This is a genomic window from uncultured Reyranella sp. (assembly GCF_945957355.1).
Classification (GTDB): Bacteria; Pseudomonadota; Alphaproteobacteria; order Reyranellales; family Reyranellaceae; genus Reyranella.
Genome location: NZ_CAMFKM010000005.1, coordinates 54,997 through 109,101, shown reverse-complemented (window position 1 = coordinate 109,101; position 54,105 = coordinate 54,997). Strand labels below are relative to the sequence as shown.

The 54,105-nt window shown below is 66.3% G+C and carries 60 protein-coding genes (2 of these 60 cut by a window edge); 36 read left to right on the top strand and 24 right to left on the bottom strand.

Annotated features, from left to right (window positions below; translation table 11 throughout):
• The 5 genes from Q0Q48_RS10255 to Q0Q48_RS10235 all read left to right on the top strand — a co-directional run.
• Positions 1–257 carry the 3' end of a DMT family transporter gene (locus Q0Q48_RS10255; protein ID WP_295137104.1) on the top strand. It extends 670 nt beyond the left edge of the window, so only the last 257 of its 927 coding nucleotides appear in the window; its start codon lies beyond the left edge, outside the window; it ends in the stop codon at positions 255–257.
• Positions 254–1,024, top strand: a complete 771-nt coding sequence (locus tag Q0Q48_RS10250; protein ID WP_295137102.1) for a glucose 1-dehydrogenase — start codon at positions 254–256, stop codon at positions 1,022–1,024. Before Q0Q48_RS10255 ends, Q0Q48_RS10250 begins: the two co-directional genes overlap by 4 nt.
• Positions 1,025–1,067: 43 nt before the next feature.
• On the top strand, positions 1,068–1,862 hold the full coding sequence (pcaD, locus tag Q0Q48_RS10245; protein WP_295137100.1) for a 3-oxoadipate enol-lactonase: 795 nt from the start codon (positions 1,068–1,070) through the stop codon (positions 1,860–1,862).
• Between the two features lie 14 nt (positions 1,863–1,876).
• Positions 1,877–3,043, top strand: a complete 1,167-nt coding sequence (locus Q0Q48_RS10240; RefSeq protein WP_295137098.1) for an acyl-CoA dehydrogenase family protein — start codon at positions 1,877–1,879, stop codon at positions 3,041–3,043.
• Positions 3,044–3,168: 125 nt separating this feature from the next.
• A complete protein-coding gene (locus tag Q0Q48_RS10235) occupies positions 3,169–3,552 on the top strand; it encodes a hypothetical protein (protein ID WP_295137096.1) in 384 nt (127 codons plus the stop codon).
• On the opposite strand, the gene Q0Q48_RS10230 is transcribed toward Q0Q48_RS10235, so the two are convergent.
• The 3 genes from Q0Q48_RS10230 to Q0Q48_RS10220 are packed head-to-tail and all read right to left on the bottom strand — an operon-like array spanning position 3,553 to position 4,693.
• Positions 3,553–4,095 (bottom strand): SRPBCC family protein, encoded by a 543-nt coding sequence (locus Q0Q48_RS10230; protein WP_295137094.1) that lies wholly within the window; start codon positions 4,093–4,095, stop codon positions 3,553–3,555.
• Positions 4,092–4,442, bottom strand: a complete 351-nt coding sequence (locus Q0Q48_RS10225; protein ID WP_295137092.1) for a metalloregulator ArsR/SmtB family transcription factor — start codon at positions 4,440–4,442, stop codon at positions 4,092–4,094. Before Q0Q48_RS10225 ends, Q0Q48_RS10230 begins: the two co-directional genes overlap by 4 nt.
• A gap of 32 nt (positions 4,443–4,474) precedes the next feature.
• Positions 4,475–4,693, bottom strand: a complete 219-nt coding sequence (locus tag Q0Q48_RS10220) for a hypothetical protein (protein ID WP_295137090.1) — start codon at positions 4,691–4,693, stop codon at positions 4,475–4,477.
• 70 nt (positions 4,694–4,763) lie between these two features.
• Between Q0Q48_RS10220 and Q0Q48_RS10215 the strand changes: the two genes are divergently transcribed.
• The 3 genes from Q0Q48_RS10215 to Q0Q48_RS10205 are packed head-to-tail and all read left to right on the top strand — an operon-like array spanning position 4,764 to position 7,449.
• Positions 4,764–5,897 carry an alpha/beta hydrolase gene (locus tag Q0Q48_RS10215; RefSeq protein WP_295137088.1) on the top strand — a complete coding sequence of 378 codons (1,134 nt, stop codon included), beginning with the start codon at positions 4,764–4,766 and terminating at the stop codon, positions 5,895–5,897.
• Positions 5,894–6,385, top strand: a complete 492-nt coding sequence (locus Q0Q48_RS10210; protein WP_295137617.1) for a GNAT family N-acetyltransferase — start codon at positions 5,894–5,896, stop codon at positions 6,383–6,385. The genes Q0Q48_RS10215 and Q0Q48_RS10210 overlap by 4 nt, the downstream gene beginning before the upstream one ends.
• 17 nt (positions 6,386–6,402) lie before the next feature.
• Positions 6,403–7,449, top strand: a complete 1,047-nt coding sequence (locus Q0Q48_RS10205; protein WP_295137086.1) for an MBL fold metallo-hydrolase — start codon at positions 6,403–6,405, stop codon at positions 7,447–7,449.
• Positions 7,450–7,453: 4 nt separating this feature from the next.
• On the opposite strand, the gene Q0Q48_RS10200 is transcribed toward Q0Q48_RS10205, so the two are convergent.
• Positions 7,454–8,182, bottom strand: coding sequence for a haloacid dehalogenase type II (locus Q0Q48_RS10200; protein ID WP_295137084.1), 729 nt, complete (start codon positions 8,180–8,182; stop codon positions 7,454–7,456).
• Between Q0Q48_RS10200 and Q0Q48_RS10195 the strand changes: the two genes are divergently transcribed.
• Positions 8,091–9,839 carry an MFS transporter gene (locus Q0Q48_RS10195; RefSeq protein WP_366915278.1) on the top strand — a complete coding sequence of 583 codons (1,749 nt, stop codon included), beginning with the start codon at positions 8,091–8,093 and terminating at the stop codon, positions 9,837–9,839. The two genes, Q0Q48_RS10200 and Q0Q48_RS10195, sit on opposite strands and share 92 nt — an antisense overlap.
• Here the strand turns inward: Q0Q48_RS10195 and wrbA are convergent, their stop codons facing one another.
• Positions 9,840–10,439, bottom strand: coding sequence for an NAD(P)H:quinone oxidoreductase (gene wrbA, locus Q0Q48_RS10190; RefSeq protein ID WP_295137080.1), 600 nt, complete (start codon positions 10,437–10,439; stop codon positions 9,840–9,842).
• A 51-nt stretch (positions 10,440–10,490) separates the two neighbouring features.
• Positions 10,491–11,360: a pirin family protein gene (locus Q0Q48_RS10185; RefSeq protein WP_295137078.1), complete on the bottom strand. Its 870-nt coding sequence runs from the start codon at positions 11,358–11,360 to the stop codon at positions 10,491–10,493.
• Between the two features lie 91 nt (positions 11,361–11,451).
• Here Q0Q48_RS10185 and Q0Q48_RS10180 point away from each other — a divergent pair, with 91 nt between their 5' ends.
• Genes Q0Q48_RS10180 through Q0Q48_RS10160 form a run of 5 tightly spaced genes read left to right on the top strand, consistent with a single transcriptional unit; the run spans position 11,452 to position 15,319 of the window.
• A complete protein-coding gene (locus Q0Q48_RS10180) occupies positions 11,452–12,348 on the top strand; it encodes a LysR family transcriptional regulator (RefSeq protein ID WP_295137076.1) in 897 nt (298 codons plus the stop codon).
• Positions 12,349–12,389: 41 nt separating this feature from the next.
• Entirely contained in the window at positions 12,390–13,295 is a 906-nt protein-coding gene (locus tag Q0Q48_RS10175) for a DMT family transporter (RefSeq protein WP_295137074.1), read from the top strand.
• 1 nt (position 13,296) lies between these two features.
• A complete protein-coding gene (locus Q0Q48_RS10170; protein ID WP_295137071.1) occupies positions 13,297–13,752 on the top strand; it encodes a CreA family protein in 456 nt (151 codons plus the stop codon).
• A 22-nt stretch (positions 13,753–13,774) separates the two neighbouring features.
• Positions 13,775–14,659: a CoA ester lyase gene (locus Q0Q48_RS10165; protein ID WP_295137069.1), complete on the top strand. Its 885-nt coding sequence runs from the start codon at positions 13,775–13,777 to the stop codon at positions 14,657–14,659.
• Positions 14,660–15,319: a glutathione S-transferase family protein gene (locus tag Q0Q48_RS10160; protein WP_295137067.1), complete on the top strand. Its 660-nt coding sequence runs from the start codon at positions 14,660–14,662 to the stop codon at positions 15,317–15,319.
• 12 nt (positions 15,320–15,331) lie between these two features.
• Here Q0Q48_RS10160 and Q0Q48_RS10155 read toward each other — a convergent pair whose 3' ends face one another.
• The gene (locus tag Q0Q48_RS10155) at positions 15,332–16,054 is read right to left on the bottom strand and encodes a hypothetical protein (RefSeq protein WP_295137065.1); all 723 of its coding nucleotides are present in this window, start codon (positions 16,052–16,054) and stop codon (positions 15,332–15,334) included.
• A 30-nt stretch (positions 16,055–16,084) separates the two neighbouring features.
• Between Q0Q48_RS10155 and Q0Q48_RS10150 the strand changes: the two genes are divergently transcribed.
• Both Q0Q48_RS10150 and Q0Q48_RS10145 read left to right on the top strand, forming a co-directional pair.
• Positions 16,085–17,602 carry a UbiD family decarboxylase gene (locus tag Q0Q48_RS10150; RefSeq protein ID WP_295137064.1) on the top strand — a complete coding sequence of 506 codons (1,518 nt, stop codon included), beginning with the start codon at positions 16,085–16,087 and terminating at the stop codon, positions 17,600–17,602.
• A 95-nt stretch (positions 17,603–17,697) separates the two neighbouring features.
• Positions 17,698–19,119: an MATE family efflux transporter gene (locus tag Q0Q48_RS10145; protein WP_295137062.1), complete on the top strand. Its 1,422-nt coding sequence runs from the start codon at positions 17,698–17,700 to the stop codon at positions 19,117–19,119.
• 3 nt (positions 19,120–19,122) lie between these two features.
• On the opposite strand, the gene Q0Q48_RS10140 is transcribed toward Q0Q48_RS10145, so the two are convergent.
• Entirely contained in the window at positions 19,123–20,094 is a 972-nt protein-coding gene (locus Q0Q48_RS10140; RefSeq protein WP_295137060.1) for an endonuclease/exonuclease/phosphatase family protein, read from the bottom strand.
• Positions 20,095–20,232: 138 nt separating this feature from the next.
• On the opposite strand from Q0Q48_RS10140, the gene Q0Q48_RS10135 reads away from it, so the two are divergent.
• Positions 20,233–20,871 carry a TetR/AcrR family transcriptional regulator gene (locus tag Q0Q48_RS10135; protein ID WP_295137058.1) on the top strand — a complete coding sequence of 213 codons (639 nt, stop codon included), beginning with the start codon at positions 20,233–20,235 and terminating at the stop codon, positions 20,869–20,871.
• A 95-nt stretch (positions 20,872–20,966) separates the two neighbouring features.
• The gene (locus Q0Q48_RS10130) at positions 20,967–21,389 is read left to right on the top strand and encodes a DUF2852 domain-containing protein (RefSeq protein WP_295137056.1); all 423 of its coding nucleotides are present in this window, start codon (positions 20,967–20,969) and stop codon (positions 21,387–21,389) included.
• 60 nt (positions 21,390–21,449) lie between these two features.
• Here the strand turns inward: Q0Q48_RS10130 and Q0Q48_RS10125 are convergent, their stop codons facing one another.
• From Q0Q48_RS10125 to Q0Q48_RS10110, 4 genes are all read right to left on the bottom strand, one after another.
• Entirely contained in the window at positions 21,450–22,154 is a 705-nt protein-coding gene (locus Q0Q48_RS10125) for a hypothetical protein (RefSeq protein ID WP_295137055.1), read from the bottom strand.
• Positions 22,155–22,337: 183 nt separating this feature from the next.
• Positions 22,338–23,330, bottom strand: coding sequence for a tripartite tricarboxylate transporter substrate binding protein (locus Q0Q48_RS10120; protein WP_295137053.1), 993 nt, complete (start codon positions 23,328–23,330; stop codon positions 22,338–22,340).
• A gap of 118 nt (positions 23,331–23,448) precedes the next feature.
• Positions 23,449–24,438 carry a tripartite tricarboxylate transporter substrate binding protein gene (locus Q0Q48_RS10115; protein ID WP_295137051.1) on the bottom strand — a complete coding sequence of 330 codons (990 nt, stop codon included), beginning with the start codon at positions 24,436–24,438 and terminating at the stop codon, positions 23,449–23,451.
• Between the two features lie 45 nt (positions 24,439–24,483).
• A complete protein-coding gene (locus tag Q0Q48_RS10110) occupies positions 24,484–25,677 on the bottom strand; it encodes a CoA transferase (protein WP_295137049.1) in 1,194 nt (397 codons plus the stop codon).
• Positions 25,678–25,799: 122 nt separating this feature from the next.
• Between Q0Q48_RS10110 and Q0Q48_RS10105 the strand changes: the two genes are divergently transcribed.
• The 6 genes from Q0Q48_RS10105 (at position 25,800) to Q0Q48_RS10080 (ending at position 31,521) form a co-directional block, all read left to right on the top strand.
• Entirely contained in the window at positions 25,800–26,108 is a 309-nt protein-coding gene (locus tag Q0Q48_RS10105) for a hypothetical protein (RefSeq protein ID WP_295137047.1), read from the top strand.
• Between the two features lie 274 nt (positions 26,109–26,382).
• On the top strand, positions 26,383–28,101 hold the full coding sequence (gene leuA, locus Q0Q48_RS10100; RefSeq protein WP_295137045.1) for a 2-isopropylmalate synthase: 1,719 nt from the start codon (positions 26,383–26,385) through the stop codon (positions 28,099–28,101).
• 75 nt (positions 28,102–28,176) lie between these two features.
• Complete coding sequence (locus tag Q0Q48_RS10095) at positions 28,177–28,419, top strand: hypothetical protein (RefSeq protein ID WP_295137043.1); 243 nt, start codon at positions 28,177–28,179, stop codon at positions 28,417–28,419.
• Between the two features lie 4 nt (positions 28,420–28,423).
• Positions 28,424–28,693, top strand: coding sequence for a hypothetical protein (locus tag Q0Q48_RS10090; RefSeq protein ID WP_295137041.1), 270 nt, complete (start codon positions 28,424–28,426; stop codon positions 28,691–28,693).
• Positions 28,694–28,709: 16 nt separating this feature from the next.
• Positions 28,710–30,287: a TldD/PmbA family protein gene (locus Q0Q48_RS10085; protein WP_295137039.1), complete on the top strand. Its 1,578-nt coding sequence runs from the start codon at positions 28,710–28,712 to the stop codon at positions 30,285–30,287.
• 13 nt (positions 30,288–30,300) lie between these two features.
• A complete protein-coding gene (locus Q0Q48_RS10080; protein WP_295137037.1) occupies positions 30,301–31,521 on the top strand; it encodes a lytic murein transglycosylase in 1,221 nt (406 codons plus the stop codon).
• A 212-nt stretch (positions 31,522–31,733) separates the two neighbouring features.
• Here the strand turns inward: Q0Q48_RS10080 and Q0Q48_RS10075 are convergent, their stop codons facing one another.
• The 7 genes from Q0Q48_RS10075 to Q0Q48_RS10045 all read right to left on the bottom strand — a co-directional run bounded on the left by Q0Q48_RS10075 (position 31,734) and on the right by Q0Q48_RS10045 (position 38,561).
• On the bottom strand, positions 31,734–32,429 hold the full coding sequence (locus Q0Q48_RS10075; protein ID WP_295137615.1) for an ABC transporter ATP-binding protein: 696 nt from the start codon (positions 32,427–32,429) through the stop codon (positions 31,734–31,736).
• A 13-nt stretch (positions 32,430–32,442) separates the two neighbouring features.
• On the bottom strand, positions 32,443–33,195 hold the full coding sequence (locus Q0Q48_RS10070) for an ABC transporter ATP-binding protein (RefSeq protein ID WP_295137035.1): 753 nt from the start codon (positions 33,193–33,195) through the stop codon (positions 32,443–32,445).
• Positions 33,192–34,469, bottom strand: coding sequence for a branched-chain amino acid ABC transporter permease (locus tag Q0Q48_RS10065; RefSeq protein ID WP_295137033.1), 1,278 nt, complete (start codon positions 34,467–34,469; stop codon positions 33,192–33,194). Before Q0Q48_RS10065 ends, Q0Q48_RS10070 begins: the two co-directional genes overlap by 4 nt.
• Positions 34,466–35,413 (bottom strand): branched-chain amino acid ABC transporter permease, encoded by a 948-nt coding sequence (locus Q0Q48_RS10060; RefSeq protein WP_295137031.1) that lies wholly within the window; start codon positions 35,411–35,413, stop codon positions 34,466–34,468. The genes Q0Q48_RS10065 and Q0Q48_RS10060 overlap by 4 nt, the downstream gene beginning before the upstream one ends.
• A 54-nt stretch (positions 35,414–35,467) precedes the next feature.
• Positions 35,468–36,709 (bottom strand): branched-chain amino acid ABC transporter substrate-binding protein, encoded by a 1,242-nt coding sequence (locus Q0Q48_RS10055; RefSeq protein ID WP_295137029.1) that lies wholly within the window; start codon positions 36,707–36,709, stop codon positions 35,468–35,470.
• A 106-nt stretch (positions 36,710–36,815) separates the two neighbouring features.
• Positions 36,816–37,484: a TetR/AcrR family transcriptional regulator gene (locus Q0Q48_RS10050; RefSeq protein WP_295137027.1), complete on the bottom strand. Its 669-nt coding sequence runs from the start codon at positions 37,482–37,484 to the stop codon at positions 36,816–36,818.
• Positions 37,485–37,625: 141 nt separating this feature from the next.
• A complete protein-coding gene (locus tag Q0Q48_RS10045) occupies positions 37,626–38,561 on the bottom strand; it encodes a diacylglycerol kinase family protein (RefSeq protein ID WP_295137025.1) in 936 nt (311 codons plus the stop codon).
• Positions 38,562–38,684: 123 nt separating this feature from the next.
• Here Q0Q48_RS10045 and Q0Q48_RS10040 point away from each other — a divergent pair, with 123 nt between their 5' ends.
• The 5 genes from Q0Q48_RS10040 to Q0Q48_RS10020 all read left to right on the top strand — a co-directional run bounded on the left by Q0Q48_RS10040 (position 38,685) and on the right by Q0Q48_RS10020 (position 41,869).
• Entirely contained in the window at positions 38,685–39,497 is an 813-nt protein-coding gene (locus tag Q0Q48_RS10040) for a UDP-2,3-diacylglucosamine diphosphatase (RefSeq protein ID WP_295137023.1), read from the top strand.
• Between the two features lie 4 nt (positions 39,498–39,501).
• On the top strand, positions 39,502–40,554 hold the full coding sequence (locus Q0Q48_RS10035; protein ID WP_295137021.1) for a glycosyltransferase family 1 protein: 1,053 nt from the start codon (positions 39,502–39,504) through the stop codon (positions 40,552–40,554).
• An 89-nt stretch (positions 40,555–40,643) separates the two neighbouring features.
• Positions 40,644–40,904 (top strand): hypothetical protein, encoded by a 261-nt coding sequence (locus tag Q0Q48_RS10030; RefSeq protein WP_295137019.1) that lies wholly within the window; start codon positions 40,644–40,646, stop codon positions 40,902–40,904.
• Between the two features lie 82 nt (positions 40,905–40,986).
• Positions 40,987–41,367 carry a VOC family protein gene (locus Q0Q48_RS10025; RefSeq protein WP_295137017.1) on the top strand — a complete coding sequence of 127 codons (381 nt, stop codon included), beginning with the start codon at positions 40,987–40,989 and terminating at the stop codon, positions 41,365–41,367.
• A gap of 97 nt (positions 41,368–41,464) precedes the next feature.
• Positions 41,465–41,869 carry a RidA family protein gene (locus Q0Q48_RS10020; RefSeq protein WP_295137015.1) on the top strand — a complete coding sequence of 135 codons (405 nt, stop codon included), beginning with the start codon at positions 41,465–41,467 and terminating at the stop codon, positions 41,867–41,869.
• A gap of 7 nt (positions 41,870–41,876) precedes the next feature.
• On the opposite strand, the gene Q0Q48_RS10015 is transcribed toward Q0Q48_RS10020, so the two are convergent.
• Positions 41,877–42,608, bottom strand: coding sequence for a ribonuclease activity regulator RraA (locus Q0Q48_RS10015; protein ID WP_295137013.1), 732 nt, complete (start codon positions 42,606–42,608; stop codon positions 41,877–41,879).
• Between the two features lie 124 nt (positions 42,609–42,732).
• Positions 42,733–44,268, bottom strand: coding sequence for an exodeoxyribonuclease VII large subunit (xseA, locus tag Q0Q48_RS10010; RefSeq protein WP_295137011.1), 1,536 nt, complete (start codon positions 44,266–44,268; stop codon positions 42,733–42,735).
• A gap of 57 nt (positions 44,269–44,325) precedes the next feature.
• On the opposite strand from xseA, the gene purD reads away from it, so the two are divergent.
• The 5 genes from purD to pncA are packed head-to-tail and all read left to right on the top strand — an operon-like array spanning position 44,326 to position 49,595.
• Positions 44,326–45,603: a phosphoribosylamine--glycine ligase gene (purD, locus tag Q0Q48_RS10005; protein ID WP_295137009.1), complete on the top strand. Its 1,278-nt coding sequence runs from the start codon at positions 44,326–44,328 to the stop codon at positions 45,601–45,603.
• Between the two features lie 57 nt (positions 45,604–45,660).
• Positions 45,661–46,788, top strand: a complete 1,128-nt coding sequence (locus Q0Q48_RS10000; protein WP_295137007.1) for an MBL fold metallo-hydrolase — start codon at positions 45,661–45,663, stop codon at positions 46,786–46,788.
• Positions 46,789–46,808: 20 nt separating this feature from the next.
• Positions 46,809–47,852 (top strand): tRNA preQ1(34) S-adenosylmethionine ribosyltransferase-isomerase QueA, encoded by a 1,044-nt coding sequence (queA, locus tag Q0Q48_RS09995; protein ID WP_295137005.1) that lies wholly within the window; start codon positions 46,809–46,811, stop codon positions 47,850–47,852.
• On the top strand, positions 47,849–48,973 hold the full coding sequence (tgt, locus tag Q0Q48_RS09990) for a tRNA guanosine(34) transglycosylase Tgt (RefSeq protein WP_295137003.1): 1,125 nt from the start codon (positions 47,849–47,851) through the stop codon (positions 48,971–48,973). The genes queA and tgt overlap by 4 nt, the downstream gene beginning before the upstream one ends.
• 13 nt (positions 48,974–48,986) lie before the next feature.
• Positions 48,987–49,595 (top strand): bifunctional nicotinamidase/pyrazinamidase, encoded by a 609-nt coding sequence (gene pncA / locus Q0Q48_RS09985; protein WP_295137001.1) that lies wholly within the window; start codon positions 48,987–48,989, stop codon positions 49,593–49,595.
• A gap of 103 nt (positions 49,596–49,698) precedes the next feature.
• Here the strand turns inward: pncA and pcaF are convergent, their stop codons facing one another.
• From pcaF to Q0Q48_RS09970, 3 genes are all read right to left on the bottom strand, one after another.
• The gene (gene pcaF, locus Q0Q48_RS09980) at positions 49,699–50,901 is read right to left on the bottom strand and encodes a 3-oxoadipyl-CoA thiolase (RefSeq protein ID WP_295136999.1); all 1,203 of its coding nucleotides are present in this window, start codon (positions 50,899–50,901) and stop codon (positions 49,699–49,701) included.
• A 129-nt stretch (positions 50,902–51,030) separates the two neighbouring features.
• Entirely contained in the window at positions 51,031–51,687 is a 657-nt protein-coding gene (locus tag Q0Q48_RS09975) for a class I SAM-dependent methyltransferase (RefSeq protein WP_366915277.1), read from the bottom strand.
• The gene (locus Q0Q48_RS09970) at positions 51,684–52,913 is read right to left on the bottom strand and encodes a DUF3419 family protein (protein WP_295137611.1); all 1,230 of its coding nucleotides are present in this window, start codon (positions 52,911–52,913) and stop codon (positions 51,684–51,686) included. Before Q0Q48_RS09970 ends, Q0Q48_RS09975 begins: the two co-directional genes overlap by 4 nt.
• A gap of 126 nt (positions 52,914–53,039) precedes the next feature.
• Between Q0Q48_RS09970 and Q0Q48_RS09965 the strand changes: the two genes are divergently transcribed.
• Together Q0Q48_RS09965 and Q0Q48_RS09960 are read left to right on the top strand one after the other, a co-directional pair.
• On the top strand, positions 53,040–53,591 hold the full coding sequence (locus Q0Q48_RS09965) for a methylated-DNA--[protein]-cysteine S-methyltransferase (protein ID WP_295136997.1): 552 nt from the start codon (positions 53,040–53,042) through the stop codon (positions 53,589–53,591).
• On the top strand, positions 53,588–54,105 hold the 5' portion of the coding sequence (locus tag Q0Q48_RS09960; RefSeq protein ID WP_295136996.1) for a DNA-3-methyladenine glycosylase. 121 nt of this gene lie beyond the right edge of the window; the window shows 518 of its 639 coding nt (coding positions 1–518); the start codon lies at positions 53,588–53,590; its stop codon lies beyond the right edge, outside the window. The genes Q0Q48_RS09965 and Q0Q48_RS09960 overlap by 4 nt, the downstream gene beginning before the upstream one ends.

Sequence of the window (54,105 nt, the reverse complement as noted above, 5' to 3'; positions counted from 1 at the left end):
TGTTCCTGGCCGCCGGCTTCTTCGGGACGATGGGCTACTTCTTCATCACCTGGGCCTATCGCCTGCTCGACATTTCCGCCCTGCAGTCGATCATCTTCCTCGGTATCGTCTGGGCCGCCTTGATGGACGTGGCGGTCTGGGGCAAGACCTCGGACATCTGGACCTTCGTGGGCGCCGCCATCATCGTGGCCTCCACGACCTACATCGCCCACCGCGAGGCAAAAGCGGGGGCCGCCGCGGGAGGAAAGAAGAAATGACGGATCGTCTGGCCGGCAAGGTTGCGCTCATCACCGGCGGCGCCTCGGGCCTCGGCGCCAATGCCGCCGAACTGATGGCCAGGGAAGGCGCCAAGGTCGTCGTGGCCGATGTCGCCGCCGACCGCGGCAAGGCGGTCGCCGACCGGCTGGGCTCGTCGGGGCATTTCGTGAAGCTCGACGTGACGAGCGAGGACAACTGGAAGGCCGCGATCCAGGAAACCGTCGACAAATTCGGCGCCCTGCACGTTCTGCTGAACTCTGCCGGCATCGGCCTGAGCAAGACGGTCGAGGACATCACGCTCGAGGAATGGCGCAAGGTCCACGCGATCGACCTCGACGGCGTGTTCCTGGGTTGCAAGCACGGCGTCGCCGAGATCAAGAAGCACACGGCCCGCCTCGGCGGCTCGGTGATCAACATTTCGTCGATCTCCGGCATCATCGCCGGGGCCAATATGGCGGCCTACAATTCGGCCAAGGCCGGCGTTCGGCTGCTTTCGAAGTCGGTGGCGCTGCACTGCGCCAAGTCGGGCTACAACATCCGCTGCAATTCGGTGCACCCGACCTTCATCGACACGCCGATCCTCGACAAGTATCGCGACCGCTTCGGCCAGGACCTGATGCAGCAGAAGCTCGGCAAGCAGGTGCCGATCGGGCGCCTCGGCCGGCCCGAGGAAGTGGGCTGGGCGCTGGTTTTCCTCGCCTCCGACGAATCGAGCTTCATGACCGGCTCGGAAGTGATCATCGACGGCGGCATCTCGGCGATGTGATGGGCGCTTCGCCCATCATCCTGAGCGAAGCGAAGGATCTCTCATGCTTCTCAATCTCGACGGACGTAAGATCTATTTCGACCTGGCCGGGCCGCAGAACGCGCCGACGGTCTGCTTCACCCATTCGCTGGCGGCCGATGGCGGCATGTGGAACGAGCAGCTCGTGCCGCTGCTGGCCGCAGGCTATCGCGTGCTTCGGCTCGACATGCGCGGCCATGGCGGCAGCCAGCCGGTCGAAGGCGACTACACGATGGACCAGCTCGCCGGCGACGTGAAAGGCGCGCTCGACGTTCTGGGGATCTGGAAGGTCCACTACATCGGCCTGTCGATTGGCGGCATGATCGGCCAGGGCTTTGCACTCAGCTACCCCGAGCGCCTGCAATCGCTGACCCTGTGCGACACCCACCCCTCCTCGCCCGACGATTCGGCAGGCCTGTGGGACCAGCGCAAGGCGGCGGTGCGCAAGGGCGGCGTCAAGGCGTTGGCAGACGGCAACATGGAGCGATGGTTCACGCCTGAGTTCAAGGAAGCCAATCCGGCACGCTGGAAGGAGATCCATTCGACGATCTGCGGCACGTCGGATGCGGGCTTCCTGGGCTGCGCCGCCGCCATCCAGAATTTCGACTATCTCGACCGGCTGCCCACCATCAAGGTCCCGACCTTGGTGATCTGTGGCGACGACGATCCGGCGACGCCACCCGATCGCAACAAGCTGATCGCCTCGAAGATCCCCGGCGCGCGCTACGAGGACATCGCTAAGGCGCGCCACCTGCCCAACGTCGAGCGGCCCGAGCCGTTCAACCGACTCATGATGAGCTGGCTCGGCCTGAACCGCTGACAGGAGTGATGTAAATGGATTTCGCCTTCTCCGAAGACCAGCTCGCCATCAAGGACAGTGTCGCGAAGCTGTGCGCCGGGTTCGACGAAAAGTACTGGCTGAAGAAGGACAAGGAGGGCGGCTTCCCGGAGGATTTCTACCGGGCGATGGCCGATGCCGGATGGCTGGGCATCGCCATGCCGGAGGAATTCGGCGGCTCGGGCCTCGGCATCACAGAAGCCTCGATCATGATGCAGGCAGTGGCCGAATCAGGCGCGGCGCTGCAGGGCGCGTCGGCGATCCATCTCAACGTGTTCGGCCCCAACCCGATCGTGGTGTTCGGCACGGAAGAGCAGAAGAAACGCATCCTGCCTGACATCATCAAGGGCAAGGTGAAGGGCTGCTTCGCCGTCACCGAGCCCGATGCCGGCCTCAACACCACGGCGCTCGAGACCAAGGCCGAGCGCGATGGCAACGGCTATGTCGTCCATGGCAAGAAGACCTGGACCACGACGGCGCAGGTCGCCGACAAGATGCTGCTGATCGCCCGCACCACGCCGAAGGAGAAGTGCAAGCGCCCGACCGACGGGCTGTCGCTGTTCTACACCGACTTCGACCGCAGCAAGATCGAGGTGCGCGAGATCGAGAAGATGGGCCGCAAGGCCATCGACACCAACCAGGTCTTCATCGACGGGCTGAAGGTGCCGCTCGAGGACCGCATCGGCGAAGAGGGCAAGGGCTTCCATTACCTGCTGCACGGACTCAATCCCGAGCGCATCCTGATCGCCGCCGAGGCGATCGGCATCGGCAAGGCGGCCCTCGCGCGGGCGACGCAGTACGCCAAGGAGAGGGTCGTTTTCGGTCGTCCGATCGGCAAGAACCAGGCGATCCAGCACCCGCTGGCCGAGAGCTGGATGCAGCTCGAAGCGGCCAACCTGCTCGCCTTCAAGGCGGCCTGGCTGTACGACAACGGCAAGGAGTGCGGTGCCGAGGCCAATTCGGCCAAGTATCTGGGTGCCCGCTCCGCTTATGACGTCTGCGAGCGCGCAATCCTCACCCATGGCGGCTACGGCTACGCCAAGGAATTCCATGTCGAGCGCTTCCTGCGCGAGGTCATGATCGCCCGCATCGCGCCCGTCAGCGAGCAGCTCATCCTCTGCTACGTCGCCGAGCGCGTACTGGGACTTCCCAAGAGCTACTGATCGTCTGCGGATTGAGGCGGAAAAGGGGCGAACGCGGACGATTGTATCGTTTGTATCAGCAACCCCTTGGCGATTCAGGACGTTTGTCCAGTACCTGATCGCAACCAACTCGACGGAGTCGAAAAATGACCCGCAACCAGCTGCACGCCGGTTTGGCGCTGGGAAGCGTGTTCCTCATGGCGGGGATCGTGGCCTTCGCCCCACCGGTACCGCCGGCCTCGGCACAGAGTCAGGCTGAGCGGATTTGCCGTGAGCAGGGTATCACCGCCAAGACCGAGGGCTATGAATATTGCCTGTCCCAGGCCACGCGCGCCCTCGAATGGGGAAAGCCCGAGATAGCCTATACGATGGCCAGGGTCACGGCCGACGCGCGCGACGCTTGCCTCGAATACGGCCTCTCTCCAGCCACCTCCGGCTACACGTCCTGCATGGAACGCGAGACCCATGCGCGTCGCCTGCTCGTCTTCACGGACGAGCCGCAGTACGACAAGGACATCGCCCATCAGTAGTCACGGCTTGGGATAGAGCCTCTCGTATTCCGCTTCGATATCACCGAACGCCGTCCAGAATGCGGGCGGCGTTCGTCCGTGGGACCGCTCGACCAGTATGTCGAGATGCGTGTGCCAGCCGCCGCTCACCATGACCATTTCACCGCGGTCGGCCAGCCTGCGATGCGTCACCGTGAGCAGCACCTTAGAGCCTTGTTCCTTTAGCTCGAAGGTCACTTCCGAGCCGGGCGGCCAGGTGAAAGCCAGCAGGTATGGCGCTTCGACGCGCGTGATAACATGCTCGCTGGTCGGAGGCTTGGCGTCGATGTCCTGGTACTTGGCAGGCGCAGGCGCCTTGTGAGGTGAGAGTTCGGCGTGACGAAAAGTGAACCGGGCCTTGCCACCGACCTTCAGGTCCATGGGGCCTGAGGCCAGCCATTCACCACGCTTCTCGGAATCCGCGAGGAATTCCCAGACGGTCTCGATCGGCCCGGGCAGCAGGCGCTCGAAACGGACTTCCGCCGGCGCAATGATGCGGCCGTACTTCTTGGTCGGGACGGTCATGCGCGGCTCCTCTTCTTTCGGGCGTGCTTGAGCAGGGCGGTCTCGAGAGCATCGAGCCGCCCCGTCCAGAAGCGCTGGTAGTACGCGATCCAGCGGTCGGCCTCGGCGAGCGGACCGGCCTCGATGCGACAGCGATGGGTGCGTCCCTCGATGCTGCGCTTCAGAAGGCCCGCCGCCTCCAGCACCTTCACGTGCTTGGCGGCGGCGGCGAAGGACATGTCGAACGGCTCGGCGAGCTCGCCGACGCTATGCTCCCCGCCCGCAAGCCGGCGCAGCATCGCGCGGCGCGTGGGATCGGCCAGGGCGTGGAAGACGCGATCGAGTCCGTCGGCTTTTAATTCAACCATATGGTTGAAGATAGCCGATCGCATGACGTCATTCAACCACCTGGTTGAAATACTGTCGTGCCGGTCTGCCGCGAATCTTCGGCGAGCGCCGAGGCGAGCGACGTGCCCAGCATCAACCCGTTCATCCGATCGAACACGATCCCCTCGGCCTCGAAGACCGGCTTCCAGCCGAAACCCTCGATATAGAACCGCTTGGAGTGCCCGATATCGGCGACATCCAACGTGATCCCCGAGATTTGTTGCTGCTGCATGAATTCATCTGTGGCCGCAGTGCGGACCAAAAGCCTGACATTCTAGCCAAGGCCGGCGTAGGGTCATCGGATGCAACCGCTTCCCACCTCCGTCCTCCCCGCTGGCGTCCGCGCCCGCATCCTTCCCGGCATCAACGGGCTCGACATCCACCTCCTCGAAGCCGGCTTCGACAGGAAGGCACCGGCCGTGATGCTGTTCCACGGCTTCCCCGAGATCGCCTACAGCTGGCGCAAGGTGCTGCCCGCGTTGGCCGAGGCCGGCTATCACGCCATCGCGCCGGACCTGCGCGGTTACGGCCGCACGACCGGCTGGAGTGCCGACTTCGATGCCGACCAGATCGGCTTCCGCTTCACCAATCTGCTGCGCGACGCGATCGGCGTGCTCTACGCGCTCGGCCATCGCACCGCCGAAGCCGCGGTCGGGCACGATTTCGGCTCGTCGGTCGCTTCGTATGCCTCGCTGGCGCGGCCCGACATCTTCAGGCGCATGGCGCTGATGAGCGCGCCGTTCCCCGGCCCGTCGGCAGTCCCGTTCGACACGGCCGGCAAGCCGGCCCCAGCGAAGGCACCGGACATCCACGCCGCGCTACCGCGTCCGCGCAAGCATTACCAGTGGTACCAGTCGACGCGTGAGGCCAATGAAGAACAGTGGCACCCGAAGCAGGGCCTGCGCAATTTCCTGCGCGCCTACTATCACTACAAGAGCGCCGACTGGAAGGCGAACAAGCCCTATGAGCTGAGGGGCTGGACCGCCGAGGAACTGGCGCAGATGCCGACCTACTACATCATGGACCTGGCCGAAGGCATGGCCGAGACGGTCGCCAAGCAGATGCCGACGGCCGAGGAGATCGCGGCCGCCAGGTGGCTCACCGACGACGAGCTCGCGGTCTATGCCGGGGAGTACGAGCGCACCGGCTTCCAGGGCGGCCTCAACTGGTATCGTGCCCGCACCAGCGGGCGCGTCACGCCCGAGCTCGAGATCTTTACCGGCCGCACCATCGACCAGCCTTCGACCTTCATCTCGGGCAAGAGCGACTGGGGCAACTACCAGTCGCCGGGCGCGCTGGAGAAGATGCAGAAGACCGCCTGCACCAACATGAAGGCGATCCACATGGTCGAAGGCGCCGGCCACTGGGTGCAGCAGGAGCAGGCCGCCGAAGTGAGCCGCCTGCTCATCAAGTTCCTGAAGGAGACGACAGCCTGACCGATCTGGCCAGCGTTTCAGCCGGCGAGGAGGCCACCCTCCTCTCCCTCAACAACGAACATGCCGTCGAACTGTCCTGGCTCGACGCCGCGAGGCTTCGCCACCTTTTGGCGGAAGCCTTCTACGCCCGTCGCGTCGGCAACGTCGCCGCCTTCCTCCTGGCCTTCGACCAGGACGCCGACTACGACAGTCCGAATTACCTCTGGTTCCGCGAACGCTATCCACGCTTCGTCTATGTCGACCGCATCGTCGTCGCTGCGGCGATGCGCAAGCGCGGCCTGGCGAACCGCCTGTACGAAGACCTGTTTCGTGCGGCCCGCGTCGCCGGCCACGAGCGGGTCGTCTGTGAGGTCAATTCCGATCCGCCCAATCCGGTCTCGGATGCGTTTCATGCGGCCCTTGGCTTCGTCGAGGTCGGCCACGCCGCCATTCACGGCGGCGCAAAGACCGTCCGATATCTCGTCCGTCCCCTTGGGCCGGCACCCTGACACAGGAGGCGTCGCGCATGTCCGATCTGGCCGCTGTCGATTCGCTCACCGTCGACGTCATCACCGACAATATGAGCGACACCTATGCGAGCAAGCCCGCCTTCGCCGTGTCGGAGATGGCCAACATCCTGAAGGCGGGGGCGAAGGAGATTTCGGGAGAGACCCTGCTGGTGGCGAACCTCGGCTACGGGCTGCGCCTCAAGACGAAAGTCGGAGCAAAGCAGCACACGCTGCTGTTCGATACCGGCACGGAGGGAGCTGCCTTCATTCGCAACTGCCGCAACATGGCGATCGATCTCGGCGAGGTCGAGGAGATCGCCGTCACCCACGGCCACTGGGATCACATGGGAGCGCTCCCCGCGGCACTCGACGCCATCGCGGCCCGCCGCGGTCGCGGCAGTGTGACGATCAACGTCAATCCCGACATGTTCAACGAGCGCGGCGTGCTGCTGCAGGACGGTACGATCTTTCCAGCCGCCCGCGTCCCCACGCCCGCACAGATGGAGGCCCAGGGCGCGCGGGTCGTCAACGACGGCAAGGCGCGCGCCCTGCTCGACGGTCACTTCTACTACAGTGGCGAGATTCCCCGGGTCAGCGCCTTCGAGAAGGGCCGCGAGGACCATCTCTGCCGCAAGGACAATTCGGAGGAATGGCGGCCCGACCCGTTCCTGATGGACGAGCGCATGCTGATCGTGAACGTGCGCGATCTCGGCCTGGTCGTGTTCAGCGCCTGCTCGCATGCCGGCATCGTCAACGTCTGCACCGAGGCGAAGCGATTGTTTCCCGACATCCCGATCCACGCGGTGATGGGCGGCCTGCATCTCGGCGGCGTGATGGAGCGCCTGATTCCGCAGACGGTCGAAGCCCTCGCCCCGTTCGACATCGGACACTTCATCACCGGCCACTGCACCGGATGGCGCGCCTTGCATGCGCTGGCGAACGCCTATGGCGATCGCGTCAGCCAGTCGGCCGTCGGCACGACCTACACATTCGACGCCAAGGTGGCCCCGGCCGCTCGCGCCACCAGGGCGCCGACGACATTCGAAACCAAGCCGACCTGGTAAGGGATCAAGCGCCCAGCGCGTCGGCAAGCGCGACGAAATCCGTCGCAAAGACATCGAACCAGGGTTCGGGCGCAACGTCGGGGCGAACGTCGGGGCCGAATTCCAGCGGTCGCGCCACGAACGCCGTGCGCATGCCGAAGGCTCGCGCGGCCTTCAGATCGTACTTGTGACAGGCCACCATCATGATCTCCTCCGGCCGGTAGCCGAGGAGATCGACTGCGAGCTGGTAGACGGCCGGCGCAGGCTTGTAGCTCTGCGCCAGTTCCGCCGTCAGGACGGCGTCGAAAGGCAGCCCCGCATGCTTGACCACGGCGACCATGGTCCTCATCCCGGCATTGGAGAGGGTCGAGGTGACGAAGCGCCGGCGCAACCGCGCGAGCCCTTCCACGCTGTCCGGCCAGGGATCGAGGCGGGACCAGACCTGGTTCAGCTGATCGCGCTCGGCAGCGGTGAAGGTCGCCGACAATCCGTGCCGGTCCAGCAGGTCGTCCAGCGTCTCGCGATAGATGCGATCCACCCTGAGCCACGACCGAGCCCCGGCGATGATCTGGTCCAGGACCGCGCGATAGAGTTCTCGCCAATCGGCCGACAGGGCGCCCCAGTCGATCTCGAGTCCCTTGGCACGATTTACCTCGGCCCCCATGCGCAGGAGCGGCCCGCAGAAATCGGCGCAGGTGCCCTGGACGTCGAAGGTGAGCGCCCGGATCCCTGCGAGTGATGCCGCCTGCGCCATGTTCAATGCTCCCCTCCGACGGAGCATCGCGCATGAATTCGACTGGCGTCAAACGATCGCCGCGCGATACCGTGTCCCGTGCCGTCACGTCGCGCGGGCGGCCCGCTCACGAACGGAGTCTGTCCTGACCGATGCTTCACCGGGTGGCCCCCTCTCGATCAGGACGCTTCGCGCAGCCCTGACCGAAGGTCGCGAGCCTCCGCCGCTCCCGGCGATCGCGCGCCTGCCCTCGTACCGCTGGTTCGTGGTCGCCACGGTCTGCATAGGCGCGTGCATGGGCCAGATCGACGCCAGCATGACGCAGGTCCTGCTGCCGCGGCTCGAGGTCGAGTTCGGCGCGCGTCTCAGCAGCGTGAGCTGGGTCGCGGTCGCCTATCTGCTGGCGATGGCATCGTTCACGCCGATCTTCGGGCGGCTGGCCGACATGGTCGGCCGCAAACTGCTGTATCTCGGCGGCTTCTTCCTCTTCATCGTCGGCTCGGGCCTGTGCGGCTTCGCCACCGATCTTCCGATGCTGATCTTCTTCCGCATCCTGCAGAGCATCGGTGCCGCGCTGCTGACGTCGAACAGCATTGCGATCATCGTCATGGCCACCGGCGAGGAGGAGCGCGGCCGCGGCCTCGGCCTGCAGTCGGCGGCGCAGGCCGTCGGTCTCGGCGCCGGGCCAGCCGTCGGCGGCCTGATCCTCGACACGCTGGGCTGGCAGTGGGCCTTCTGGATCAACGTGCCAATGGGCCTGGCCGGCGTGATCCTGGGCTGGCTCCTTCTTCCCCAGACCAAGGCCTTGCCGGCGACCGGGCGCTTTGACTGGTACGGCGCGCTCCTGATCGCACCGGCCCTGACGGCGGTCGTGGCGGCGCTGAACGAGGGCCATGCCTGGGGATTTGCATCACCAGCCCTGATCGGCTGCGCCGCGTTCGGAATTGTCTTCCTCGCCCTTTTCGTCCGCACCGAGCGCCGGGCCACGTCGCCGTTGCTGGACTTGCACCTTCTGGGCAGACGCGCATTCCTGCTCGGCAACGCCGCGAACTTCCTGGCTTACGCCGTGCTGTTCGGGGTGTTCTTCCTCGTTCCCTTCGCGCTCGTGCGCATCTATGACGACTCTGCCCTGGTCGCCGGCCTTCGGCTGTCGATCCTGCCCGTGATGCTGGGACTGCTGGCCCCGGTCGGCGGCATGCTCTACGATCGCCTCGGCGCCCGCGCGCCGACGTCGTGTGGAATGCTGATCTGCATCGCGAGCCTCGCGACGATCTATTTCTTCCTCGACGGGTCGGCCGCGAACCTGCCCCTGGTCACGCTGGCCCTGGCCCTGTTCGGCGTCGGCCAGGGTCTGTTCATCTCCCCGAACACCAGCGCCATCATGGCAACGGCGCCGCCCGAACAAACGGGCCAGGCAGGAAGCGTGCTGAACCTGGTGCGCCTGATCGGCATGAGCGCCGGCATCGCGGGCGCCTCGACGCTCTTCGCGGTGGGGCTGGGAGATACCGGAGGCAGCACGCTTAACGTGCCGACCTCGTCGCTCGTGGCGTCCTGCCGGGGAGTGATCCTGCTGCTCGGTGGCCTGGCCGCGCTGGCGGGCCTGATTTCGCTGATCCGGCCACGCGGCGTCGCGGGGCGCGACGCCGGGGCCGTTCATCGAAGTCCGATCGTCGAGTGATCAGGCGGCGAGCTTCTTCGCCGTCTCTGCGATCTTGCGGCCCTGGTAGCGGGCGCCGACCAGTTCGTTCTCGGAGGGTTGGCGTTGGCCGGTGCCGCCGGCGATCGTGGAAGCACCATAGGGGCTGCCGCCTGTGATCTCGTCGATCGTCATCTGGCCGGCATGGCCGTAATCGAGGCCGACCACCACCATGCCGAAGTGGAGCAGGTTGGTGATGATGGAGAACAGCGTCGTCTCCTGGCCGCCATGCTGGGTCGCCGTCGAGGTGAAGGCGCCACCGACCTTGCCGTTCAGCGCACCCTTTGCCCACAGGCCACCGGCCTGGTCGAGGAAGCTCGCCATCTGCGAGGACATGCGGCCGAAGCGGGTGCCGGTGCCGACGATCACGGCATCGTAGTCGGCCAGGTCCTCGACCTTGGCGATCGGCGCCTTCTGGTCGAGCTTGAAGTGCGCCGCCTTGGCCACGGCTTCCGGCACCGTCTCGGGCACGCGCTTTATGTCGACCTGCGCCCCGGCCTCGCGGGCACCGGCGGCGACGGCTTCGGCCATCGTCTCGATGTGGCCGTAGGTCGAGTAGTAGAGAACGAGAACCTTGGTCATTTCAGTCTCCAGTTGTCGATTGAGGTTGAAGGGTCGAGGGAAAGAGAAACGTCAGGCGGGGACCTGGCCCATGCGGCCGGCGTGGTAGTCGCGGACCGCGCGTTCGAGCTCGTCGATCGAATTCATCACGAAGGGACCGTGACGCAGGATCGGCGCATCGAGCGGATCGCCACCGACCAGCAGGACCTCGCTGTCCTCGGCGGCCACGATCTCAAGCGAGTCGCCCGCCGTCAGCCGCGCGAGCTGGCACGCCTCGATCCGCCGGTCGTCACCGCCGATGCGTGCGGCGCCGCCCATGACGTAGATGCCGAGTTCAGCCGGGCTGCCCGCCGGAAGCTCGACGCAGGCACCGGCCTTCAACGAGGCGTGCACGACGAAGGGAGCCCCTGACGTTGTGATCGGTCCCCTGAGATCGCCCAGGCTACCGGCCACGAGCCGCGCCACGACGCGGCCCTCGTCTGCCGTGACGGTCGGGATCTCGGACGCCTTCACGTGGCGGTAGGCCGGTTCCGCGTGCTTCGAACCCTTGGGCATGTTGATCCAGAGCTGGACGCCGTGAACATGACCGCCCTCACGACGGAGCTGCTCGTCCGGGCTCTCGTCGTGAACCACACCGCGGCCGGCGCGCATCCACTGGACCTCGCCCGGCCGCATGCTGCTGACATTGCCGAGACTGTCCTTGTGTGTCTGGCTGCCTTCCAGCAGCAGGGTGAGCGTTTCGATGCCGGCATGCGGGTGCGCCGACGCGCCCTTGGCTTCGCCAGGCCGGACGTCGATCGGGCCGAACTGGTCGAGAAAGATGAACGGGCCGATCGCCTCGTAGGCGTTCGACGGAATGGCGCGGCGCACTTCGAACCCGTCGCCTTCGAGGGTCCGGAACGCGTCATGGATGGAAATGAGCTGGCGTTTGTTGCTGTTCATGGCCGCCTCCTTGGCTGCGACGGCTATGTAGGGGCTGCCCCTTTTCTCGAAAATCCGTATAATATTGAATGCACTTTTCAATTATTTAGAAATGTCGACAACACCCGGCACACCTTCCTTCGCCCAGCTTCAGGTCCTGCTCGCGGTGGTAGATGCCGGCAGTTTCGCCGGCGCGGCCCGCCGCCTGAACCGCGCGACCTCGGCGATCACCTACGCGATCGACAATCTGGAGACCCAACTCGGCCTGCCCCTGTTCGACCGGGTCGCCACCCGCAAACCCGAACTGACGCAGGCTGGCCGCGCGGTACTGGCCGAGGCCCGCGCCGTGACGCACGGCGTCGACATGCTGCGCGCCAAGGTGAAGGGGCTGCTCGAAGGACTGGAGGCAGAAGTGTCGCTCGCCGTAGACGTCATGCTGCCGACCGCACGGCTGGTCGATGCGCTGCAGGGCTTCCAGACGACCTTCCCGACCGTGCAGTTGAGACTGCATGTCGAGACGCTGGGCGCCGTCACGCAGCTCGTGCTCGACGGCACCGCGACTATCGGCGTCAGCGGTCCATTGAACGTCGCGATCGACGAAACCGAGAGCATCGCCATCGGCGGCGTCCAGCTCGTGCCGGTCGCCGCGCCGTTCCATCCCCTGGCGCGACTTGGCGGACAGGCGCGCGGCGCCGCGCGCGAGCATATCCAGCTCGTCCTCACCGATCGCTCGAAGCTCACGGAAGGCCAGGATTTCGGCGTGGTCGGTCCCAAGACCTGGCGGCTGGCCGATCTCGGCGCCAAGCACGCCCTGCTGCTGGCAGGGGTCGGCTGGGGCAGCATGCCGGCGCCGATGGTCAAGGGCGACATCGAGGCCGGCCGCCTCGTCGAACTCGATCTCTCCGACTGGTGGGCCGCGATCTATCCGCTCCGCATCCTGCATCGCATCGACAGCCCACCCGGCCCCGCCGCGCAATGGCTGATCGAGCGATTCAAGAGCCAGGTGTGACGACGGCACTGCTTCAAACCTTCCCGTGGTAGAACCCCACCGTGTCGTTCTTCACCCGCCGTCGCATCGCCTGGACGCTGCTGCTGCTCACGCCCGCGATGTTCTCCGTGAACATGCTGGGCGCGCGTTACGCCACGTTCGTGCCGCCGAACGCGCTCGCGCTGGGGCGGTGGTTCTTCGTCGCCCTGCTGCTGCTGCCGTTCGTGTGGACCCGCCTGGTGCGCCATCGCCACGCGCTCGGCCGCGAATGGCGCGACCTGCTGCTGCTGGGCGCGATCGGCATGTGGATCTGCGGCGCCTGGGTCTATATCGGCGCCCGCTCGGTACCGGCGCTCAACATCGGCCTGATCTATGCCGCCTCGCCCATCCTGGTCGTGGCGCTGGGTCGCCTGCTCTATCGCGAGCGGCTGACGACGGGCCGCATTGCCGGCATCGTTCTCTGTCTCGCCGGCGTCGCCGCGGTGTTCGCCAAGGGTCGGATCGAAAATCTCCTCTCGGTGCAGTTCACCGAGGGCGATCTCTGGATCGCTGCCGCCTCCGCCTGCTGGGGCCTCTACTCCGTCCTGCTGAAGGCCCGTCCCAGCACGCTCGATCCGTTGACGCGGCTCTGTGCCATCTCATTCGCGGGCTCGCTCGTGCTTTTGCCGTTCACGCTGGCCGAGGCGCTGCTCTGGCAGGCGCCGGACCTTGCCGATTGGCGTACTTGGCTCGCCTGGATCGTGCTGGCGATCATTCCCGGCGTCGGCGCTTACGGCGCCTTCGCCTACTGCGTGCGCGAGCTCGGACCGTCGATCACCAGCGTGTCGATGTACCTCGGCCCGCTCTATGTCGGCATCCTCGCCTGGCTGATCCTCGGCGAAACACCGCAATGGTATCATTTGATGGGAACCCTGCTGGTGCTGCCCGGCTTGTTCCTCGCGACCCGTTCCGCCCCCAAAGGAGTCTGACATGATTCGCGCGATCCTCACCGTCCTCGCTCTGCTCGTTGCGCTTCCCGCCGCGGCCGAGGAAATCGGCGCGGTCGGCTATCGCTTCAAGTGGTTGGGCCCCAACGACAAGATCGTGGTCGAGGCGTTCGACGATCCCGACCTCGCGGGAATCACCTGCTATCTCGCGCGCGCCCGCACCGGAGGCCTCAAGGGTATGGTCGGCCTGGCGGAGGATCCGCCCTATGCCTCGATCTCCTGCCACCAGGTCGGCCCGGTCGACGGCGACAAGGCCGAGAAGCTCAAGAGCCCGCACGAAGTGTTCAGCGAGCGCGCCTCGCTAATATTCAAGACCACCCAGGTCGTGCGCTTCTACGATCCCAAGCGTCGCGCCCTCATCTATCTCACCTATACCGACCGCGTGATCGAGGGCAGCCCACAGAACTCTATCAGCGTCGTTCCCGTCGGCCTGCGCTGACCTATTCCCGGAGAGAAATGAAATGACCACCCGTCCCCCGCCCAACTGGCGCTCGCTGATGTTCGTGCCTGTGCTGGCCGAACGCTTCATCGCAAAGGCCCACACGCGCGGCGCCGATGCGCTGATCCTCGACCTCGAGGATTCGATCATTCCCTCCAAGAAAGCCGAAGCGCGCGCCGCGATCGCGGCCGCCGTGCCACGGGTGGCGCAGAACGGCGCCGATGTGGTGGTGCGCATCAACCGTCCGCTCGAACTGGCCGTGCCCGACATTGCGGCCGCGGTGATGCCCGGCGTCTCGGCGCTGATGCTGCCCAAGGTGATGGGCCCCGAGCATGTGCGCCTGCTGGCCGAGCTGGTGACCGAGCGCGAACGGCAGCTCGGCATGCAGATCGGTCACACACGTTTCCTCGTGCTGATCGAGACGGTGGCGGCCCTGCCGCATCTCTTCGCCATCGCCGCCGAGCCGCGCATGGCCGGCATGTCGGTCGGCGGTGAGGACTTCGCCACCGACATGGGCGCCACACCCTCGGCCGACAGCATGTACGTCTTCGCCATGCAGGGGCTGGCCGCCTGCCGCGCCGCCGGCATCCTGCCGATGGGCTCGATGGGCCAGCTCGCCAAGATCGACGACCTGGAGTCCTATCGCGCCGGCCTGAAGCGCGGCCGGGAGCTGGGTTTCACGACGGCTTCGTGCATCCACCCTGCCCATGTGCCGATCATCAACGAGGAGTATGGCGCATCCGAAGCGGAACTCGACCGAGCCCGCCGTCTGCTGGCGGCCTTCGAGGTCGCCAAGGCCAACGGCGAGGGTGCCGTCGCCTTCGAGGGCAGCATGGTCGACCTGCCGATCGTCATCCGCGCCGAGCGTCTGCTCGCGCGGGCCGCGTCATGGAAGAAAGCCAGCTAAATGTCGCTCGCGGTCTACGGCCACCTCTTCTCCTCCTACACGCAGAAGGTCCTGATGGCGCTCTACGAGAACGGCACGCCGTTCGAGTTCCGCGCCCTCGGTCAGGACACGCCCGAACATGTCGGTGAATGGCTGAAGCGCTGGCCCCTGGCCAAGTTCCCGCTGCTGGTCGACGGCGACCGCACCGTCGTCGAGACCAGCATCATCATCGAATATCTGCAGATCACGCATCCCGGTCCGGTGAAGCTGATTCCTGCCGATCCGATGAAGGCGCTCGACGTGCGCTTCCTCGACCGCTTCTTCGACCTGCACGTGATGAACATGATGCAGATCGCGGTGAACGGCGCGCTGACCGGCGATCCCGTGAAGCGCAAGGAGGGCCACGACGAGTCAATCGCGAAGCTGGAACGTTCCTACGCCTGGCTGGAGAACGAACTCGCCGGCCGCACCTGGGCCACCGGTGACGATTTCACGATGTCCGATTGCGCCGCCGCGCCGTCACTCTTCTACGCCGACTGGGTACACCGGATTCCCGAGACCTACCCGGTCCTGCGCGCCTATCGCACGCGTCTGCTCGCGAGACCGTCCTTCGCCCGCTGTGTCGAGGACGCGCGCCAGTATCGTCCGCTGTTCCCGCTGGGCGCCCCGGACCGGGACTGACGCACTCCCGCCTCACCGATACAGGAACGTCCCCAGCAGCACCCAGCGACCTGCCTTCGGCGCGCCGACCAGCGGCGTCGTGTAGTGCCAGAACGGCAGGCGATAGGCGGTCACGGTCGCGGGGCTCGCGACCGACACGATCTCGCTGAAATGGCCGGCACGGCTGTAGACCAGCCACTGGTGCTCGACGCCGGGGGTGCACAGGCTGAGATGCAGGTCGATATAGCCACCCTTCGCAGCCTCGTTCTCGGGATGGTGATCGTTGTGCGGACCGGCATAGTCGCCCGGCCCGTACCGCAGCACCTGAAGGCCCCAGCCCGACCTGAGCCGGCGTCCCGCCAGCGCCTCGGCGAAGGCGCGGAAGCTCTGGCTGCGCATCATGCGCGCGAGGCCGATCCGCTCGGCCGCCTTCACGCCAGGCTCGCGCCGGCTCTCGAAGTAGATGGTGCGCGCCCGGCTGCTCTTGGGCAGCAGCTCGGCATAGTCCTCTTTCATCCCGAAGATCGTATCGGGCGGGATCGGCCGCTCGATCGATTCCAGCACGTCCTGCAGCCCGGCTTGGAGCGTGCGCCGCACCCGCGCAACCCTGGTGCGATCGAGCAGGTCCTCCGCCGCAAGGAACCGCGTGCGCGGGTTGGCCAGTGCCCCGCACAACGGATGTGTGCCCGCCAGCACGCGCCTGCCGGCACGGCTCAGCAGGTCCTCGAACTCCACGGGAATGCCGTTTGATCTCATCGGTCCGCCCCTCTAAACCGACTGCCTACCATGCCTTACGCCTCGCTTCGCGACTTCATCGACCGGCTGGAAAAGAGCGGCCGTCTCGTGCGCGTGACCGCGCCGGTCTCGCCGCACCTGGAAATGACCGAGATCCAGACCCGCCTGCTGGCCGAGCAGGGCCCGGCGGTGCTGTTCGAGAACGTCGTGCGGGCCGACGGCACGCGCTCCGACATCCCGGTGCTGGTCAACCTGTTCGGCACCGTCGAGCGCGTGGCCTGGGGCATGGATCGCGAGCCCGGCCAGCTGCGCGCCGTGGGTGAGACCCTGGCCTTCCTGCGCCAGCCCGAGCCGCCGGGCGGCTGGCGCGAGGCGCTCGAGATGCTGCCGATGGTGCGCACCGTCATGGCGATGAAGCCCAGGACAGTGAGTTCCGCGCCCTGCCAGGAGATCGTGCTCACTGGCGACGACATCGACCTCGCGAAGCTGCCGATCCAGACCTGTTGGCCGGGCGAGCCGGCGCCGCTCATCACCTGGCCGCTGGTGGTGACGCAGGGGCCCAATCCGAAAGGCGACAAACAGGACAGCTTCAACCTCGGCATCTACCGGCTGCAGGTGACGGGCAGGAATACGACGTTGATGCGCTGGCTGAAGCATCGCGGCGGCGCCCAGCATCACCAGCGCTGGCAGAAGTCCGGCAAGCGTGAGCCGCTGCCGGCCGCCGTGGTGATCGGCGCCGATCCCGGCACCATCCTCGCCGCCGTGACGCCGGTGCCCGACACGCTATCGGAATACCAGTTCGCCGGCCTGCTCAGGGGCAAGAAGGTCGAGCTGGTCGAGTGCAAGACCGTGCCGCTCAAGGTGCCGGCCGAGGCCGAGATCGTGCTCGAAGGCCATGTCAGCCTCGACGACTACGGCGACGAAGGGCCCTACGGCGACCATACCGGCTACTACAACAGCGTCGAGCAGTTCCCGGTCTTCACGATCAGCGCCATCACGATGCGGCGCAAGCCGATCTACCTCTCGACCTTCACCGGCCGGCCGCCCGACGAGCCGAGCGTGCTGGGCGAGGCGCTGAACGAGGTGTTCATTCCCCTCTTCCAGCAGCAGTTCCCCGAGATCGTCGACTTCTGGCTGCCGCCCGAGGGCTGCTCCTATCGCATCGCCGTCGTGTCGATGAAGAAGGCTTACGCCGGCCACGCCAAGCGCGTGATGATGGGCGTGTGGAGCTACCTGCGGCAGTTCATGTACACCAAGTGGGTGATCGTGGTGGACGCCGACATCGATGCGCGCAACTGGAAGGACGTGATGTGGGCGCTCTCGACCCGCATGGACCCGGCGCGCGACATCACGGTGATCGAGAACACGCCGATCGACTATCTCGACTTCGCCAGCCCCGTCTCCGGCCTTGGCTCCAAGATCGGCCTCGACGCGACCGACAAGTTCCCCGGCGAGAGCAACCGCGAATGGGGCCGGCAGATCAGGATGGACCAAGCCGTGATCGAGAAGGTCGACGCGATGTGGAATGAGTTGGGGTTGCCAGGTAGCGGGAAGAAGATCTGGAAGTAGCATCCGTCGTCTCGCACTCGTCGTGACAGGAGCCAATCCGCGCTTCAGACGTTGAGCCTCGCACAAAAGTCTCATTGATCCGCTAAGGGACCTGCGTGCCCCCCGCCCCCAACAAACTCCTCGAAGGTCCGATCCTCCGCTCGCTGCTGACGCTCGCCGTGCCGATCGTGGCGGCGAACGTGTTGCAGTCGGCCTACCAGATCATCGATGCCTTCTGGGTCGGGCGGCTGGGCGGCGCGGCCGTGGCGGCGGTGTCGATCAGCTTTCCGGTGCTGTTCCTCACCTTTGCCATTGGCTCGGGGCTGTCGCTCGCGGGCTCGACCCTGATCGCGCAGTATGTCGGCGCGCGTAACGACAAGATGGTCGCGCATGTCGCGGGCCAGACGTTGCTGATGGTGATCCTGGCGTCGATCTTGCTGGGGACGATCGGCTATTTCTGTTCGCCGGCGCTCCTGCGACTGATGGGCGTGGGAGCCGACGTCTATCCCGGCGCACTGGGCTTCATGCGCGTCTCGTTCATCGGCATCGTCTTCAATTTCACCTTCTTCGTCTTCCAGTCGATCATGCGCGGCATCGGCAGGCCGACCTTGCCTGTCTATATCGTGCTGGGCACGGTGTTCCTGAACTTCACCCTCAATCCGCTGCTGATCTTCGGCTGGGGCCCCGTGCCCGGCTACGGCGTGATGGGGGCCGCCATCACCACGCTGATCACCCAAGCGACCGCCGCCGTCGTTGGCATCGCCATCCTGCGACTCGGCCTGCACGGCATCCATGTGCGGCGCCGCGATTTCATTCCCGACTTCAACTACATAAAGCGCGCCTTCCTCCTGGGCCTCCCCGCGTCCGTCGAGCTGTCGGCGCGGGCGCTGGGCCTTATGGTGATGACCTTCCTGATCGCGAGCTTCGGCACGCTTACGATCGCGGCCTATGGCGTCGGCTCGAACATCCTGCAGGTCGTCATGGTGCCGGCGATGGGCCTGTCGATGGCGATCTCGACCCTGGTCGGCCAGAATATCGGCGCCGGCAACATCGAGCGCGCGGCGCAGATCGGCCGGCTGGGCGCGCTGCTGGGCTTCGCCAGCCTCAGCTTCTTCGGAATCGTGGTCTTCCTGTTCGCGCCGCAGCTCGTGGCCTTCTTCGTGCCGGGAGATCCCGCCGTGATCGCCGCCGGCGCCGGCTTTCTGCGCATCATGTCGCTCGCCTGGGGCTTCCTTGGCCTGCAATTCGCGCTGACCGGCGTGTTCCGCGCCTCGGGCAACATGGTGCTGACCATGGTCCTCACCCTGGTGTCGCAATGGGTCGTTCAGTTCCCGCTGGCCTATGTCCTGTCCAAGCACACGGAGCTGCACGAACAGGGAATCTGGTGGGCGCTGCCGGTCTCCAATATCGTGACCGCGCTGATCACGCTCTGCCTCTACGCCAGGGGCGACTGGAAGAAGAAGCGCCTGATCGAACCGGAGGAAGAGCTGGCGGGCAAGGTGACGGAGGACATCCTGGTCGGCGAGGTCTCGCGCTGAGCGTCAGTCCTTCTTCGCGTTCTGTACGATCTGCGACAGCCGCTCGCCATCGATGTCGGTCTTGATCTGGACCCAGACCGGGAAATGGTCGGAGAGCTGGTAGGTGAACTGGGTGCGCGTCATGTCCTGTCCCGGGAAGAGCTGCTTGATCGACGCGTCGGAGATGTAGAAGTCGAGCGTGCCGCCGAAGTTGGTGAAGCGCTTCTTCACCGTCGGCAGGTGCAGGATCTGGTCGTAGCGCATCGTCTTGCCGAGATTGGATCCCTTCACCGCGACGTCGCCCACCTTGAGCTCGAGCAGCGAATCGGGCACCTGCAGACCGCGCCCCGTCAGCGCCCTGAAGGTCTTGTCGTCGAGGCTCGGCGTGTTGAAGTCGCCCATCACGATCAGGTCATGGTCCTCGACCGACTTGTCCTTCTGCCGCGCGTCGATCCAGTCGGCCAGCATGCCGAGCTCGGCCTCGCGGCCTTCCAGGCTGTCACCCCAGCGCGCATGGGTGGCGATGGCGATGAAGTCGAAGTTGCCGGCGCGGAACGAGCACATGTAGGGCGCGCGCCAGAACGACTGCGCGGCGAGATACTCGGTATCCTTCTTGGCGCGCGGCGCGTCGACCTCGGCAGCCAGCCCGTTGAAGATGACGGCACGGCGATCGTAGAGGAAGCCGGTGCGCTCGCGGTTGCCGCCGGCATCGGACATCCAGTCGGAATAGACGAGATCCCAGCTCGGTCCCAGGAACTGGCAGACCCTGCCGAAATCCTCGAGATTGTCGCGCAGCTCCACCAGCGCGATCAGGTCGAACTGGCCCAGGATCTCGGCGATGTAGTGCAGCGCTGCCACGCTGCGTCGCTTCTTGCCGAACTCGCGGATGTTCCAGACCGCGACGTTGATCGTCTCGTCGAGCTTGGAGGGTGGGATCTTCGCGGCCTCGATGCGCTTCTTCAGGGCCAGCAGGCCTGCCGCAATCTCCGGTGACACGTCGCCATGGTGCATGGGAGCCCCGCTCTCGTCTTCGCGCAGGCAGAGCGTAGAAACACCCAGCCGGGCGCGACACGGCCGATCTCCGCATATCCCGCGGCTGTTGCAGGCAGGGGCTTTAATGTAAACTGGCTTAACATGAGCTGGAAGCGCAACGACCGTGAGGAGCGGAAGTATCACCACGGCAGTCTGCGCGAGGCGCTGATCAAGGCCGCCCGCGAACTCATCAAGGAAAAGGGGCCGGCAGGCTTCACTTTCGCCGATGCGGCGCGGTCCGCGGGCGTGAGTCCCGCCGCTCCGTACCGCCATTTTCGCGACCGCGACGCGCTGATGGCCGACGTGGCGCGCGAAGGTTTCGAGCGCTTCGCCGCGATGCTTGCGACCGGCTGGGCCAACGGGAAGCCCGACCCTGTCACGGCCTTCCACAATATCGGCAGGGCCTATCTCAGCTTCGCGCGGTCCGAGCCCGCCTACTATGCCGCCATGTTCGAATCCGGCATCTCACCCGATTCCAACCCCGAATTGCGGGCCGCCTCGGAACGAGCCTTTGCCGTGCTGCGCGCCGCAGCCGACCAACTCGTCGTCCTGCTCCCGGCCACCGGCCGTCCGCCCGCGTTGATGATGGGTCTGCACATCTGGTCGATGGCGCATGGCATCGCCTCCCTGTTCGGGCGTGGCGATTCCGGTCGGCGCCCGCTGCCCATGTCGGCCGAGGAACTCCTCGAATCGGAAGTCCTCATCTACCTGCAGGGACTGGGTTTTCCCTCTCCGCGCTGAAAGTTTTGCCGAGGCCCTTGACTCCCCGAGGCGTCGGCCCCAATGTAAATGTCGTTAACATTCACATCGTTAACATCAGCAAAGGGGGCTCCCCAATGGGCCTGATCGAAAAAATAGACGACCTCGGCAAGCCGGCGTGGATCGCGCTGATGGTGCTGAGCTTCATCCTGTTCTGGCCGGTCGGCCTGGCCCTGCTCATCTATCTCAAAGGGAGTGGACGCATGTTTTGCTCGAAGCGCTACGGTCACTGGAACATGCCGGACGGCCGCTCGTGCCGTGAGGAATTCCGCGGCTGGAAGCGCCGCTCCGGCTGGGGCCGCCGCAACAGCAGCGGCAACGTCGCCTTCGACGAGTATCGCGAGGAGACGCTGAACCGCCTCGACGAGGAGCAGCGCGAGTTTCGCGACTTCCTCGACAAGCTGCGCGCTGCCAAGGACCGCGCCGAGTTCGACCAGTTCATGGCGGACCGTCGCAACCGTCCCGCGACCGAGCCGCCGCCGGCGCCCAGCGCAGTCTGAGACTTTCGGACAAGGCCTGTTCGACGACGACGCCCGCGGCACGATCGCGGGCGTTTTCCTTTAGTGGTCGAGCTTCATCGGCAGACGCTCGGTCTGCGCCCGCTCAGCCAGCGCCGTCAGGATGGCAAAGGCAAAGCGCGCGCGCTCCTCCAAGGATCCCTCCTCGGCCAGAACCTGTCCCCACGCCGCCACGTCGGCAGCCGAGGCCTTCCAGGTCGCCGCATTCAGGTCGGCGAGCTGGCGACGCAGGGTCGTCACGGAGCCCATGACGGCCCGCCGGCCCTCGACGTCCTCGCCTTCGAAGGTAATCTCGAAGGCGACCGGCAGCCACATCTCCACGTTGCGCACCAGATGGGAATAGCGTGAGCGAAACCCGTCCGCGGTCGACCGTGTCAGCGCGATGTCCTGGTCCCACTCCTCCGGCAGGGTTTCGGGCATCCGCAAGGCCTTATGTTCGGCATAGGCCGCCCACAGGACGAGCGACCCGAACCCGTCCCAGCCGGGACGATGGGTGTACCAGGGCGCCGTCGCCGTCTCGTCCCACTCGAGCGGCGCGGAAAGACGATCGCCCAGCGCCTTCGCGAGCGCGGCACGCCAGGCAATCACCTTCGGACGTATGCGATCCTGGCTCTTGGCCGCGTCGGCAGGTCTGGCCGACCGGACACGATGCTGCGCGCCCCGCTCGCGCGCTGCCTTCTCGACGAGATTTTCCCAGACACCGGCGTAATATCGCGTAAGCGACCCGACATAGACGTCGAGAGCCATGCAGAGACAGGTTCCTTTCCGTACGGTCGCCGACGCGGCCCGCCACTTTCAGTTGACCTACACGTACAATTTCCGCGTGCAAAAGCGCAATCGCAAAGCAGCGAAAATCCTTCCCAATTTCGGGTGTCGACTTGATTCGGGCGGGAATGCCCCGCCCGACCCTCGTATTGCCGGGATTGACAGCTACTGGGGCTCGATATTCAGGCCCTTCACCAGGTCGATCCAGATCGGTCCCTCCTCGGCCACGATCTTCTCGAAGAAGACGTGATCGCGGGCGGCATTGTCGATGCCGAAAGTGGCGAGGATCTTCTGGATGCGCTCGCTCTTGCCGCCTTCGACCATCAGGTCCGACAGCTTCTGCACGATCTCCTTCGGCATGCCGGCAGGACCGACCAGCCCGATCCAGCCCTGGACCTGAAAGGCCTTGTCGGTCACCCCCTGCTCGAAGAAGGTCGGCACGTCGGGCAGCTTGGCCATCCGCTTCTTGGTCGGCACCGCGATGGGCCGCCCGTTGCCCGATTGCAGCACGCCCGATGCGGCTGCGACGCTGCCGCTGCCGCCCTGCACCGCCCCGGAGGCCACGTCCTGCCACATCGGCGCCTCGCCGCGATAATGCACCGCTTCCATGCCGAGTTTGTAATGGCGGTTCAGCGCCTCGACGGCGACGTGGCTGTAGGAACCCGCGCCGTAGGTACCGAGACTCGTCTTGTTGGCCCGCGCGTAGTCAGCGAGCTCGGCGAGGCTCTTCACGGGCAGCTTGCTGTTGACGATCAGCGGCAGGTGGCCCGCGTCCATCCACGAGATCAGGACGAAATCCTTGTCCGGGTCGTAGGGCAGCTTCTTGAACAGGACCTTGTTCATGATCATCGTCGTCGAGATCGTCCACATCAGCGTGTAGCCGTCGGGCGTCGCCGACTTCACCTGCTCGGCCGCAATGGCGCCGCTGGCACCGGACTTGTTCTCGACGGACACGGGCTGGCCGGTCCTCTGGGCGATGTACTCGCCATAGGCGCGGGCGAAGGTGTCGGTGAGACCGCCCGCGGGGTAGCCGCAGATGATGCGGATGGGTTTGTTGGGCCACGCTCCCTGGGAAATCGCGGGAGCGGGGAAAGCGGCGGCACCTGCAGCGGCAGAGCCATAACGCAGCACATCACGTCGCGACACACGCACGATCATCGATTGCCTCCCTGTGGCGCGATGTTTTTATTGACGGTCGGAGCCGTCTCGGGCGCGCCTCGGGGCAGCATGGCTGCGATTTCGCAGGGCGTAAAGGCCACCCCGCAGTGCGGATAGCCTATTGCGGCTCGATCCCCAGGCTCCGGATCACCCCGAGCGAGACCGGGCCCTCCTCGTCGAGGACCTGGCGGAAGTAGGCGGCGTCTCGCGCGCCCTCGTCGATGGCAAAGGTGTCGTTGACCTTCTGGACACGATCAGTCTTGCCGGCCTCGACCATCAGCGCCGAGAGCTTCTGCACAACCTCGGGCGGCGTGCCAGCGGGTGCCGCGCAGCCGACCCAGCCGCGGATCTGGAACGCCTTCTCGGTCAGGCCCTGCTCGTAGAAGGTCGGCACGTCGGGCAGTTTCTTCATCCGCACCATGGTGGGCACCGCGATCGGCTTCACGCTGCCCGCCTGCAACACCGCCGCGCCCGAGGCGTAGCTGCCGGTCGCGCCCTGGGCGGCGCCGGAAGCGACGTCCTGCCACATCAGCGCCTCGCCGCGATAATGCACCGGTTCCATCTTGAGCCCGTAGTGGCGGTTCAGCGTCTCCGTGACGATGTGCGCGAAGGAGCCGATGCCGTAGGTGGCGAGCGAGACCTTCCTGTCCCGCGCCCAGGCCGCGAACTCGGGGATGTCCTTCACCGGAATGTCCTTGTTCACCATGGTTGGCAGATGGCCGGTGTTGAACCAGGCGACCAGGGCGAAGTCCTTGTCGGGATCGTAGGGCAGCTTCTTGAACAGCGCCTTGTTCTGCACCATCGTCGTCGAATTGGTAAACATCAGCGTGTAGCCGTCGGGCGGCGACTGCTTGACGATCTCCGCGCCGATCGCGCCGGCGGCGCCGGCCTTGTTCTCGACGATCACCGGCTGGCCGGTCTTCTCGGCCACGTACTCGCCATAGGCGCGGGCGAAGATGTCGGTGAGGCCGCCCGCCGGATATGTGCAGACGATACGGATGGGCTTTGTGGGCCAAGCCTGCGCAATGGCCGGCGCCGGCAGTGACGCCGCCAATGCCGAGAGTGATCCGTAGCGCAGCAGGTCGCGCCGCGTCGTCCGCAAAATCATGGTCGTCTCCCCAACAGGCGACGACCCTTCGTCGAGGCGGCTGTTCTAGGCCGTCCTGGTCGCGCCCGACTTGAGCATGGCGTCGATCTCGCCCTGCGTAAAGCCGGCCTCCTGCAGGACTTCGACGCTGTGCTCGCCCAGTCGCGGTTGCAGGCGCGTGATCTCGGGCTGGGTCTTGCTGAAGCGCGGCGGGATGTCGGGCATGCGGAGCTTGCCCTCGGTCGGATGCTCGACTTCTTTCCAGAAGCCGGTCGCCTCGAGCTGCGGATCGACGAACAGGTCGTCGAGTGTGTTCACCGGCCCATGCGGCACGTTGGAATTCTTGAGCAGTTCGACCCACTCGGCATTGGTGCGCTCGGCGCAGAGGCCCGCCAGGGTCGAATAGTATTGCTCGACGTTCTTCAGCCGGTTGGCCATGCCCTGGAAGCGCTCGTCCCTTGCAAGATCCTCGCGGCCGACCAGCGTGCAGAACTCGCGCCAGTGACCGTCGGTATAGGGCAGCAGCGCGAAGTAACCGTCCTTCGACGGATAGGGACGACGCTCCTTGTTGAGCACGCGCTTGTAGCCCGCCGTGTCGAGCGCCGGTTTGAAGGTCTCGCCGTAGAGATGCTCGACCATCACGAAGGAGACCAGCGTCTCGTACATCGGCACCTCGACCGCCTGTCCCTTGCCGGTGCGCTCGCGTGCGAACAGGGCGGCCAGCAACGCCGATACGACGCCGTTGGAACTCGTCTTGTCGGCCACGATGGTCGGCAGGAAGCGCGGCTGGCCTGCCACCACGGTCTGCAGTGCGGCGAGGCCGGAGCCGGCCTGGATGATGTCGTCATAGGCCGCCTTCGGCCCCATCGGACCGGCCGAGCGATAGCCGTAGGTCGCGAGATAGACGATGCGCGGATTAACCTTCTCGAACTTCTCGTACTCGACGCCCAGGCGCTTGGCCGGCTCGGGCCGATAATTGTGCATGATGACGTCGGCGGTCTCGGCGAGCTTGAACAGGGCGTTGCGGCCGGCCTCCTGCTTGAGGTCGAGCACGATCGAGCGCTTGGAGCGGTTGCAGCCGAGATAGAAGGCCGCCATGCCTGGGTTGCGCGCCGGTCCGAGCACGCGCGTCGTGTCGCCTTCCGGCGGCTCGATCTTGATGACGTCCGCCCCGAGATCGCCCAATTGCTGCGCCGCCCAGGGACCCAGCACGACGGTCGTGCAATCGAGAATGCGAACGCCGTCCAACGGACCTGCCATCTTGAATTTCCTCCACTTTCGAGCGTTCCGCTTACCACAAGTTGGTCACCGTCCGTGGACCAAATCGCTGGCAACATGTCCCTCCTGCAGGCGTTTCATCCTGCAGCAGAGGAGAGCGCAAAATGAAGTTCGAGGTCCTGCGTCTGGCCGGCTCGCTCGCGATCGCGGGAGCCGTCATGCTCACCACCTCGGCCGCCATGGCTGGCGACTGGAAGAAGGGTCGTGGGCACCGTCATCACGACTACGATGGCGAGGTCATCGTCGTGAAACCCGCCCGGCCGGTCTACTACGCGCCCTACTACGCGCCGCGTCCCGTCGTGGTCTATCCCGCACCGGTCTACTATGCGCCGCCGGTGGCCTACGCGCCCGCGTACGGCCCCGCCTATCCGGGCGGCAATCTCAGCATCGGCGTCAACGTCCCGCTGCGCTAAGCCACCTGACCTCCCCTTCGCGGAACCCGCGAAGGGGAGTAAATTTGTGACGGGTTGACGGGCGCGGGTAAATCGACGATTGTCGCGCCCAACATGCTGCGACTGACGACGCTACGACTTATTGGCTGATCCGCCGCCCGACCGGGAATACCGGAAGGGCCCTGCGGATCGCTTGTCGTTCGTCTCTGTTCACCCAACCAGTCGCCGCCTCCATTTCATCCATCGCAGTGTTCGTTTGAGCCATACGGCCGTGCGCGGCGCGAGGAGCTACGTCATGTCATCCCAAAACTCTCACGCTACCAATCCCCAGAAGCCCATGATGCCGATCGCGGCCGAGAAGTACGTGCCCTTCAAGCCCGTGCCCCTCCCCGACCGGAAATGGCCGAACGCCGTCATCACCAAGCCGCCGATCTGGTGCGCCGTCGACCTGCGCGACGGCAACCAGGCGCTGATCGAGCCGATGGACTCCGACCGCAAGACCCGGATGTTCAAGCTGCTCTGCGACATGGGCTTCAAGGAGATCGAGGTCGGCTTCCCCGCCGCCTCAGAGACCGACTTCGAGTTCGTGCGCGAACTCATCGAGAAGAAGATGATCCCCGACGACGTCACCATCCAGGTGCTGACGCAGAGCCGCCCGGAGCTGATCGAGCGCACCTTCGAGGCCTGCCGCGGCGCCCGGCGCGTCATCGTCCATCTCTACAATTCGACCTCGACCCTGCAGCGCCGCGTCGTGTTCGGCCTCGACATGGCCGGCATCATCGATATCGCCGTGTCGGGCGCCAAGCTGGTCAAGCAACTGGCCGATGCCGATCCGAAGACCGAATGGGTGTTCGAGTATTCGCCCGAGAGCTTCACCGGCACCGAGCTCGAGTTCGCGCGCGACATTTGCGCGGCCGTCGCCGACATCTACAAGCCGACGCCGCAGAAGAAGATGATCTTCAACCTGCCGGCCACGGTCGAGATGTCCTCGGCCAACGTCTATGCCGACCAGATCGAATGGTGCCACCGCAACTTCAAGGATCGCGACTCGATCATCCTGAGCCTGCATCCGCACAACGACCGCGGTACCGGCGTGGCGGCGGCGGAGCTCGGCTACATGGCCGGCGCCGACCGCATCGAGGGCTGCCTGTTCGGCAACGGCGAGCGCACCGGCAACGTCGACCTGGTCACGCTCGGCCTCAACATGTTCACGCAGGGCGTCGACCCCGAGATCGATTTCTCGAACATCAACGAGATCCGCCAGACGGTCGAATACTGCAACCAGCTGCCCGTCCATCCGCGCCATCCCTATGGTGGCGACCTGGTCTTCACCGCCTTCTCCGGCTCGCACCAGGATGCGATCAACAAGGGCTTCAAGTCGCTCGACGCGTCGAACAGCAAGGTCTGGGAGGTGCCCTACCTGCCGATCGACCCGGCCGATCTCGGCCGCAGCTACGAGGCGATCATCCGCATCAACAGCCAGTCGGGCAAGGGCGGCATCGCCTACATCCTCAAGAGCGACTACGGCATCGACATGCCGCGCCTCCTGCAGGTCGAGTTCTCCAAGCGCATCCAGCAGATCGCCGACGAGACGGGCAAGGAGATCCAGCCGGCCTTGATCTGGGAGACGTTCCGCAAGGAGTATCTCGAGAACGCCTCGCCGGTGGAATTCGACAGCCACACCACGGTACCGGACTCCAGCCATCCCGACGTGCGTCTTCTCGATGCAAAGGTGACGTTCAACGGCAAGCCGGCCACCATCTCGGGCCGCGGCAACGGCCCGATCGCGGGCTATGTCGATGCGCTGGGCAAGAACTGCGGCATCCAGATCCGGGTGCGCGACTATCACCAGCACGCCACGGGCGCCGGCTCCGACGCCCAGGCCGTGAGCTTCATCGAGGCCGAGACCGCAGACGGCAAGGTCCTGTGGGGCGTCGGCATGGATTCGAACATCGTGGCCGCCTCGCTCAAGGCCGTCACGTCGGCCGCAAACCGGGCCGCGGCCGCGAAATAATCATACGCGACGGCGTTGCGAACGATTAGCATCACGGGCGGGGGATTCCCCGCCCGTTTCCGTTTGGAGTGAGAGATGAAGATCAGTTCGTCCGTGAAGGTTTCAGCGGTCAGCCTCGCGATCGGCGCTGTCATCGGAGCCTGTGCCGCCGGAGCCAACCAGCCCAACATGCAGGCGGCCCTCAGCTCCCTGCAGGCGGCCCGCGCCGAGCTGATCCAGGCGCGTCCCAACAAGGGCGGCCATCGCGACCGCGCCATCAACTTGGTCAACGCCGCGATCAACGAGACCGAGGCCGGCATCAACTACGCGGGCGACTGAACGCATGCTGCCTCCCGAGCCCACCGCCGCCCTGCGGCGACAGGAAGGGCCGATCCGGCGCGGCGTTCGTCATCTATGGAACGCCGCGATCTCGCTCATGCTGGGCACGATGATCGGCCTGCTCGGCTACCAGTTCGGCGCCGAAGCGGTGACCCGCCTGTGGCCCGACCAGACGATAGTCGCCGACATCGTGCGCGCCTTTTTCTGGACACTCGGCATCGCCGCAACCGGTGTGTTGTTCTTTTCCTACTATCTCGACGACACGGGCCGATAGCGCGTAGAACGGCCCCATGGCCAAAGCGAAAAAGACCGCTCCGAAATCCTCCCCGAAGAAGCCGGCCAAGAAGCCGGCTAAGCCCGCCACCCGGAAGGTGGTAAAGAAGGCAGCGCCCAAAAAGGCAGCGCCTAAGAGACCAGCGCAGAAGAAGGTCGCGAAGGCCGCCCCGAAGGTTGTCCGGCGCCCGTCACCCAAGATGACGCGCAAGCCCGTTGCCAAGGCCGCCGCGAAGATCGCGCGCAACACGCGACCGACCGGTGCACCGGATGCCAATCTCCTGTCCGACCTGCTGAAGTGGGCGAAGGAGTTCGGCGCCGACGCCGCCGACGCGCTCTACGTCAACGGCGAGTCGATCTCGGTGGCGCAGCGACTGGGCAAGCGCGAGAAGCTCGAGAGCAGCGAAGGCCGCGACCTCGGCCTGCGCGTCTTCGTGGGCAGGCGTCAGGCCTTCGTCTCCTCGACCGACTTCGCGCCCGCTTCGCTGCGCGAACTGGCCAGCCGCGCCGTCGACATGGCGCGCGCCGTGCCGGAGGACCCGACCTGCGGCCTCGCCCCCGAGGAACTGCTGGCCCGCTCGTGGCCCGACCTCGACCTCGACGACCGGACGCGCCCCTCGGCCAGGAAGTTGCTGGCCATGGCAGGCGAGGCCGAGGATGCGGCGCGCGCCGTGAAGGGCGTCACCAATTCGGAAGGCGCCGAGGCGGGCTGGGGCCGAACCTCGGTCATGCTCGCCGCCAGCAACGGCTTCTCCGGCGGCTACAGCCGCAGCGGCTTCTCACTCTCCTGCTCGGTACTGGGTGGCGAGGGCACCGGCATGGAGCGCGACTACGAATGGACCAGCGCGGTCCATCTCGAGGACCTGATGGCGCCCGCCAAGGTCGGCCGCAACGCCGGCAAGTTCGTCGTGCGTCGTCTCAACCCGCGCAAGGCGCAGAGCGCGCGGGTGCCGGTGATCTACGACCGCCGCGTCTCGGGCGGCCTGATCGGCCATCTCGCCGGCGCCATCAACGGCCGCGCCGTGGCGCGCGGCACCTCGTTCCTCAAGGACAAGATGGGCGAGCGCGTCTTCGCCGAGGGCATCCGCATCCTCGACAATCCCTTGCGCAAGCGCGGTCTGGGCAGCCGCCCGTTCGATGCCGAGGGCCTCGCGACCTCGCGCCGCGCCGTGATCGACGACGGCGTGCTCACCACCTGGCTGCTCGACCTCGCGGCCGCCCGCCAGCTCAACCTCGCACCGACCGGCCACGCCTCGCGCGGCGTCTCAGGCCCGCCCTCGCCCACCACCTCGAATTTCTATCTCGAGAAGGGCAAGCTTTCGGTGAAGGAGCTGATCGGCGACATCAAGAGCGGCCTCTACATCACCGACCTGATCGGCTTCGGGGTCAACGGCGTGACCGGCGACTACAGCCGCGGCGCGTCGGGATTCTGGATCGAGAACGGCGAACTGGCTTGGCCGGTGAGCGGCATCACCGTCGCCGGCAATCTGAAGGACATGTTCCTCAACATGACGGCCGCGAACGACCTGGAGTTCAAGAGCTCGACCAACGCCCCGACCGTCAGAATTGAAGGGCTGACCGTCGCCGGCTCGTGATAAACTGCCGGGCATGTCCTTCATGCCCAATGCACGAATTATCGCCGCAACGACGGCTCTTCTCTGCAGCCCCGTCTTCCTCGGGGCTGCTCCCGCCGAAGCCCAGGATGGCGGCTTCCGCGACTGCCTGAACAACATCAAGGCCGATGCGCTGAAGCAGGGCGTGCCGGCGCAGGTCGCCGATCGCGCCTTCCAGGGCCTGACGCCCGACCAGAAGGTCGTCGACCTCGACAACCGCCAGCCTGAATTCTCGCTCACCTATGCCAAGTATGTCGGCGGCACGGTGTCGCTCGATCGCATCCAGAAGGGCCAGCAGAAGATGGCGCAGCATCGGGCACTGCTCGATCAGCTGCAGGCCGAGTACGGCGTGCCGCCGCAGTACCTGATGGCCTTCTGGGGCATCGAGACGAACTACGGCACCTACATGGGCGACTTCCGGGTCGTGCGCTCCGTCGCGACGCTCGCCTGCATGACCAAGCGCCGGGAGTTCTTCAGCAACGAGACCGTCCAGGCGCTGCGCATCCTCAACATGAATCACATGACCAGCGACCAGATGCGCGGTTCGTGGGCCGGCGCCATGGGCAACATGCAGTTCATGCCCTCGACCTTCACCAAATGGGCGGTCGATCGCGACGGCAACGGCAAGATCGACATCTGGAACAGCCTGCCCGACGCCTTCGCCTCGGCGGCGAACTTCCTGCGCGGCATCGGCTTCAAGCCGGGCCTCCCGTCGAGCGAAGAAGTGATGCTGCCGGCGAACTTCCCGCTCGACCAGGCCGACACGACGGTCGAGAAGCCGGTAAAGACGTGGGCTTCGATGGGCGTGAAGAAGATGAACGGCGGTGCGCTGCCCGCCGTCGACGACGCCGCCTCGATCCTGCTGCCCGCCGGCTTCCGCGGGCCCGCCTTCATCATCTACCCGAACTTCAAGGCTGTGATGAACTGGAACCGCTCGACGCTCTACGCGCTGTCGGTCGGCATCCTCGCCCGCCAGATCGCAGGCGGCCCGCCGGTGCAGCAGCCGGCGCCGGCCGACGATGCGCCGATCTCGCGCGACACCGTCATCGACATGCAGATGCGCCTGGCGCGCCTCGGCCTCTACAAGGACGAGGCCGATGGGCTGCTCGGACCCAAGACCCGCTCGGCGCTGCGCCTCTTCCAGCAGCAGCAGGCCCTGCCGGCCGACGGCCACCCGACCCAGGAATCGGTGCGTCGCCTGCAGGCTGTGCGTTAGCGTCTTTCCGTTTCAAGTTCACACACCACCCTCATCCTGAGGAGCGCGCCAGAGGCGTGCGTCTCGAAGGATGGACAACAGACGTGGTGCTCGTGCCCACCCTTCGAGACGCGGTCCTGCGGACCGCTCCTCAGGGTGAGGGCGTTATTGGGAACGACAGGATTTTTCGCGACCGGAAAGACCCTAGCGAGGGAAATCGATCGAGGAGGCGATCAGACCTCCAGCCACTCCTTGCGAATTGTTGCGTTGGCCGTGAGTTCGGCGGGAGATCCGCTGAACACGATGCGTCCGTGGCCCATGACGTAGAGGCGGTGGGAGATCTTGAGCGCGATGGTGAGCTTCTGCTCGACCAGGAGAATCGCCGTACCGCGCCGGGCAATCTCGTCGAGCAGGCGACCGACCTGCTCGACCAGCCTGGGCGCCAGGCCCTCGGTTGGTTCGTCGATGATCACCAAGTCCGGATCGCCCATCAGCGTGCGGCACATCGTGAGCATCTGCTGCTCGCCGCCGGACAGCACGCCGGCCGGATTGTCCTGCCGGTTGCCGAGATTGGGAAACAGCGAGAAGACGTCGTCGAAGGTCCAGCGCCCGAAGACACCCGCGCGCTTCAGTCCGAGTTCGAGGTTCTGCTTCACCGTCAGGCCGGGGAACACCTGCCTGTCCTCGGGGACATAGCCCACGCCAGCATGGGCGATCTGGTCGGGCCGCAACCCGGCGATCGGCCGCCCCTTGAAGCTGATCTGTCCGACCGGCGGGACCAGCCCCATGATCGCCTTGCAGGCGGTCGAGCGGCCGACGCCGTTGCGCCCCAGCAGGCTCACGATCTCGCCTTCGTCGACCGCGAGGTCGACGCCCTGCAGGATATGGCTCTTGCCATACAGGGCATGCAGGTCGCGGACCTCGAGCATCATGGCGCCGCCCTCATGTCGCGATCGTCCCGAGATAGGCCTCTTGCACGGCAGCGTTGCCGCGGATGGCGGCCGGCGTGTCCGAGGCGATGACCTCGCCGTAGACCAGCACACTGATTCGGTCGGCGAGGCCGAACACCACGCTCATGTCGTGCTCGACCATGAGCAGCGTCTTGCCCTCCGACACGCCGCGAATCAGCTCGACGGCGGCGTCGGTCTCGCTGTGGCTCATGCCGGCGGTCGGCTCGTCGAGCAGGATGATGTCGGCGCCGCCCGCGATGGTGATGCCGATCTCGAGCGCCCGCTGCTCGGCATAGGACAGAAGACCCGCCTGCACGTTGCGGCGGTCGCCGAGTTTCAGCCGGTCGAGCAGCCGGTCCGCCTCTTCGTTCAGCGCCTTCTGGCCGCCCAGCAGGTGCCAGAAGGAATAGCGATAGCCACGCGACCACAAGAGACCGCAGCGGATGTTCTCAAAGACCGTCATGCGCGGGAAGATCGAGGTGATCTGGAAACTGCGCGAGAGGCCGAGCCGGTTGATCTCCTGCGGCGGCAGGCCGGCGGTGGACTTGCCGTTGACGGTGATGGTGCCCGAACTGATCGGAAACCGTCCCGATATCAGGTTGAAGAGCGTCGTCTTGCCGGCGCCGTTCGGGCCGATCACGGCATGGCGCTCCCCACGGGCGATGCCGAGATTGACGCCGCGGATGATCTCGGTGGCGCCGAAATTCTTGCAGACGTCCCGCAGCTCGATGGCCGGCGCGCTCACGATGCACCCGCCTGCCGCCTGGCGTCTTCCATCAAGGCGTCCCATCGCAGGCGGAACGCGCGCGCCTCGCGGCGCAGCCACAGCGCGCCCAGCCCCAGGGCCACGAGCGCGATCCCCCAGGGCAACGGCGATGTGGTGTCGATCGCCCGGCCGGCGATCGCGAAGTGCTTGCCCTGCGCGGCGCCAATGGTGGTGAAGGACGTGAGTTCGACCAGCAGCACGAAGCCCAGCAGGACCATGAGGGCCGGCGGCAGTGCCCGCAGATAGGGCAGCAACAGCTCGCGCAGCCGGCCCGCCCGCCAGATCGGCGCATGCAGGCCGATCAGGCCGACGAGCCCGATCGGCGCATACATCACCATGACGATGAACAGCACACCGACATAGAGCAGCCAGGCGTTGCTGAGCAGGCTGACGCCGCTCTGCAGCAACACCACCACGATGGTGCCGAGGATGGGTCCGAAGAACGCCCCGGCGCCGCCGATATAGACGGCCAGCAGGGCATTGGCTGACTTGGCCGCCGAGACGGTGTCGAAGGTGACGATCTCGTAGATCAGCACGTATAGTCCGCCGCCGATGCCGGCGAAGAAGCCTGCCAGGGTGAACTGTATCCACCGGATCCGCCGCGGGTCGTAGCCGACGAACTGTGCGCGCTCGAAGTTATCGCGCGCGGCGTTCGCCATCCGGCCGAGCGGCGTATGGGTCTGCAGCCGCATCAAGGCGGCGGCGATGAAGGCCCAGGCGAGGACGAGGCAATAGACCTGCCAGGGCGACGTGTAGCGCACGCCAAGCAGGCTGGTGTCCATGACGCGATCGATGGTGATGCCGCCTTCGCCGCCGAAGAACCCCATGAACATCAGCGCAGCCGCGGAAACGAGCTCGCCCAGGCCCATGGTAATCATGGCAAAGGCGGTGGCCCGCTGCTTGGTCGCCAGCCAGCCCAGGACGAAGCCGAAGAAGAGGCCGCCCACCCCGCCGGCCAGCGGCACGAGCTCGGTCGGCAGCCAGATCGTGCCCGCCTTGACCAGGTTGACGACATGGGCGGCGCAGTAGGCGCCCAGCCCGAACAGCACCGCATGGCCGAACGAGAGCAGGCCCGCCTGGCCCATCAGCATGTTGAAGGACAGCGCGAAGATCGCCATGACGCCGATTTCGCTCATCAGCGTCAGCGCGAATCCGGAATGACGGCCCTTCGTCCAGTCGTAGAACAGGAACGGAAACGCCAGCAGGACGACGAGCGCCAGCAGCCACAGCCAGTTTCGGCGAAGCAGGCTCATGTGTCGCGGGTTCCCATCAGGCCGCGCGGACGGAACACCAGGATCAGCACCATCATCAGGAACGGCAGCAGCGCGCCGATTCGCGGCAGCGTCACGGTGAGGATCTCCGCGAAGGGCGTGCTGGCGGTGACGGTGATGCCGAACTTCGCCAGCAGATCGGCGAGCGATACGTCGAAGACGACGGCAAAGGTCTGGATCAGGCCCATGAGGATCGAGGCGATGAAGCAACCGGTCAGCGAGCCGAGGCCGCCGAACACGACGACGACGAAGACGATCGGCCCCATCGTGAAGGCCATGGCAGGCTCGGTGACCTGATAGTTGCCGCCGATGACGCCGGCCAGCCCCGCCAGCGCGGTGCCGGCGGCGAAGACGAGGGTGAAGATGCGTGGAACGTTGTGGCCCAGCGCGGAGGCCATTTCGGGATGCGTGAGCGCCGCCTGGATGACGAGGCCGACGCGGGTGCGCGTGAGCCCGAGCCAGATCGCGCCGAACATCAGGGCCGAGATCAGCAGCATGAAGGCGCGGTACGCCGGGAACTGCGTGCCGTAGATGTGGAACAACGGGAAGTCGAGCAGTTCCGGCACCCGGTACGGCACCGGCAGAAGCCCCCAGGTCATCTGCACGCCCTTCTCGATGATGAGCGCGACACCGAAAGTGAAAAGCAGTTCTGCGATGTGGCCGTGGCGATGCACCCGCCGCAGCCCCCACATCTCGATGGCCGCACCGACCAGCCCGCACAACACGGGCGCGACGATGAGAGCCGGCCAGAAGCCGACGTAGAGGCTGATCGTGTAGGCGAAATACGCCCCCAGCATGTAGGCGCTGGCATGGGCGAAGTTCAGCACGCCCATCATGCTGAGGATGAGCGTGAGACCGCTCGCCAGCATGAACAGCAACATGCCGTAGACGAGGCCGTTGAGGAGCGAGACGACGAAGACTTCCATGGCACCGACCGCCGGAAATGAGCGCCCGCCCCGGTTGGGGCGGGCACCGGATGATCAGCGGGGGCGCTTCATCTTGCAGCTGTTCGGCTGGTCGACGTCCTTGGCGAGCACGGTCGCCGCGGTCGCCCAGCCGAGGCCGGTGTTTTCCGCGTCATACTTCACGCCCTTCTTGAAGGTACCGACGAAGTACTCGCTGATGAGCTGATGGTCGTCCTTGCGCATCGTCGTCTCGAAGCCGAGGAAGTCCCGGATCGTCATGCCTTCCAGCGCATAGGCGATCTTGGTGGCGTCGACGGCTCCAGCCTTGTTGGTAGCCGCCTGGAGGTACTCGAAGATCGTGCGGAAGCCGGCGGCCGAGAAGTCGAACTTGTGCTTCTCGCGGAAGCCCTTGGTGAAGGCCTCGGCCTCCTTGTTGCCGATTTCCGGCGCCACGTTCTCGCCGAAGGACATGACCGACAGCACGCGGCCGTCGCCGCCCGCGCCGATCGCCGTCGGGCCGCCGGCCAGATGGGCGTAGAAGGTGTAGTAGCGCAGGTCTGCACCGGCATCGACGCCAGCCTTGATCAGCAGGTTCATGTCCGGGCCCCAGTTGCCGGTCATCAGCGCCTGCGCGCCCGAAGCCTTGATCTTCGTGATGTAGGGCGAGAAGTCCTTGATCTTGCCGAGTGGGATCAGCTCGTCGCCCACGATCTGCACGTCGGGCCGAAGCTTGCCGAGGTATTTCCTGAGCTCGCGCTGCACCGACTGGCCGAACAGGTAGTCCTGATTGATGAGATAGACCTTGGTCGTGTCCTTGGGCAGGGCGCGGACCATCACCTCGGCCTTCATCGCGGCGTGAAGATCGAAGCGGAAATGCCAGAAGCTGCACTGTTCGTTGGTCAGTTCGGGCGCCACCGCGCCGCAGTTCAGGTAGATGATCCTGTTGTCGGGATTGCGATCGTTGTGCTTGTTCACGCCGTCGATCAGGGCGGCGGCGATGTTGGAGCCGCTGCACTGCATGATGAACGGCATGTTCTGGTCGGTCGCGCTCTTCAGCGCGATCAGCGCATCCGATGGTTGCGACTTGTTGTCGAACGGGACGAGCTCGAACTTCTTGCCGAGCGCACCGCCCTTGGCGTTGATGAAGTCGATGATGTACTGCATCTGCTTCAGGTTCGCGTCGCCCACTTGGGCAAAGGGACCCGAGAGTGGATCGGTATAGGCGACCTTGATCGTCTGCTGCGCCGAGGCGCCGCCCAGTCCGGCGATCCCCAGCACCAGGCCAAGAAGAATGGAAATACCGCTGCGTGCGCGCATGGTCTCGTTCCTTCCCTAGTGGTTGTTTTTTTCTTCTCTTGTTCATTCACTCACTAGTGAATTAACCCGCACGATGCAAGTGCGACCTGCCTGCTTTCCTTGCCGGTTAGCCTTTCCGGCGCGAACAGACCGACAGGAAACCGGCCGCCATGAAGGTCGCCATGCGCTCCTTCACGGCGGCGTAATCGTCCGAGCGGCACAACCCGCCCGACAGCTTGTCGATGCGGCCGGTCTTGGCGAGCGTCAGCATCAGGGCGCCGGTGACGAAGTGATAGCCCCAGAAGATGTCCGCCTCCGCGCACTCGGGCAGGGCCTTCTTGAGCAGGCCGATCAGCCGCAGCACCACCGGATCGAAGTGCTCGTCCATCATCTGCGCACCCCATTCGGGCGTGCTCGCCACCTGGGCACCCAGCGCGCCATAGTTGCGCCAGCCCTCACCGCCTTCGGTATAGAGATCGAGGTCGGTGTCGAGAAAGGCCCGCAATGCGCCTTCCACCGTCGGAGAGTCCCCGACCTCCCGCGCATAGTCGTCGAGCGCCTTCATGCGCCGCTGGCTCGTCACCACCGCCCGCCGCGCGAACACGTCCTCGAAGAGCTTCTTCTTGTCCTCGAAGTAGTAGTTGATCAGCGTGTGATGCACGCCAACGCTCTTGGCGACGTCCTTCAGCGTGACGCCGTAGAATCCATGCCTCGAGAACAGGTACTCGGCGGTATCGAGAATCTGGTCCATCGTCGCCGCGCGCTGCTCGGCCTTCGCCGAACTCCTGCGCCGCATTTTCACTGCTGTAGACAAACTGAAGCCTTTCGATCGGTCGCCGGGTAAACTTCCACGGCAAACGCCCCCTGTTCAACGCCGTGCGAAGCGAGGATAGACCGTTCGGCGGCGCCTCGCACAGGACGGGGCAGAAACCCGAGATCAGGCCGGCTTCAGCAGTCGTACGGCCTCGGTCGAGAGGCCGATCGACACGGGCAGGGTCAGCGCGTCGTCACCGTCGATCTGGACGGGTTGGCGACGCCGTTCGCCGGCGTCGTTCAGGACGGAGATCCGGACCTCGCGGCCCGCGACGACACGATAGCCCTGCGTCCGCGGCAGTGCCCCCAGCAAGAGCGCCACGCCGAAGCGCAGCGCGTGCATCCAGCCCCAGCGCTCGAACAGGCAGACATGCAGCAGCGGGCCGTCGAGCGATGCCTCCGGCGCCACGATATAGGGGCCGGCATAGTGACGGGCGTGCGTCACGATCACCGACGCCGCCTCGTGCGCGACGCCGTCGATCTCCACGGCATACCGTACCGGCCGGTAGCGCCTCGCCTCGATCAGCGAGCGCCAGACATAGGCGACCTTTCCCCAACGGCGCTTCAGGGGCGCACTGACCCCCGCCACCACCTTGGCGTCGAAGCCGGCGCCGGCCATCAGGGAGAAGCAGCGGGGAAGACCGCTCCCGCTGGCCCGGCCTGGATGCATGAGAATCTCGCGGCCGGCCGTGATCGCCCCGGCGAGCGCCGACGCGGTGGAGCCCAATCCGAGTTCGTGCGCCAGCACGTTGGCGGTGCCCAGCGGCACGATGGCCAGCGGCGGCGCCGTAGCGGCGCGGGCGGCAAGCCCGTTCACCACCTCGTTGATCGTCCCGTCGCCGCCGGCGACTGCGATCACACCGTAACGTCCGGCGTCGCATGTTTCGGCAAGGCGGCGTGCATCGCCCGAGGCCGTCGTCTCCACGGTATCGACAGTCCAATCCAGGGAACGCACGCGACGCACCACCGCATCGACCAGACCGCGGCGGCGGCGGCCTGCAGTCGGATTGAGGATGAGGAGCACTGATTTCGCCGGGTGGGTTGCCTGGGCGAATGTCATCGGACTGTCACAACCAATACACCTCCACGCAACGGCTCCCATACACAATCCAATGCGTACCGCGCAATCGCGCACAACATATTTTGTGTCGGTCGACACTTTCCACATGACCGTGCCCTCATCATGACGCCTCGCGAGCGAAACCAGCCGGCCCGCCACAGGGCGATCTTCCTGTCCGACATCCATCTCGGCACGCGCGGCTGTCAGGCCGAACTGCTGCTCGACTTCCTCCGGAAGAACGAAAGCGAGCATCTCTATCTGGTCGGCGACATCGTCGACGGCTGGCGCCTCAAACGCTGGTGGTACTGGCCACAGGCGCACAACGACGTCGTGCAGAAGATCATGCGCAAGGCCCGCAAGGGCACCAACGTGGTCTACATCCCCGGCAATCACGACGAGGCGGCGCGTCAATACTGCCAGCTCACCTTCGGCGACGTGCGCGTCGAGAACGAGGCGATCCACGAGACGCCCGACGGCCGGAAGTTGCTTGTCATCCATGGCGATCAGTTCGACGGCATCGTGCGCTACGCCCGCTGGCTCGCCATCCTGGGCGACTGGGCCTATGCCGCGGCGCTGCGGCTCAACACGATCTTCAACTGGGGCCGCCGCAAGCTCGGCCTGCCCTACTGGTCGCTCTCGGCCTTCCTGAAGCACCGCGTCAAGAACGCCGTGCAGTTCATCAACGACTACGAGAACGCGGTCGCGAGCGAAGCCCGGCGCCGCGGCGTCGACGGCGTCGTATGCGGCCACATCCATCACGCCGAGACGCGCATGATCGACGGCGTGCTCTACTGCAACGACGGCGACTGGGTCGAAAGCTGCACGGCGCTGGTCGAGGATTTCGACGGCCGCCTGCGAATCGTCCATTGGGCGGACGAGGTGGCCCGTCGCGAGTCGCGCCTGCCATTGGCCCCCGTTCAATTGGCCGCGGAGTAGACTCTTGCGTATTGCCATCGTTTCCGATGCCTGGCGGCCCCAGATCAACGGCGTCGTCCGCACGCTGGAGACGATCGCGCGCATCCTTCGTGCCGAAGGCCACGAGGTCGAAGTCTTCGGCCCCGATCGCTTTCGCACCCTGCCCTGCCCGACCTATCCCGAGATCAGGCTGTCGCTGTTTCCCTCCTCGCGGCTCAGCCACATGCTCAAGCTGTTCGCGCCCGATGCCATCCACCTCGTCACCGAGGGACCGCTCGGCTGGGCCGCGCGGGGCTTCTGCCGGCGTCACGGCATTCCCTTCACGACCGCGTATCACACGCGCTTCCCGGAATATGTCCGCGCCCGCATCTTCGTGCCGCTCTCGTGGAGCTACGCCTTCGTGCGCCGCTTCCACGCGCCGTCCTCGGCGGTGCTGGTCGTATCGCCGGCGATCCGCGACGAGCTGGCCGAACGCGGCTTCAGGAACCTCGTGCCGTGGTCGCGCGGCGTCGACATCACCGCCTTCAGGCCGCAGCCGCGCGAGCAGTTCGAGGAGCCGCGGCCGATCTGGCTCTATGCCGGCCGCGTCGCCATCGAGAAGAACATCAAGGCGTTCCTCGAACTCGACCTCCCCGGCACCAAGTGGGTGGTGGGCGGCGGCCCGCAGCTCAAGTCGCTGCAGCGCCGCTACACGAACGCGCATTTCTTCGGCTCGGTCGACACCGATGAGCTTTCGTATCGTTATTCACAGGCCGACTGCTTCGTCTTCCCGAGCGTCACCGACACGTTCGGCCTGGTCATGGTCGAGGCGCTAGCTTCCGGCGTACCGGTCGCCGGCTACCCCGTGCCGGGACCACTCGACGTCGTGACCGATCCCAGGGTTGGCGCCCTCGACAGGGACCTGCGCACCGCCTGCCTGGCCGCCTTCCCGCGCGATCCCGAGGATTGCCGCCGCCATGCGGAAACCTTCACCTGGCAGCGCTGTGCGCATCAGTTCCTGGACACGCTTAAGGTCATTCCCCGCAGCCATTGGCAGCCCTTGCGCAATCGCGTCCTGCCCGACGCCGCCGCGCCCTAGCGACACATGGCAGCCCCTCTCATTGTGGGTTGCAGCCCACCCCCGGGGGAGGGTAGATGCGGCGTCCGTATTCCTGAGGGCAGACCGGCATGGCCATCCAGTACTTCGCCAAGGTGACCGCATCCGACCATGAGGTGCTGCAGCGCACCGTGAAGCACTATCCTCTCAGCTCCTATGCCGACTGGCATATGAAGGAGATGAGCCGCATGGCCGATTGGCGCAGCCGCCGCCATGCCATCAAGATGGTGCCGGTGACGCCGGACGAGTTCGAAGCCTACTGCAAGAAGAAAGGCGTCCCGAGCGACATCATCACCTTCAAGGCCTTCGTCTGCGAGAAGGGCGGCGGCTGATCCTGCCGCCGAGCGCCGGCGCGTAACCGGTTGAAGTCACAAGCGGCCTGCCTACGTTGAAGACAGCCCGCAGGAGACTTCCATGCCAGCCCTCAATCACCTGATCGTCCATGTGAAGGACAAGGATGTCTCGGCCGAGTTCCTGGCCGGTATCCTGGGCATCGAGGCCGGCCCGCAATGGGGCCCGTTCCGCCCGGTGCAGATGTCGAACGGCGTCACGCTCGATTTCATCGGCACGCCCAATCCCAGCACGACGCACTACGCCTTCCTCGTCGATGACCAGGAATTCGATGCCTCGTTCGACAGGATCCAGAAGGCCGGCATCCCCTACTACGCCCACCCCAGCAAGAGCGGGCCCGGCGAGATCAACCATCTCTACGGCGGCCGCGGCGTCTACTTCGAAGATCCCGACGGGCACATGCTCGAACTCATCACCAAGCCCTACGGCGACCATCCGGGTTGATCAGCGGAGCGCGCAACTCCAGTTGCGCTCATGCCTTTCTGCACGGTGAAGTCCGAGCGCCACTGGAGTGGCGCGCTCCATTGAGAAGGAATCCAACATGTCAAAACGCGACGCGGTCTTCCCGGCGAACGGCCGGCATGCGCTGTACGATGCCCACAAATATTCGCCGGCCATCCGCTCCGGCGACCTGCTCTTCGTGTCGGGCCAGGTCGGCAGTCGCGACGACGGATCGCCGGAGCCCGTGTTCGAGGACCAGGTGCGGCGAGCCTTCGCCAACCTGCGCGCTGTACTGGCGGCCGCCGGCTGTACGTTCGACGATGTCGTGGACGTCACGTCGTTCCACACCGACCCCCAGGCGCAATTCGGCACGGTGATGGCCGTGCGCGATGAGGAGATCGGCGAGCCGCCCTATCCAAGCTGGACGGCGGTCGGCGTCACCTGGCTCGCGGGCTTCGACTTCGAGATCAAGGTCATTGCCCGCATTCCTGCGGCGACGGCCTGAGGGGTTCTCACCCGCCGACAGGCTCTCCCGCCTTGATCCACGCCTGGTAAAGCGTCTTCGTTTCGTCGTTGGGCGGGTAGGTGCCGGCGATCGGGTGGCCTTGGCCCACGCGAATCGCGACGAACTTCTCCAGTCGCTCCTGCTCGAAGGAATCGCGCGCCACCTCGTCGGCGAGATGCCGGGGCACGACGATGGCTCCGTCCTCGTCGGCCACGATCACGTCGCCGGGATAGACCGGCACGCCACAGATGCCGACCGGCACCTGCACCTCGACGGGCCGCAGGTTGGCCATGCTGGGTGGAGCGGCAGCGGCCGAGCAGTAGACCGGAAAGTCGAACCTGCCGATCACCGGCGAATCGCGCATCGCGCCGTCGCTCAGCACGCCCGCGAGACCGCGCACCTTGAGACGCAGCGCCAGGATGTCGCCCAGTGTGCCGGAGCGCGTATTGCCCTCGGTGCCGATCACCAGCACGGAGCCCGGCGGCGATTCCTCGATCGCGGTGCGCTGCGCATTCGGTGGATCGCTGGGACTCGGCGCCTTGTCGATGTCTTCACGGCTCGGAATGTAGCGCAGCGTGTAGGCCGGCCCGACGATCCGCGCCGCCGCCGGATTGAGCGGCTTCACGCCATTCACCGCGACGTTACGAAACCCGCGCTTCAGCATCTGCATCGAGACGGTCGCCGTGCTCGCATACAGGAAGTTTTTGATCGTCTCGGCCGACAGCGGTTCGCTGGTCATTGGCGCTCTCCCATCGCAACACCCATATTGTCATCCCGAGGCGAAGCCGAGGGACCTTTGCCTTGATCTTAAAGGTCCCTCGCGACGCTCGGGATGACAATTTTCACTTCACCAAGGCTCGTCGTCAGAGCAACGACCCTTGATTGCCGGCGCCACCGTCACGCCGCTTGGGCGGCGTGGGTACAGGAGCAACAGGCTTCGCCGCACCAGCCCCATCGGTCACGCGCGCGCCCACGCGGCCGTCGCTGAATTCGATGCTGATGGTCTGGCCGCCGCTGGTAGAGGCGGCGGCCAGCACGGGCTGGCCATCCTGGTCTCGCACGAGGGCAAAGCCGCGGTTCAGGACGGAGTGGAAGGAATAGCTCTCGAGCAGCTTCGCGGCTTGATCGACCTGGCGCTGTCCGTTCAGCAGGAGATCGCTGCCGTGGCGCTTCAGGCGATCGCCCAGCTGATCGAGCCGGTCGAAGGCGCGGGCATACTTCTGGAGCGCGTCGCTCTTGAAGCGGTCGACGGCGCGAGTCAGCGCGCGGCCCTCGGCGACCAGCGCCTGTTCCTTGGCGGCAATCACCGCCTGCGGGCTCACGAGCCGCGCGGCCGAAAGCTGGTGCGCGCGGCGCTCCACCAGCTGGCGCGTTGCCAGGGCGAGCCGCTCGCCGCTTACGTCGACCCGCTGCTGGCGCTCCTCGATCAGGCGCCGCGGATCGCCGAGACCGCGCGCAAGGCCGGCCAGTTCCATCGACTGCTCGCGCAGGAGGCGCGTCATGCCGCCGACCAGGCGCTTGGCGTAGTCGAGCGTCTCGGTCATCAGGTCGGCGCGCACCGGGACGGCCATCTCGGCGGCCGCGGTCGGCGTCGGCGCACGGCGGTCCGAGGCGAAATCGATCAGGGTCGTGTCGGTTTCGTGTCCGACAGCCGAGATCAGCGGGATTTCGGAGTTCGCGGCGGCGCGCACCACGATCTCCTCGTTGAAGGCCCACAGGTCTTCCAGCGAGCCGCCGCCACGCGCCACGATCAGCACGTCGGGCCGCGGCACGGCACCGCCTTCGGGCAGTCCGTTGAAACCGGCGATGGCGCGGGCCACCTCGCCCGCCGCCTTCTCGCCCTGCACCGCCACCGGCCAGACCAGCACGTGGCAGGGGAAGCGGTCGCTGAGGCGATGCAGGATGTCGCGGATGACGGCCCCTGAAGGAGAAGTCACGACACCCAAGGTCTGCGGCAGGTAGGGCAGCGCGCGCTTGCGCTCGGGGTCGAACAGCCCCTCGGCCTGCAGCTTCTTGCGGCGATCCTCGAGCAGCTTCAGCAGCGCGCCTTCGCCCGCCAGTTCCAGCCGGTCGACGATGATCTGGTAGCGCGAGGAGCCGGCATAGGTGGTGAGCTTGCCGGTGGCGATGACCTCCAGCCCTTCCTCGATCTTGATACCCAGCCGCGGGATCGTGCCCTTCCAGCAGACGCCGTCGATCACGGCGTTTTCGTCCTTGAGGCGGAAGTAGCAGTGGCCCGAGCGCGGGAACGAGGGTTGGCTGATCTCGCCGCGCACCCGGACTCGCGGAAAGGCCGTCTCGATCTCGCGCTTCAGGGCGAAGGAAAGCTCGGAAACCGAGAATTCCGGGACGTTCGAGGGGGCTGGGTTGGAGCCTGAGGGGGCGTCGAGGTTATCCATCTGGAGCCGAACCTAGCCGCTTGTGCCCCCGGCGCAAACTGTGGTCAAAGCCTCGCCATGCGAATCCTCGTGGTGGGCGGCGGCGGCCGCGAACATGCCCTGTGCTGGGCGATTTCGGCCTCTCCGCTCTGCACGAAGCTCTACTGCGCGCCGGGCAATGCCGGCATCGCGCAGATTGCCGAATGCTTCGATGTCGGCGCCGAGGACATTCCGGGCCAGGTGGCGTTGGCGCAGCGGCTCGCGATCGACTTCGTCGTGATCGCCCCAGACGCCCCGCTGGTGGCCGGCATGGCCGATGCCTTCGCCGAGGCGGGCATCAAGGCCTGGGGTCCGTCCAAGGCGGCCGCCCGCATCGAGGGCTCCAAGAGCTTCACCAAGGAGCTCTGCCGCGCCAACAACATCCCCACCGCCGCCTACGAGCGCTTCACCGAGGTCGGCCCGGCCGAGGCCTATGTCAGGGCCCAGCCCCTGCCCATCGTGATCAAGGCGGACGGGCTCGCGGCCGGCAAGGGCGTGATCATCGCCGAGACGGTCGACCAGGCGGTCGAGGCCGTACGCGACATGCTCTCGGGCAACCGCTTCGGCGCGGCCGGCGCCTCGGTGGTGATCGAGGAATTCATGCAGGGCGAGGAGGCGAGCTTCTTCGCCCTGACCGACGGCGAGCATGTGCTGCCGCTGGTCGGCGCGCAGGACCACAAGCGCGCCTTCGACGGCGACAAGGGCCCGAACACCGGCGGCATGGGCGCCTACTCTCCGGCGCCGGTCTTCGACGCCGCCATGCAGCAGCGCACGATGGACGAGATCGTGCTGCCCACCGTGCGCGCACTCGCCAGGGCCGGCACGCCGTTCCGGGGCGTGCTCTACGCCGGCCTGATGATCGACGCCAAGGGACCGCGGCTGGTCGAATACAATTGCCGCTTCGGCGATCCCGAGACCCAGGTGCTGATGATGCGCCTCAAGTCCGACCTCGTGCCGGCATTGCTGGCCAGCGCCGAGGGCGGGCTGAAGCATCTCGACCTCCGCTGGTCGCCCGACGCCGCAGTCACCGTGATCATGGCGACCAGGGGCTATCCCGACTCCTATCCCAAGGGCAGCGAGATCCGCGGGCTGGACGAGGCCGCGAAGGTCGAGGGCGTGCAGATCTTCCACGCCGGCACCAAGGCCGGCCCGGATGGGAAGATCCTGGCCAATGGCGGCCGTGTCCTGAACATCAGCGCCATGGCCCCGACGGTCGAGGAAGCCCGTGCCCGTGCCTACCGCGCCATCGACCTGATCGACTGGCCCGAAGGCTTCTACCGCAAGGACATCGCCTGGCGGGCGCTCAAACACTCGTAAAGCTGGCATGCGCCCTCCCCCGGAGACGGGGGCGGGAGAATCATCTAGTTTCGCCCCATGCCTGACGCCCTCTCCGAGTCCCAGCGCCTGCTGGCCCAGCTTCGCTTTCCCTGCGGTGACGTGCCGGAACCCGGCGACATCAAGAACGTCGCCCCCGGCATCTACTGGCTGCGCATGCCGCTGCCGTTCCAGCTCAACCACATCAACCTGTGGCTGATCGAGGAGAAGGACGGCTGGACGATCGTCGACACCGGGATCAATTCGCAGGACACGCGAACCCTCTGGGAGAAGATCTTCGCCGAAAAGCTCCAGGGCAAGCCGGTGGTGCGCGTGATCGGCACGCATCTCCATCCCGACCATATCGGCCTCGCGGGGTGGCTGTGCGAGCGCTGGAACGCACCGCTCTATATGACGCTCGGCGAGTACATGAGCGCGCAGGCCGCGCGCAACGACTTCGTCGAGAGCGAGGAGACGCGCGCCGCGCACGTCGCGCGCAATGGCGTGCCGCCCGACCGTATCGCCAACTTCCATCGCCACAAGGGCGGCTACGCCAAGGGCGTGGTGCCGCTACCGACCGCCTTCCGGCGCATGATCCATGCGCACCCGATCACCATCGGCGGCCATCGCTGGGACGTCATCGTGGGCCGCGGCCATGCACCCGAGCATGCCTCGCTCTGGTGTCCCGAACTCAACGTGATGATCGCGGGCGATCAGGTGCTGCCCAAGATCAGCACCAATGTCGGCGTGTGGCCCAATGAGCCGCTGGCCGACGCCCTGACCTGGTTCCTCGACGGTTTCTCGCGCTTTCGCCGCCTGCCCGCGGACGCGCTGGTGCTGCCGAGCCACGGCTTCCCCTTCATCGGCCTGCACACGCGCCTCGACCAGCTCATCGCCCATCACGATGCGCGGCTGAACGACATGGAGCTGGCGATCGCCGCCCGGGGTCCAGAGGGTGCGACCGGCTGGGACATGGTGCCGGTCCTGTTCCCGCGCCATCTCGACAACAACCAGATCGTCTTCGCCTTCGGCGAGACCCTGGCGCACCTCCATTGCCTGGAGACCCGCGCGCGGGTGAAGAGGATCGAGGTCGACGGCGTGCACCGCTTCGTGGCCCTGGCCGACCTCAATGCCCAGCCGCCCGCCGACGATACCGACGACGTGGTCATGGATATCGGCCAGACCTGATGAAAGCCTCCCTGCTCTAGATGCGCGTCGATCTTTTTGATTTCGAGCTGCCGGACGAATTGATCGCCCAGCGGCCTGTCTCTCCGCGCGACTCCGCGCGCCTGCTCGACGTCACGGGCGAGGTGCTGCACGACCGCACGGTGCGTTCGCTGCCGGGCCTGCTGCGGCGCGGCGATCTGCTGGTCTTCAACGACACCCGGGTAATTCCCGCGCGCCTGAGAGGTATCCGGCCAGGCGACGGCTTGCGCCAGGACGTGGCGGTCGAGGCGCTGCTGATCCGCGATCTCGGCAACCGGCGCTGGCGCGCCTTCGCGCGTCCCGGAAAGCGGCTGCGGCGCGGCGATGTGCTGGTCTTCTCGGGTCTCCGCGCGCTCGTCGAATCCAAGGACGAAGACGGTTCGCTGGTGCTGGCCTTCGACCAGGAGGGTCACGCCTTTCTCACAGCGCTGGAACAGGAAGGCACGGTACCCCTGCCTCCCTACATCCGCGGCGGCACCGCCGACGCGCAGGACCGGAAGGATTATCAGACTCTGTTCGCCAGGAACGACGGGTCCGTCGCGGCGCCCACTGCCGGCCTGCATTTCACGCCGGACCTGATGGCCGCCCTCGCCGACAGCGGCGTCACCACGGCAGGTGTCACGCTGCATGTCGGCGCGGGCACCTTCCAGCCGGTGAGGGTCGACGACACCGACGCCCACACGATGCATGCCGAATGGGGAGAGGTTTCCGCCGCCACCGCGCGCGCCGTCGAGGCCACGCGCATCCTGGGCGGCCGCATCGTCTCGATCGGCACGACCTCGTTGCGCCTGCTCGAAACCGTGGCACGGGAGCATGACGGCGCCATCAAACCGTGGAGCGGCGAGACCGACATCTTCATCACGCCAGGGTTCAAGTTCCGTGCGGTCGACCTCCTGCTGACCAACTTCCACCTGCCGCGCTCGACCCTGTTCATGCTGGTCTCGGCCTTCGCCGGGCTGGACCGCATGAAGCAGGCCTATGCCCATGCCGTGCGGGAGCGATACCGCTTCTATTCCTACGGCGATTGTTGTCTGTTGCGCCGATGAGCCTTTCCTACGAGCGACTGGGCAGCGACGGCGCGGCCCGCCGCGGCCGCATCACGACCGCGCACGGCACGATCGAGACGCCGGCCTTCATGCCCGTCGGCACCGCCGGCACCGTGAAGGCGATGCTGCCGCAGTCGGTGGCCGAGACCGGCGCGGAGATCGTGCTGGGCAACACCTTCCACCTGATGCTGCGGCCGGGCGCCGAGCGCGTGGCGGCGCTGGGCGGCCTGCACAAGTTCATGAACTGGCCGGGTCCGATCCTGACCGACTCAGGCGGCTTCCAGGTCATGTCGCTCAAGGAGCTGCGCAAGCTCGACCCCGACGGCGTCACCTTCCGCTCGCCGATAGACGGCTCGCAGCATCGCCTGACCCCCGAGAGCTCGATCGGTATCCAGCGCCTGCTCGACGCCGACATCACCATGTCGTTCGACGAATGCACCAGCTGGCCGGTCGAGGAGCCGGAAGCCGCCTTCTCGATGCGCCTCTCCATGAAGTGGGCCGAACGCGGCCGCCGGGCCTTCGTCGAGCGCCCGGGCTACGGCCTGTTCGGCATCGTCCAGGGCAGCACCTTCCCCGAGTTGCGCGCTGAAAGCGCGAAGGCGCTGATCGACATCGGCTTCGACGGCTATGCGGTCGGCGGCCTGGCCGTGGGCGAGGGCCAGGCGCTGATGTTCGGCACGCTCGACTATACGGTGCCGATGCTGCCGGCCGACCGGCCCCGTTACCTGATGGGCGTGGGCCGTCCCGGCGACATCGTGGGCGCGGTGAAGCGCGGCATCGACATGTTCGACTGCGTGATGCCGACGCGTTCGGGCCGCACGGCCCAGGCTTTCACCCGGCGCGGCGAGCTCAACATGCGCAACGCCCGCCATCGCGACGATCCGCGTCCGATCGACGAGCACTGCGCCTGCCCCGCCTGTCGGCATCACAGCCGCGCGTATCTCCATCACCTGATTCGCGCCGATGAAATACTGGGTGTGATGCTGCTCACCTGGCACAACCTTCACTATTATCAGGACATCATGCGCGGCTTGCGCGGCGCCATCGAAGGCAAGACCCTGGATTCCTGGATCGCGTCGTTCGAGAGCGACCAGGCACTGGGCGACATCCCCCCATTGTGACGGAGCGTACCGGATGCCGAACGAGGCCCTGATCGTCGTCGACGTGCAGAACGACTTCTGCGAGGGCGGTGCGCTGGCCGTTGCCGGCGCCAATGCCATCGTCCCGCTGGTCAATCGCCTGATCGGCCGCCACGACCATGTCGTGCTGACGCAGGACTGGCATCCACCGGGCCACGCCTCGTTCGCCAGCTCGTGGCTGGACGCGGAGCCCTTCTCGACCGTGCAGTTCCCCTACGGTCCGCAGGTCCTGTGGCCGGATCATTGCGTCCAGGGCACGGCGGGTGCGGCGTTCCATCCCGGGCTGGAGATCACCAAGGCGCAGATGATCGTGCGCAAGGGCTTCCACACCGGCATCGATTCCTATTCGGCGTTCCGCGAGAACGACCGCATGACCCGAACCGGCCTCGACGGCTACCTGAAGGCGCGCGGGTTCACGAAGCTCATCTTCTGCGGCCTGGCCCTCGACTACTGCGTCGCCTGGTCGGCGATCGATGCGCGGCAGGCCGGCTTCGACGTGGCCGTCGTGGTCGAGGCGACGGCCGCCATCGATCTCGACGACAGCCGCAAGCGCATGATGAGCGACATGCGCCGCGCGGGGATCAATCTGAACGCTACGGCCTAAACGCTGCGCCTTGGCGCAGCATTGGCGGCGTGTAGCGCTGCAGGAAGCGCAGCGACCGAAGCGCGGGCGCCGCGCGCTTCAGAAAAGATCCCGGTGTCGAGACCTAAACACGCTCCAGCGCGAGCGCGATGCCCTGGCCGACGCCGATGCACATGGTGGCGAGCGCGCGCTTGCCGCCGGTGGCCTCGAGCTGGTTCAGCGCGGTGATCATCAGGCGGCCGCCCGAGGCGCCCAGCGGATGACCGAGTGCGATCGCGCCGCCGTTCGGGTTCACATGCTCGGCATCGTCGGCGAGGCCCAGCTGGCGCAGCACGGCCAGGGCCTGGGCGGCAAACGCCTCGTTGAGCTCGATCGTGTCGAAGTCGCCGATGGTCATGCCGAGCTTGGCCAAGAGCTTCTGCGTCGCCGGGACCGGGCCGATGCCCATGACGCGCGGCGGCACGCCGGCCGAGACCGTGCCCAGGATGCGCGCGCGCGGCGTCAGGCCGTTGGCGCGGGCGGCGGCTTCCGAGGCGATGATCATGGCGCAGGCACCGTCGTTCAGGCCCGACGAGTTGCCGGCCGTCACCGAGCCGCCGTCGCGGAACGCCGCGGAAAGCTTCGACAGCGTCTCCATCGTGGTGTCGCCGCGCGGATGCTCGTCCTTCTCGACGACGATCTCGGCCTTGCCCTTCTTCACGCAGACCTTGACGATTTCCTTCTCGAAGAAGCCGCGCTCCTGCGCAGCCTTGCAGCGGCGCTGGCTGCGATAGGCGAAGGCATCCTGGTCGGTGCGGCTGATCTGGTGCTCGGTGGCGACGTTCTCGGCGGTCTGGCCCATCGGGTCGACGCCATAGGCCGCCTTCATGCGCGGGTTGACGAAGCGCCAGCCCAGCACCGTGTCCTCGAGCTTCATCGAGCGGTCGAAGGCGCTCTCGGGCTTGCCCATCACATAGGGCGAGCGGGTCATGCCCTCGACGCCGCCGGCGATCATCAGGTCGGCCTCGCCGAGCTTCACGGCGCGGGCGGCGTGGCCCGCCGCTTCGAGGCCGGAACCGCAAAGACGGTTGACGGTGGCGCCGGCCACCTCGACCGGCAGGCCGGCCAGCAGGCCCGCCATGCGGGCGACGTTGCGGTTGTCCTCGCCGGCCTGGTTCACGCAGCCATAGATGACATCGTCGACCGAACCCCAGTCGACGTTGGCGTTGCGCTGCATCAGCGCCTTGATCGGATGGGCGGCGAGATCGTCGACCCGCATGGCGCCCAGGCCACCATTGTAGCGGCCGACAGGGGTGCGGATCGCGTCGCAAATAAAGGCTTCGGTCATCTTGGGTACTCCCGACTCAGGCAATCGTTGCATTGGGGTTAGCACCCGCCACAGGCGGTTGCCAATGGCCTGCGCGATGCCCCTGGGACAGGGGCGCCATGTCTTTGAGGGGATGGCGGAATGTCGCTTTCAGGGGGCCGCGCGACGGCAGACGGCGTACTGGGCGTAGCCGAGATGGGGCCGTTCGAAGCGCCGGACGTCGATGTCGCCGGGGAGCCGCGCAAGAGCGCCCTCCAGCGCATCGCGCGGAATCACGTGGAACAGCGCCAGCCACTGGCGCAGGCCGCCTCGGAACCATCGGGGAAGCCGCTCCTGGCCACCGAAATCGACGAGATGCAGTTCGCCGCCCGGCTGCAGCCAGACGACCGATTGGGCGAGCGCCCTCTCCCACTCCGGGATCATCGACAGCGTGTAGGAAAAGAAAATCCGCGAGAAGCCCGGTACACCGAACAGCGGCGCGGGGTCGAAGCCGGTGGCGTCGGCATGGGCCAGGCGGATGCGCATGCCCAGCCCTTCCCGGTCGACGCGGCGACGCGCCGTGTCGAGCATTTCCAGGGAGAGGTCGATCCCGAACAGTGGTGCGGCGGGGTGGCGATGCGCCACCGCGATCAGGTTGCGGGCGGTGCCGCAGCCGATCTCCAGCACGCGGCCGCCGGGCGGCGGCGCCAGCCCGTCGATCAGCCGGTCGCGGCCCAGCAGATAGTATTTGCGGCTGAGATCGTAGACGTGGCGCTGGCGGCGATAGATCCGGTCCATCAGACCGGCGTTCGCGAGGGTCGTGCTCACGGCTTCAGCACATAGAGATGGAAACCGCCGTAGATGGCCGACCGGTCGCGCGCGGTGAAGCCGAGCGACGCGTCGGCTTCATAATGCCACTGGTCGAGCAGCGCCGGGGCGACGCGGCCGGGCAGCAGCGAGGGCTCGGCGGCGGTGCGGAAGATCACACGGGCGCCCGGCCGCGCCGTTCGGGTGATCTCGGCCCATAGCGCGTTGAGCTGGGCGTCGGTCATCCAGTCCTGGGCATCGAGCAGCACATAGCGATCGCGCGAACCCGCGGGACAGGAGGCGAGATAGTCCGTTACCGAGCGGTTCATCACCTCGACCCTCTCGGCACCGCGCTTTACCGCGGCGAAATTCTCCTGCCGGAGATAGGGCGGCAAGGGCCCGCCGGCATCGCGCGCATAGGCGCGGCCGAAGGCCTGCCAGGCGAAGTAGTTGTCCGCGAGGCTGAAGCCGCAGGCCAGCCGCTCCACCCGGTCACGCAGCACCGAGCCCATGTCGCGGCCGCCGGCCAGCGCCTCGTACTGTGCCGGCGGGATGCCGAGACCGTAGAGCGACAGGCGGCTCGACGTGGCCCAGCGCACCGCCGGCTTGTCGAACAGCGGCGCCAGCACCGTGTCGAAGAAGCGCTGCTGCTCCTCGATCGTCCGCGCGGCGAGCAGCTTGCCGAAGTCGACGCCGTAGGCGCGCGCGGCGACGTGCGCCACGCCGATGAAGCGGCCGAGCACCCCGTGACGATAGGCGTTCTGCGCGAAGATCGAGATGCGGCGACGGCCGCCCCGGTGAAGGCTGCGGCCTTCCCAATAGGCCCGGCTCTCGGCATCGAGATGCGGCGCGATCTCCCGGTCGTACAGGCTCGGATTTTCGCGCGAGTCGGCAGCACCGAAGAAGCGATAGTAGTCCGACCAGGAGGGCAGCCTCTGGGCCGCCGTGAGCTTCAACCGGTTGAGCGCCACATGGGCGCGGCTGAGGTCGACCGCGGTGATGCGTGCGGGATCGGCGGTGAGATAGGACAGGATGTTGCAGCCGCCCGACGCGATGGCGACAACATGACAATCCGCCGTCAGCGCCATTGCCTCGAGGTCGACTTCGGGATCCTCCCAGATCTGGGCATAGACGAGGCCGCGGAACAGCCGCTCGAACAGCTTCTCCAATATCCCTTCGCGGGACATGACCTTGTGGCGGCGCACCGCCTGCTTCAGGAGCGAATTGCTCTCGGCCCGCGGATGGATCAACCCTACGACTCCGGCTCTACATCGACTCGCCGACGCTAGACGTCGTCGGTGCCAGTTTGATGACAGCTACCTGTGGGCCATCCCGACTTGACGGGATGACCGGTTAGGTGAAAAGGTCGAGGCATGAGCGCCCAAGGTTTTGCCCTGTTCGACACGCCGATCGGTACCTGCGCCATCGCCTGGAGCGGCCGCGGCATCGCGGGCCTGCAGCTTCCCGAGCCGACCCCGGCCGCGACTCGCGCCCGCGTGAAACGGCGCTGGCCGGGCGTCGTCGAGGCGGCGTCCGTGCCGGCCGGCGTACAGCGCGCGCTCGACCGGGTGCAGGCGCTGCTGGCGGGCGGCGCCGCCGACCTCGCCGACATCCCGCTCGACCTCGAGGCGGCGCCCGAATTCCATCGAAGGGTCTATGAGGTGGCACGCAGCATTCCGCCCGGCCGCACCATGACCTATGGCGAGATCGCCAGGCGTCTCGGCGTGCCGCACGAATCGCGCGAGGTCGGCCAGGCGCTGGGCCGGAATCCGGTCGCCATCATCGTGCCCTGCCATCGCGTGCTGGGCGCCGATGGAAAGATGGGCGGCTTCTCGGCCAATGGCGGCGTCTCGACCAAGCGGCGCATGCTGGAGATCGAGGGCGCGCCCGAGGTCGGCGCGGGTCCTCTCTTCGCGACACGATGAGCGGCTTCCCATTCAAGCCGGCAAGAGCCGTCGCGCATCTCAGGGCCGCCGATCCGGCGCTGGCCGAGATCATCGACACGGTCGGCCCGTTCCGCATGCAGCTCAAGGTCTCGCGCAGCCTGTTCGGCTCGCTGGCAGAAGCCATCGTCTACCAGCAGCTCTCCAACAAGGCAGCGGCGACGATCTATGGCCGGGTCGAGGCACTCTACTCCAAAGCCACCGATGGCTTTACACCGCGCCACATCCTGAAGACGCCGGAGGAACTGTTGCGTCGCTGCGGCCTGTCGCGCGCCAAGGTACTGGCCGTGCAGGATCTCGCGCGCCGCGTCGACAGCGGCGAACTGCCGACACTCGACGAGGCGCAGGCGATTCCCGACGCCGAGCTGATCGAGCGCCTGGTGACGGTCCGCGGCATCGGCCGCTGGAGCGCCGAGATGTTCCTGATGTTCCGCCTCGGCCGCCCCGACATCCTGCCGCTCGACGACTATAGCCTCCGCAAGGCCTACGCGAAGGC

What these genes read in the sequence shown, in the direction of transcription:
- pncA (WP_295137001.1), top strand. Translation starts at nt 48,987, where the DNA reads ATGCCGAACGAGGCCCTGATCGTCGTCGACGTGCAGAACGACTTCTGC.
- tgt (WP_295137003.1), top strand. Translation starts at nt 47,849, where the DNA reads ATGAGCCTTTCCTACGAGCGACTGGGCAGCGACGGCGCGGCCCGCCGC.
- Q0Q48_RS10115 (WP_295137051.1), bottom strand. Translation starts at nt 24,438, where the DNA reads ATGATTTTGCGGACGACGCGGCGCGACCTGCTGCGCTACGGATCACTC.
- Q0Q48_RS10075 (WP_295137615.1), bottom strand. Translation starts at nt 32,429, where the DNA reads ATGCTCGAGGTCCGCGACCTGCATGCCCTGTATGGCAAGAGCCATATC.
- wrbA (WP_295137080.1), bottom strand. Translation starts at nt 10,439, where the DNA reads ATGACCAAGGTTCTCGTTCTCTACTACTCGACCTACGGCCACATCGAG.
- Q0Q48_RS10045 (WP_295137025.1), bottom strand. Translation starts at nt 38,561, where the DNA reads ATGACATTCGCCCAGGCAACCCACCCGGCGAAATCAGTGCTCCTCATC.
- Q0Q48_RS10030 (WP_295137019.1), top strand. Translation starts at nt 40,644, where the DNA reads ATGGCCATCCAGTACTTCGCCAAGGTGACCGCATCCGACCATGAGGTG.
- Q0Q48_RS10080 (WP_295137037.1), top strand. Translation starts at nt 30,301, where the DNA reads ATGTCCTTCATGCCCAATGCACGAATTATCGCCGCAACGACGGCTCTT.
- Q0Q48_RS10165 (WP_295137069.1), top strand. Translation starts at nt 13,775, where the DNA reads ATGACCACCCGTCCCCCGCCCAACTGGCGCTCGCTGATGTTCGTGCCT.
- Q0Q48_RS10155 (WP_295137065.1), bottom strand. Translation starts at nt 16,054, where the DNA reads ATGAGATCAAACGGCATTCCCGTGGAGTTCGAGGACCTGCTGAGCCGT.
- Q0Q48_RS10040 (WP_295137023.1), top strand. Translation starts at nt 38,685, where the DNA reads ATGACGCCTCGCGAGCGAAACCAGCCGGCCCGCCACAGGGCGATCTTC.
- Q0Q48_RS10125 (WP_295137055.1), bottom strand. Translation starts at nt 22,154, where the DNA reads ATGGCTCTCGACGTCTATGTCGGGTCGCTTACGCGATATTACGCCGGT.
- Q0Q48_RS10000 (WP_295137007.1), top strand. Translation starts at nt 45,661, where the DNA reads ATGCCTGACGCCCTCTCCGAGTCCCAGCGCCTGCTGGCCCAGCTTCGC.
- Q0Q48_RS10130 (WP_295137056.1), top strand. Translation starts at nt 20,967, where the DNA reads ATGGGCCTGATCGAAAAAATAGACGACCTCGGCAAGCCGGCGTGGATC.
- Q0Q48_RS10120 (WP_295137053.1), bottom strand. Translation starts at nt 23,330, where the DNA reads ATGATCGTGCGTGTGTCGCGACGTGATGTGCTGCGTTATGGCTCTGCC.
- Q0Q48_RS10110 (WP_295137049.1), bottom strand. Translation starts at nt 25,677, where the DNA reads ATGGCAGGTCCGTTGGACGGCGTTCGCATTCTCGATTGCACGACCGTC.
- Q0Q48_RS10200 (WP_295137084.1), bottom strand. Translation starts at nt 8,182, where the DNA reads ATGGCGCAGGCGGCATCACTCGCAGGGATCCGGGCGCTCACCTTCGAC.
- Q0Q48_RS10055 (WP_295137029.1), bottom strand. Translation starts at nt 36,709, where the DNA reads ATGCGCGCACGCAGCGGTATTTCCATTCTTCTTGGCCTGGTGCTGGGG.
- Q0Q48_RS10195 (WP_366915278.1), top strand. Translation starts at nt 8,091, where the DNA reads ATGCGCAGGAGCGGCCCGCAGAAATCGGCGCAGGTGCCCTGGACGTCG.
- Q0Q48_RS10105 (WP_295137047.1), top strand. Translation starts at nt 25,800, where the DNA reads ATGAAGTTCGAGGTCCTGCGTCTGGCCGGCTCGCTCGCGATCGCGGGA.
- Q0Q48_RS10060 (WP_295137031.1), bottom strand. Translation starts at nt 35,413, where the DNA reads ATGGAAGTCTTCGTCGTCTCGCTCCTCAACGGCCTCGTCTACGGCATG.
- Q0Q48_RS10095 (WP_295137043.1), top strand. Translation starts at nt 28,177, where the DNA reads ATGAAGATCAGTTCGTCCGTGAAGGTTTCAGCGGTCAGCCTCGCGATC.
- Q0Q48_RS10150 (WP_295137064.1), top strand. Translation starts at nt 16,085, where the DNA reads ATGCCTTACGCCTCGCTTCGCGACTTCATCGACCGGCTGGAAAAGAGC.
- Q0Q48_RS10025 (WP_295137017.1), top strand. Translation starts at nt 40,987, where the DNA reads ATGCCAGCCCTCAATCACCTGATCGTCCATGTGAAGGACAAGGATGTC.
- Q0Q48_RS10020 (WP_295137015.1), top strand. Translation starts at nt 41,465, where the DNA reads ATGTCAAAACGCGACGCGGTCTTCCCGGCGAACGGCCGGCATGCGCTG.
- Q0Q48_RS10065 (WP_295137033.1), bottom strand. Translation starts at nt 34,469, where the DNA reads ATGAGCCTGCTTCGCCGAAACTGGCTGTGGCTGCTGGCGCTCGTCGTC.
- Q0Q48_RS10220 (WP_295137090.1), bottom strand. Translation starts at nt 4,693, where the DNA reads ATGCAGCAGCAACAAATCTCGGGGATCACGTTGGATGTCGCCGATATC.
- pcaF (WP_295136999.1), bottom strand. Translation starts at nt 50,901, where the DNA reads ATGACCGAAGCCTTTATTTGCGACGCGATCCGCACCCCTGTCGGCCGC.
- queA (WP_295137005.1), top strand. Translation starts at nt 46,809, where the DNA reads ATGCGCGTCGATCTTTTTGATTTCGAGCTGCCGGACGAATTGATCGCC.
- purD (WP_295137009.1), top strand. Translation starts at nt 44,326, where the DNA reads ATGCGAATCCTCGTGGTGGGCGGCGGCGGCCGCGAACATGCCCTGTGC.
- Q0Q48_RS10205 (WP_295137086.1), top strand. Translation starts at nt 6,403, where the DNA reads ATGTCCGATCTGGCCGCTGTCGATTCGCTCACCGTCGACGTCATCACC.
- xseA (WP_295137011.1), bottom strand. Translation starts at nt 44,268, where the DNA reads ATGGATAACCTCGACGCCCCCTCAGGCTCCAACCCAGCCCCCTCGAAC.
- Q0Q48_RS10215 (WP_295137088.1), top strand. Translation starts at nt 4,764, where the DNA reads ATGCAACCGCTTCCCACCTCCGTCCTCCCCGCTGGCGTCCGCGCCCGC.
- Q0Q48_RS10240 (WP_295137098.1), top strand. Translation starts at nt 1,877, where the DNA reads ATGGATTTCGCCTTCTCCGAAGACCAGCTCGCCATCAAGGACAGTGTC.
- leuA (WP_295137045.1), top strand. Translation starts at nt 26,383, where the DNA reads ATGTCATCCCAAAACTCTCACGCTACCAATCCCCAGAAGCCCATGATG.
- Q0Q48_RS10185 (WP_295137078.1), bottom strand. Translation starts at nt 11,360, where the DNA reads ATGAACAGCAACAAACGCCAGCTCATTTCCATCCATGACGCGTTCCGG.
- Q0Q48_RS10180 (WP_295137076.1), top strand. Translation starts at nt 11,452, where the DNA reads ATGTCGACAACACCCGGCACACCTTCCTTCGCCCAGCTTCAGGTCCTG.
- Q0Q48_RS10015 (WP_295137013.1), bottom strand. Translation starts at nt 42,608, where the DNA reads ATGACCAGCGAACCGCTGTCGGCCGAGACGATCAAAAACTTCCTGTAT.
- Q0Q48_RS10135 (WP_295137058.1), top strand. Translation starts at nt 20,233, where the DNA reads ATGAGCTGGAAGCGCAACGACCGTGAGGAGCGGAAGTATCACCACGGC.
- Q0Q48_RS10250 (WP_295137102.1), top strand. Translation starts at nt 254, where the DNA reads ATGACGGATCGTCTGGCCGGCAAGGTTGCGCTCATCACCGGCGGCGCC.
- Q0Q48_RS09965 (WP_295136997.1), top strand. Translation starts at nt 53,040, where the DNA reads ATGAGCGCCCAAGGTTTTGCCCTGTTCGACACGCCGATCGGTACCTGC.
- Q0Q48_RS10230 (WP_295137094.1), bottom strand. Translation starts at nt 4,095, where the DNA reads ATGACCGTCCCGACCAAGAAGTACGGCCGCATCATTGCGCCGGCGGAA.
- Q0Q48_RS10225 (WP_295137092.1), bottom strand. Translation starts at nt 4,442, where the DNA reads ATGGTTGAATTAAAAGCCGACGGACTCGATCGCGTCTTCCACGCCCTG.
- Q0Q48_RS10160 (WP_295137067.1), top strand. Translation starts at nt 14,660, where the DNA reads ATGTCGCTCGCGGTCTACGGCCACCTCTTCTCCTCCTACACGCAGAAG.
- Q0Q48_RS10235 (WP_295137096.1), top strand. Translation starts at nt 3,169, where the DNA reads ATGACCCGCAACCAGCTGCACGCCGGTTTGGCGCTGGGAAGCGTGTTC.
- Q0Q48_RS10170 (WP_295137071.1), top strand. Translation starts at nt 13,297, where the DNA reads ATGATTCGCGCGATCCTCACCGTCCTCGCTCTGCTCGTTGCGCTTCCC.
- pcaD (WP_295137100.1), top strand. Translation starts at nt 1,068, where the DNA reads ATGCTTCTCAATCTCGACGGACGTAAGATCTATTTCGACCTGGCCGGG.
- Q0Q48_RS10090 (WP_295137041.1), top strand. Translation starts at nt 28,424, where the DNA reads ATGCTGCCTCCCGAGCCCACCGCCGCCCTGCGGCGACAGGAAGGGCCG.
- Q0Q48_RS10050 (WP_295137027.1), bottom strand. Translation starts at nt 37,484, where the DNA reads ATGCGGCGCAGGAGTTCGGCGAAGGCCGAGCAGCGCGCGGCGACGATG.
- Q0Q48_RS10085 (WP_295137039.1), top strand. Translation starts at nt 28,710, where the DNA reads ATGGCCAAAGCGAAAAAGACCGCTCCGAAATCCTCCCCGAAGAAGCCG.